The organism is Paraburkholderia sp. BL6665CI2N2 (genome assembly GCF_004366535.1).
GTDB lineage: Bacteria > Pseudomonadota > Gammaproteobacteria > Burkholderiales > Burkholderiaceae > Paraburkholderia.
This window is the reverse complement of record NZ_SORC01000003.1, coordinates 57,672-115,342: the sequence shown is the minus strand read 5'-3', so window position 1 is coordinate 115,342 and position 57,671 is coordinate 57,672. Positions and strand designations below refer to the sequence as shown.

The 57,671-nt window shown below is 59.8% G+C and carries 42 protein-coding genes and 14 pseudogenes (2 of these 56 cut by a window edge); 37 read left to right on the top strand and 19 right to left on the bottom strand.

Features of this window, described 5'->3' with window-relative positions; all coding sequences use genetic code 11:
• Nucleotides 1–77 carry the 5' portion of a TetR/AcrR family transcriptional regulator gene (locus tag B0G81_RS41975; RefSeq protein WP_120298581.1) on the bottom strand. 595 nt of this gene lie to the left of the window's left edge, so 77 of the gene's 672 nt are visible here — the first part of the coding sequence; its start codon is at nucleotides 75–77; its stop codon lies beyond the left edge, outside the window.
• Nucleotides 78–390: 313 nt separating this feature from the next.
• Between B0G81_RS41975 and B0G81_RS41970 the strand changes: the two genes are divergently transcribed.
• The 10 genes from B0G81_RS41970 (at nucleotide 391) to B0G81_RS41925 (ending at nucleotide 10,896) form a co-directional block, all read left to right on the top strand.
• Nucleotides 391–1,761: an MFS transporter gene (locus tag B0G81_RS41970; protein WP_120298582.1), complete on the top strand. Its 1,371-nt coding sequence runs from the start codon at nucleotides 391–393 to the stop codon at nucleotides 1,759–1,761.
• On the top strand, nucleotides 1,761–3,323 hold the full coding sequence (locus B0G81_RS41965; protein WP_120298583.1) for a class I adenylate-forming enzyme family protein: 1,563 nt from the start codon (nucleotides 1,761–1,763) through the stop codon (nucleotides 3,321–3,323). The genes B0G81_RS41970 and B0G81_RS41965 overlap by 1 nt, the downstream gene beginning before the upstream one ends.
• An 80-nt stretch (nucleotides 3,324–3,403) precedes the next feature.
• Nucleotides 3,404–4,612 (top strand): thiolase domain-containing protein, encoded by a 1,209-nt coding sequence (locus B0G81_RS41960; RefSeq protein ID WP_134143956.1) that lies wholly within the window; start codon nucleotides 3,404–3,406, stop codon nucleotides 4,610–4,612.
• A 2-nt stretch (nucleotides 4,613–4,614) separates the two neighbouring features.
• Entirely contained in the window at nucleotides 4,615–5,037 is a 423-nt protein-coding gene (locus tag B0G81_RS41955; RefSeq protein ID WP_120298585.1) for an OB-fold domain-containing protein, read from the top strand.
• Nucleotides 5,038–5,044: 7 nt separating this feature from the next.
• Entirely contained in the window at nucleotides 5,045–6,004 is a 960-nt protein-coding gene (locus B0G81_RS41950; protein WP_134143955.1) for an amidohydrolase family protein, read from the top strand.
• 93 nt (nucleotides 6,005–6,097) lie between these two features.
• Nucleotides 6,098–7,225 (top strand): nitronate monooxygenase family protein, encoded by a 1,128-nt coding sequence (locus B0G81_RS41945; RefSeq protein ID WP_120298587.1) that lies wholly within the window; start codon nucleotides 6,098–6,100, stop codon nucleotides 7,223–7,225.
• A gap of 56 nt (nucleotides 7,226–7,281) precedes the next feature.
• Nucleotides 7,282–8,490, top strand: coding sequence for a porin (locus B0G81_RS41940; protein WP_120298588.1), 1,209 nt, complete (start codon nucleotides 7,282–7,284; stop codon nucleotides 8,488–8,490).
• Nucleotides 8,491–8,566: 76 nt separating this feature from the next.
• Nucleotides 8,567–9,316, top strand: a complete 750-nt coding sequence (locus B0G81_RS41935; RefSeq protein WP_120298662.1) for an electron transfer flavoprotein subunit beta/FixA family protein — start codon at nucleotides 8,567–8,569, stop codon at nucleotides 9,314–9,316.
• Nucleotides 9,317–9,328: 12 nt separating this feature from the next.
• On the top strand, nucleotides 9,329–10,261 hold the full coding sequence (locus B0G81_RS41930; RefSeq protein WP_134143954.1) for an electron transfer flavoprotein subunit alpha/FixB family protein: 933 nt from the start codon (nucleotides 9,329–9,331) through the stop codon (nucleotides 10,259–10,261).
• Nucleotides 10,262–10,374: 113 nt separating this feature from the next.
• Nucleotides 10,375–10,896, top strand: coding sequence for a 3-hydroxyacyl-CoA dehydrogenase family protein (locus tag B0G81_RS41925; protein ID WP_166679211.1), 522 nt, complete (start codon nucleotides 10,375–10,377; stop codon nucleotides 10,894–10,896).
• 1,449 nt (nucleotides 10,897–12,345) lie between these two features.
• Here the strand turns inward: B0G81_RS41925 and B0G81_RS41920 are convergent.
• The 3 genes from B0G81_RS41920 to B0G81_RS44300 all read right to left on the bottom strand — a co-directional run bounded on the left by B0G81_RS41920 (nucleotide 12,346) and on the right by B0G81_RS44300 (nucleotide 14,211).
• Nucleotides 12,346–13,674 carry a hypothetical protein gene (locus B0G81_RS41920; RefSeq protein WP_134143953.1) on the bottom strand — a complete coding sequence of 443 codons (1,329 nt, stop codon included), beginning with the start codon at nucleotides 13,672–13,674 and terminating at the stop codon, nucleotides 12,346–12,348.
• A 119-nt stretch (nucleotides 13,675–13,793) separates the two neighbouring features.
• Complete coding sequence (locus tag B0G81_RS45270; RefSeq protein ID WP_243856920.1) at nucleotides 13,794–13,976, bottom strand: hypothetical protein; 183 nt, start codon at nucleotides 13,974–13,976, stop codon at nucleotides 13,794–13,796.
• A 28-nt stretch (nucleotides 13,977–14,004) separates the two neighbouring features.
• Nucleotides 14,005–14,211 (bottom strand): hypothetical protein, encoded by a 207-nt coding sequence (locus B0G81_RS44300; protein WP_208328654.1) that lies wholly within the window; start codon nucleotides 14,209–14,211, stop codon nucleotides 14,005–14,007.
• Between the two features lie 100 nt (nucleotides 14,212–14,311).
• On the opposite strand from B0G81_RS44300, the gene B0G81_RS45265 reads away from it, so the two are divergent.
• From B0G81_RS45265 to B0G81_RS41900, 3 genes are all read left to right on the top strand, one after another.
• The gene (locus B0G81_RS45265; protein WP_243856919.1) at nucleotides 14,312–14,911 is read left to right on the top strand and encodes a hypothetical protein; all 600 of its coding nucleotides are present in this window, start codon (nucleotides 14,312–14,314) and stop codon (nucleotides 14,909–14,911) included.
• Complete coding sequence (locus B0G81_RS41905) at nucleotides 14,911–15,237, top strand: hypothetical protein (protein ID WP_134143952.1); 327 nt, start codon at nucleotides 14,911–14,913, stop codon at nucleotides 15,235–15,237. Before B0G81_RS45265 ends, B0G81_RS41905 begins: the two co-directional genes overlap by 1 nt.
• Nucleotides 15,238–15,484: 247 nt before the next feature.
• Nucleotides 15,485–16,687, top strand: a complete 1,203-nt coding sequence (locus B0G81_RS41900; protein WP_102635962.1) for a Fic family protein — start codon at nucleotides 15,485–15,487, stop codon at nucleotides 16,685–16,687.
• A 558-nt stretch (nucleotides 16,688–17,245) separates the two neighbouring features.
• Here the strand turns inward: B0G81_RS41900 and B0G81_RS41895 are convergent.
• A pseudogene (locus tag B0G81_RS41895) lies at nucleotides 17,246–18,450 on the bottom strand (tyrosine-type recombinase/integrase).
• Nucleotides 18,451–18,878: 428 nt separating this feature from the next.
• Nucleotides 18,879–20,642: a tannase/feruloyl esterase family alpha/beta hydrolase gene (locus B0G81_RS41890; RefSeq protein WP_134143951.1), complete on the bottom strand. Its 1,764-nt coding sequence runs from the start codon at nucleotides 20,640–20,642 to the stop codon at nucleotides 18,879–18,881.
• Between the two features lie 174 nt (nucleotides 20,643–20,816).
• Between B0G81_RS41890 and B0G81_RS41885 the strand changes: the two genes are divergently transcribed.
• Complete coding sequence (locus tag B0G81_RS41885) at nucleotides 20,817–21,719, top strand: AraC family transcriptional regulator (protein WP_166679210.1); 903 nt, start codon at nucleotides 20,817–20,819, stop codon at nucleotides 21,717–21,719.
• A 318-nt stretch (nucleotides 21,720–22,037) separates the two neighbouring features.
• A complete protein-coding gene (locus B0G81_RS41880) occupies nucleotides 22,038–22,934 on the top strand; it encodes a LysR family transcriptional regulator (protein ID WP_134143949.1) in 897 nt (298 codons plus the stop codon).
• A gap of 6 nt (nucleotides 22,935–22,940) precedes the next feature.
• On the opposite strand, the pseudogene B0G81_RS41875 reads toward B0G81_RS41880, so the two are convergent.
• A pseudogene (locus B0G81_RS41875) lies at nucleotides 22,941–23,814 on the bottom strand (putative urea ABC transporter substrate-binding protein); the annotation flags it as partial.
• 489 nt (nucleotides 23,815–24,303) lie between these two features.
• On the opposite strand from B0G81_RS41875, the gene B0G81_RS41870 reads away from it, so the two are divergent.
• The 9 genes and pseudogenes from B0G81_RS41870 to B0G81_RS41830 all read left to right on the top strand — a co-directional run bounded on the left by B0G81_RS41870 (nucleotide 24,304) and on the right by B0G81_RS41830 (nucleotide 33,405).
• Nucleotides 24,304–25,116 (top strand): transporter substrate-binding domain-containing protein, encoded by an 813-nt coding sequence (locus B0G81_RS41870; RefSeq protein ID WP_134143948.1) that lies wholly within the window; start codon nucleotides 24,304–24,306, stop codon nucleotides 25,114–25,116.
• A 52-nt stretch (nucleotides 25,117–25,168) separates the two neighbouring features.
• Nucleotides 25,169–26,737 carry an amino acid ABC transporter permease/ATP-binding protein gene (locus tag B0G81_RS41865; RefSeq protein WP_134143947.1) on the top strand — a complete coding sequence of 523 codons (1,569 nt, stop codon included), beginning with the start codon at nucleotides 25,169–25,171 and terminating at the stop codon, nucleotides 26,735–26,737.
• A gap of 22 nt (nucleotides 26,738–26,759) precedes the next feature.
• Nucleotides 26,760–28,169 (top strand): peptidase dimerization domain-containing protein, encoded by a 1,410-nt coding sequence (locus B0G81_RS41860; protein WP_134143946.1) that lies wholly within the window; start codon nucleotides 26,760–26,762, stop codon nucleotides 28,167–28,169.
• Nucleotides 28,166–28,364, top strand: a pseudogene (locus B0G81_RS45725) (lipid kinase); the annotation flags it as partial. The gene B0G81_RS41860 and the pseudogene B0G81_RS45725, both read left to right, overlap by 4 nt.
• Nucleotides 28,365–28,417: 53 nt before the next feature.
• Nucleotides 28,418–28,871: pseudogene (locus B0G81_RS45260) on the top strand (ATP-binding cassette domain-containing protein); the annotation flags it as partial.
• A 16-nt stretch (nucleotides 28,872–28,887) separates the two neighbouring features.
• Nucleotides 28,888–29,592 carry an urea amidolyase associated protein UAAP1 gene (locus B0G81_RS41845; RefSeq protein ID WP_134143945.1) on the top strand — a complete coding sequence of 235 codons (705 nt, stop codon included), beginning with the start codon at nucleotides 28,888–28,890 and terminating at the stop codon, nucleotides 29,590–29,592.
• A gap of 23 nt (nucleotides 29,593–29,615) precedes the next feature.
• Nucleotides 29,616–30,255 (top strand): annotated as a pseudogene (locus B0G81_RS41840) (urea amidolyase associated protein UAAP2).
• Between the two features lie 96 nt (nucleotides 30,256–30,351).
• The gene (gene atzF / locus B0G81_RS41835; RefSeq protein WP_134143944.1) at nucleotides 30,352–32,430 is read left to right on the top strand and encodes an allophanate hydrolase; all 2,079 of its coding nucleotides are present in this window, start codon (nucleotides 30,352–30,354) and stop codon (nucleotides 32,428–32,430) included.
• A gap of 243 nt (nucleotides 32,431–32,673) precedes the next feature.
• A pseudogene (locus B0G81_RS41830) lies at nucleotides 32,674–33,405 on the top strand (IS6 family transposase).
• A 197-nt stretch (nucleotides 33,406–33,602) separates the two neighbouring features.
• On the opposite strand, the gene B0G81_RS44075 reads toward B0G81_RS41830, so the two are convergent.
• Nucleotides 33,603–33,752, bottom strand: a complete 150-nt coding sequence (locus B0G81_RS44075) for a hypothetical protein (protein WP_166679209.1) — start codon at nucleotides 33,750–33,752, stop codon at nucleotides 33,603–33,605.
• Nucleotides 33,753–34,060: 308 nt separating this feature from the next.
• Here B0G81_RS44075 and B0G81_RS41825 point away from each other — a divergent pair, with 308 nt between their 5' ends.
• On the top strand, nucleotides 34,061–35,986 hold the full coding sequence (locus B0G81_RS41825) for a tannase/feruloyl esterase family alpha/beta hydrolase (RefSeq protein WP_243856917.1): 1,926 nt from the start codon (nucleotides 34,061–34,063) through the stop codon (nucleotides 35,984–35,986).
• A 344-nt stretch (nucleotides 35,987–36,330) separates the two neighbouring features.
• On the opposite strand, the pseudogene B0G81_RS41820 reads toward B0G81_RS41825, so the two are convergent.
• A pseudogene (locus B0G81_RS41820) lies at nucleotides 36,331–36,548 on the bottom strand (transposase domain-containing protein); the annotation flags it as partial.
• 11 nt (nucleotides 36,549–36,559) lie between these two features.
• Between B0G81_RS41820 and B0G81_RS45255 the strand changes: the two are divergent.
• Nucleotides 36,560–37,075: a hypothetical protein gene (locus B0G81_RS45255; RefSeq protein ID WP_243856916.1), complete on the top strand. Its 516-nt coding sequence runs from the start codon at nucleotides 36,560–36,562 to the stop codon at nucleotides 37,073–37,075.
• Nucleotides 37,062–37,367: pseudogene (locus B0G81_RS41810) on the top strand (recombinase family protein); the annotation flags it as partial. The gene B0G81_RS45255 and the pseudogene B0G81_RS41810, both read left to right, overlap by 14 nt.
• A gap of 90 nt (nucleotides 37,368–37,457) precedes the next feature.
• On the opposite strand, the pseudogene B0G81_RS41805 reads toward B0G81_RS41810, so the two are convergent.
• Nucleotides 37,458–37,876, bottom strand: a pseudogene (locus tag B0G81_RS41805) (recombinase family protein); the annotation flags it as partial.
• Between the two features lie 281 nt (nucleotides 37,877–38,157).
• Here B0G81_RS41805 and B0G81_RS41800 point away from each other — a divergent pair.
• Entirely contained in the window at nucleotides 38,158–38,988 is an 831-nt protein-coding gene (locus tag B0G81_RS41800) for a DMT family transporter (RefSeq protein ID WP_134143943.1), read from the top strand.
• Nucleotides 38,989–39,384: 396 nt separating this feature from the next.
• Here the strand turns inward: B0G81_RS41800 and B0G81_RS41795 are convergent, their stop codons facing one another.
• Nucleotides 39,385–40,533, bottom strand: a complete 1,149-nt coding sequence (locus B0G81_RS41795; RefSeq protein ID WP_134143942.1) for an alpha-hydroxy acid oxidase — start codon at nucleotides 40,531–40,533, stop codon at nucleotides 39,385–39,387.
• A 100-nt stretch (nucleotides 40,534–40,633) separates the two neighbouring features.
• Between B0G81_RS41795 and B0G81_RS41790 the strand changes: the two genes are divergently transcribed.
• Nucleotides 40,634–41,467 carry an IclR family transcriptional regulator C-terminal domain-containing protein gene (locus B0G81_RS41790; RefSeq protein WP_134143941.1) on the top strand — a complete coding sequence of 278 codons (834 nt, stop codon included), beginning with the start codon at nucleotides 40,634–40,636 and terminating at the stop codon, nucleotides 41,465–41,467.
• A 15-nt stretch (nucleotides 41,468–41,482) separates the two neighbouring features.
• On the opposite strand, the gene dapA is transcribed toward B0G81_RS41790, so the two are convergent.
• The 6 genes from dapA to B0G81_RS45250 all read right to left on the bottom strand — a co-directional run bounded on the left by dapA (nucleotide 41,483) and on the right by B0G81_RS45250 (nucleotide 48,849).
• Nucleotides 41,483–42,388 (bottom strand): 4-hydroxy-tetrahydrodipicolinate synthase, encoded by a 906-nt coding sequence (dapA, locus tag B0G81_RS41785; RefSeq protein ID WP_134143940.1) that lies wholly within the window; start codon nucleotides 42,386–42,388, stop codon nucleotides 41,483–41,485.
• A 22-nt stretch (nucleotides 42,389–42,410) separates the two neighbouring features.
• Nucleotides 42,411–44,102 (bottom strand): ABC transporter permease subunit, encoded by a 1,692-nt coding sequence (locus B0G81_RS41780; protein WP_243856946.1) that lies wholly within the window; start codon nucleotides 44,100–44,102, stop codon nucleotides 42,411–42,413.
• Between the two features lie 147 nt (nucleotides 44,103–44,249).
• Nucleotides 44,250–45,347 (bottom strand): ABC transporter ATP-binding protein, encoded by a 1,098-nt coding sequence (locus B0G81_RS41775; protein ID WP_134143938.1) that lies wholly within the window; start codon nucleotides 45,345–45,347, stop codon nucleotides 44,250–44,252.
• Nucleotides 45,348–45,390: 43 nt separating this feature from the next.
• A complete protein-coding gene (locus B0G81_RS41770) occupies nucleotides 45,391–46,488 on the bottom strand; it encodes an ABC transporter substrate-binding protein (protein ID WP_134143937.1) in 1,098 nt (365 codons plus the stop codon).
• An 81-nt stretch (nucleotides 46,489–46,569) separates the two neighbouring features.
• Nucleotides 46,570–47,997, bottom strand: coding sequence for an FAD-binding oxidoreductase (locus B0G81_RS41765; RefSeq protein WP_134143936.1), 1,428 nt, complete (start codon nucleotides 47,995–47,997; stop codon nucleotides 46,570–46,572).
• A 588-nt stretch (nucleotides 47,998–48,585) separates the two neighbouring features.
• Nucleotides 48,586–48,849, bottom strand: coding sequence for a hypothetical protein (locus B0G81_RS45250; RefSeq protein ID WP_243856950.1), 264 nt, complete (start codon nucleotides 48,847–48,849; stop codon nucleotides 48,586–48,588).
• Here B0G81_RS45250 and B0G81_RS41760 point away from each other — a divergent pair.
• The 4 genes and pseudogenes from B0G81_RS41760 to B0G81_RS41740 form a co-directional block, all read left to right on the top strand.
• Nucleotides 48,760–49,280: pseudogene (locus tag B0G81_RS41760) on the top strand (DNA-binding protein); the annotation flags it as partial. The gene B0G81_RS45250 and the pseudogene B0G81_RS41760 overlap by 90 nt on opposite strands.
• A gap of 308 nt (nucleotides 49,281–49,588) precedes the next feature.
• A pseudogene (locus B0G81_RS44290) lies at nucleotides 49,589–49,849 on the top strand (aconitase family protein); the annotation flags it as partial.
• A 158-nt stretch (nucleotides 49,850–50,007) separates the two neighbouring features.
• Nucleotides 50,008–50,434, top strand: a pseudogene (locus B0G81_RS41750) (DDE-type integrase/transposase/recombinase); the annotation flags it as partial.
• Nucleotides 50,435–51,763: 1,329 nt separating this feature from the next.
• On the top strand, nucleotides 51,764–52,984 hold the full coding sequence (locus B0G81_RS41740) for a hypothetical protein (RefSeq protein WP_243856915.1): 1,221 nt from the start codon (nucleotides 51,764–51,766) through the stop codon (nucleotides 52,982–52,984).
• A 98-nt stretch (nucleotides 52,985–53,082) separates the two neighbouring features.
• Here B0G81_RS41740 and B0G81_RS41735 read toward each other — a convergent pair.
• Together B0G81_RS41735 and B0G81_RS41730 are read right to left on the bottom strand one after the other, a co-directional pair.
• A pseudogene (locus B0G81_RS41735) lies at nucleotides 53,083–53,301 on the bottom strand (IS6 family transposase); the annotation flags it as partial.
• A 64-nt stretch (nucleotides 53,302–53,365) separates the two neighbouring features.
• Nucleotides 53,366–54,033 (bottom strand): annotated as a pseudogene (locus B0G81_RS41730) (IS6 family transposase).
• Between the two features lie 334 nt (nucleotides 54,034–54,367).
• Here B0G81_RS41730 and B0G81_RS41725 point away from each other — a divergent pair.
• The 4 genes from B0G81_RS41725 to B0G81_RS41710 form a co-directional block, all read left to right on the top strand.
• Complete coding sequence (locus tag B0G81_RS41725; RefSeq protein WP_134143933.1) at nucleotides 54,368–55,306, top strand: D-ribose ABC transporter substrate-binding protein; 939 nt, start codon at nucleotides 54,368–54,370, stop codon at nucleotides 55,304–55,306.
• 61 nt (nucleotides 55,307–55,367) lie between these two features.
• Nucleotides 55,368–56,021 carry a DUF2291 domain-containing protein gene (locus tag B0G81_RS41720; RefSeq protein WP_134143932.1) on the top strand — a complete coding sequence of 218 codons (654 nt, stop codon included), beginning with the start codon at nucleotides 55,368–55,370 and terminating at the stop codon, nucleotides 56,019–56,021.
• A complete protein-coding gene (locus B0G81_RS41715) occupies nucleotides 56,021–57,583 on the top strand; it encodes a sugar ABC transporter ATP-binding protein (RefSeq protein ID WP_134143931.1) in 1,563 nt (520 codons plus the stop codon). The genes B0G81_RS41720 and B0G81_RS41715 overlap by 1 nt, the downstream gene beginning before the upstream one ends.
• A gap of 76 nt (nucleotides 57,584–57,659) precedes the next feature.
• Nucleotides 57,660–57,671, top strand: partial view of an ABC transporter permease gene (locus B0G81_RS41710; RefSeq protein ID WP_090811999.1) — the beginning only. Its footprint extends 1,056 nt past the window's final position; 12 of the gene's 1,068 nt are visible here — the first part of the coding sequence; the start codon lies at nucleotides 57,660–57,662; its stop codon lies beyond the right edge, outside the window.

The window sequence follows — 57,671 nt, the reverse complement described above, 5'->3', positions numbered from 1 at the left end:
TTGCCCTTTTTAGAGGCCGGAGGCGCAGACGTCTCTGTAGCCGTCTGGTGTGCAGTGTTTTTAACGAGTCGAGGCATTCGGAGCTGTGCGGTCGAGCAATCGAGAGAGGACGTTTGCCCGAAGTAATGGGGGGAGAAACACCGGTTCCCTGTCCTGTCTCCGCCCAACTTAGGCAGATCAAAGCGACGGTGAGAACTTGGGCGGGAGTACGGTCAAAAATTCTTCTGTTCAGTCTAATCATGCAACTGGCCAACGTCAACGTCCTGCACAGCATGCGGAGTAGGTACAAATACCCCCCCAAAAAACATTTTGACTCGTTGACAAAATAAGGCAAGAAGCAATAAATTCGACTTCAGAGTCAAAAAACAGTCTACCAAGAAGGAGTTCTGGATGGCGTCGTCGAATCCGCCGAGCGAGAGGGTTGAATCCGAGCAGTCTACGCCGCCCGGCATCGGTGCACAGGCTTGGATCACGCTTGCGATGGCAACTGCGATCTACACCTTGAACGTCGCTGACCGCTTCATTTTCTCAACGCTGCTCCAGCCCATTAAGCACGAATTCGGGCTTTCTGATGGAGGCGTCGCAAGTTTGAATCTCGCCCTCGGCCTCGTTCTGATGGTCTTGGGCGTTCCGGCTGGCGTCATCGCCGATCGATACAGCCGTCGCATGCTTCTGGGCATTTGTGCGATTACGTTTTCATCAATGACAGCCTTAGGTGGAATGGTGACGGGCATGTCTGCTTTTGTCGCGACGCGCTTAGGCTTAGGCCTCGGCGAAGCCGGCTGTACACCCCCGTCTCTCACGCTCATTGCCGACCGCTTTCCGGTGGCGCGTCGAGGCGTCGCAATGACGATTTTCACTTTAGGCGTATGCGGTGGTTCGTGCCTCGGAACCGCCTTGGCGGGGTCGCTTAGCGATCAATATGGCTGGCGGGCCACCATGGTTATCTTCGGTGCCTTCGGGCTCCCGCTGGGGGCAATTGCAATGCTCCTCGTGCGCGAGCCGACCCGCGGTGCGGCTGACGACATAGTCATTGCATGCAATGACCCATCAGGTACCCGCAATAATGGTCTGCTGGCCGCGCTTACTCACGTCAGGAAAGAGAAGGCGCTTCTTTTCGTGATCCTCGGCGGTGCGACCATTTGTACTTGGGGTTGGGGATTGCTTTGGTGGACACCCGCATTCCTGGTGCGAACCTACGGACTCACGGGGGCACAGACTGGAGCCGTGCTAGGCAAGCTGCATTTAATAGGTGGTGCGTCCGCAACGATATTCGTCGCTTTCGTTATGCACTGGCTTTCACAGCGCCCGGCCAGGACGCAGATCTGGGCGATTGCCACCGTTATCGCCTGCGCTGCAGTGGCATCGATCGTCGCCTACACAGCCAGTAACCGAGAACTTTTCGTGCTTTGCCTGTGGCTCTACGTCCCAACGTTATACATGTATACCGGGCCGACATTCAGTCTTATCAACAATATGTCACCGCCCGCTCTTCGCGCCAAGATCGTTTCAATGTTTCTTCTCGCCACCAGCTTCGGAAACCTCATCCTCGCTCCTATGGTTATAGGCTACTGCTCCGACTTCTTTGTCAGTGCTGGTGCGAGTACCGGTGAGGGATTACGACAGGCAATGGCGGTGTTCGCGCCGCTCGGTCTTGTTGCAGCCGTCGCGTATGCCGCTGCGGGTTTTTGCTCCGCAGCGCGTCCCGATAGCGCGAGGCGAGGCAACCGCTCAACGACAATCTCCGCAGGTATTGAGTAATGAACCACGCTAACCTCGCAATCGATCATGCCAAGGTCGACCCAAGCCGTGTCGCTGTCCAAATGGGCACCCGCGCGGTCACGTATGGTCAATTTGTTGAAGCGTCTGAGATGCTCGCTCTGGGATTGAGGCGCCACGGCATCGGCGTGGGCGAGCGCGTAATGCTGTTCGCAGACAACGCCATCGAGTCGCTCATTGTCTATCATGCAGTCGCACGACTTGGCGCCGTTCTCGCGCCGGTGCATGTTTCGTTCAAAATCCGGGAGCTGGCTTACGCGCTATCTAACGCAAAGCCGTCCTTGATCATTACAACCTCGGATCTTTTCGAGACATTGAAAGCCGGGCTGATTGAAACGAGCCTCAACCCAGCGATCGTTTTCCTCGACAACACTCCCCAGGTGGGTTACCCGCATTTATCCGATCTGATGGCCGAGCCTGACTCGTTCCCTCCGATCGACTTTCCGCCCGAACAGCCGCTGCTCATTAGCTATACATCCGGAACGACGTCGCTGCCAAAGCCGGTCCTGCGTTCCCACGGCGCAGAAACCTGGAGCGCGAAAGCGTATCGTGACGCCTGGAACTTTGAGCGTGATGACCGGTTACTCGTAGCCATGTCGCTAAGCTGGGTCTTTGGGCTGTGCTCGCTTTCCCAGTCTGCGTTCGCCGCCGGGGCAACCATCGTACTCGAGACGAAATTTAGTCCGACGCGAGCACTGGAGTTGATTGCAGCCAAAGAAGTAACAGCCTTCGCCGGGACGATGAGCATGTACGCAATGATGCTTCAAGTTCTCAATCAGCAGGCGTTCGATACCTCCGCGCTTCGTAAAACAATCCTTGGTGGAGAGCCACGAAATGAGGTCGTAGTAGCCGAAATGCAAACGCGTCTGGGCTTGCGGCTTTGCGAAGCGTGGGCAATGACTGAGTCCTTTCCCGCGCTTGCTATTCACCCGGTACATGATGTTGATGCACCGCCGACAAGCTTGGGACGATGTGTACCGGGCATCGAGATCAAGCTAGTCGATGCAGACGGTTGGGATGTGGCGGTAGACGAGCCCGGCGAGGCTTGGGTTCGCGGCCCGGGCGATTTTCTTGCCTATGCCGACGAGCCTGAATTAACCGCTTCTCGCCGCACAGCCGACGGCTGGCTGCGCTCGGGTGACATCCTTAAGCGCGACGCGCTCGGATACTACACGTTTGTCACCCGTCAGAGCGAAATCATCATCCGAGGCGGCGTCAACATATCGCCCGCCGAAGTGGAATCGGCGATCTGCGCTCATCCGGACGTCCTCGATGCAGTGGTCATTGGCCTGCCAGACAACGTATTAGGGGAGACCGTAGCGGCCCTTGTAATCGTCCGTAACGACAACAGCCTGGATACCGGGAAGGTGCTGGAATTCCTTGCTGATCGCATCGCACGATTCAAGATTCCCACGAACCTTTTCCAAGTAACCGCGATGCCGGCGGGAACAACGGGGAAAAAGAATCGGGTTGAGGCGCGACGCATCGCCGTTGCACTGCATGCACAAGCGCTTCAAGTCCACGTTGAATTACCGCGGGCTTAGCGCGCATTAACAAAGAGCATTGCAGGCGGCATTGCTGCGGTCACCCGGCCGAATATGTACGACTCCATGGAGATTTTGTAGTGGCAGACCCTAGACTTGCACAAGCGGCCGCGATCGTCGGCGCATACGAGCATCCCACCCGCTTCGCTCCGGAAAAAAGTGAATGGCAGTTACTTGCCGAAGCATGTCGCGGAGCCGTTAATGACGCTGGTTTGTCGCCTGCCCACGTCGACGCGCTGTTCGTTGCCGCAACGGCGCCCGAGGGTGGCCAGCTCGGACTGTGCGCATCCACGATGGCAGCTGATTATCTGAACATCAAACCCAAGTTCATCGATGAAACCGATGTGGGCGGTGCGTCGCTTGGCTATTACGTGAATCGGGCGGTCCTTGGCATTCACGCAGGCCTTTTTAAGTGCGCCCTAATCGCCTACGGGGCGACCACCAAGTCACGCAAGGTCAATGTGGGTACGGTGTCTTATAACCAGCTTACTGGCCAGGAAATGGTGCCGATCCCCGACGCATTTGAGCAGATTTATGGCACAACTGTCATTGCTTTCATGGGGATGCTGACGCAGCGCTATATGCACGATACGGGCTTGACAAGCGAACAGCTTGCCCATGTGGCAGTCACCATGCGCGAGCACGCGCAACTCAATCCCAACGCGCTTCGACGCGACTCGATAACGGTCGACGACGTGCTTGCATCGCCGATTATCGCGACGCCGCTGCGCAGGCTCGACTGCTGCATCGTCAGCGACGGCGCGGGCGCAATTATCGTCGCTCATCCCGACCTGTTCGCGGAGTGCGCCAAGCCGCCGGTATGGATCCGGGGTTGGGGTGAAGCGCTCATGACGCACGGAGGAGGCCACACCGACTGGGCGACCGAGAGTCGCGAAATGGTGGCGCGCGCCTGCGGCGATGCATACGCCATGGCGGGACGCCGCCCGAGTGACATCGATACGGCGATGATCTACGACGCCTTTACATTCAACGTAATCGTCGACCTCGAAGGCGCCGGGTTCTGTCCGGTTGGGGAGGGCGGCGCCTTCGCCGCAGCCGGTGAGATGAAGCTAAATGGTGGATCCCTCCCGGTAAATCCCGATGGCGGCGGTCTGTCCTCCAATCATCCTGGTCGTCGTGGAATCTTTATGTTCATCGAAGCTGTACGCCAGTTGCGAGGTGAGGCAACGGGGCGTCAAGTCAAGAACGCGAAGGTCGCGATGTGCACCGCTACGGGTGCTGCGTTTTTGGCCCGCCGCGGGTCTGCGGCCCATATTCTCGAGATCTAAATATGACTACCAACACGCTAGCGTGGACCGGCCCGTTACCGTCGACTGTCAATGAAACGCAACCATTTTGGGACGCTTGCAATCGCAGTGAGTTCCTGGTTCAGCGTTGCCAGTCATGTGGGAGAGTTCAATACCACTACCGCGCATTTTGCTGCCACTGTTGGTCCGACGAGGTCGAGGATCTTCCGATTGCGGGAACCGGAAAGGTTTGGACTTTCAGTATTGTCAAAGTCAACCGTTCCCCACAGTTTTCTAGCTGGGGCGTCTACGCAACCGGGGTGATCGCGCTTCCTGAAGGCGTGAAGGTCATATCGCGCATTCTTGCGGACGACCTCGATCGCTTAAAAATTGACGCTGATGTCCGCTTGCTTTTCGCGACTGCGGAAAGTGGTCAAAACATTCCTGTGTTCAAACTAGAAGGATAGAGCCGCAATGATACTTGACTTCCATACGCATCTGCTTGACAAGGGCCATTGGCCAAACGAATGGTGGGATTACGTCGCCAATCAATGGGCGAGCGCTGAACCGGGTCGCACGACTGACCAGATCCGAGGAAAAATCGAAGCCGGTCTTATTGACCCCGACGGATCTCGCATGATCGCCGACATGGACGCGGCCGGAGTTGACGCGGCTGTCGTATTACCGATTGATTGGGGCCCAGACTTCCATTCGGAAAAGTCAGTCGATGAGGTCGTGGCTCATGCGATCGCGTGTCAAGAACGCTATCCCGGGCGTCTCATTGCATTTGGCGGCATCGATCCGAGACGGCCCGGTGCGCCCGAGAAAGTCGACGCTTGGCTGAGTTCCAGGCGGGTGAACGGTCTAAAGCTGTACCCGAATTGCGGGTGGATGCCAGGTTCACCCGAAGCGATTGCTGTGTACGAAGTTTGCCTCGCTCACGATGCGCCAATTTTGTTCCACACCGGCCATCCATTGCCGTTGCTCGACGAGTCATGGTCTCGCCTGGACAATTTTCTTCCGGTCGTCGAAGCTTTTCCTCAGTTGAAGGCTGTCTTGGGTCATGCAGGCGCACCGTGCGAGTTTGAAAACGCGCTTCGCGTAGCCGAAAAATCCGAAGCCGCCACACTGGAATTATCGGTATGCCTCTGGGATGACCACAACCAGGAGGCCGAAATAGCGCTGGCCAAGCGCGTGGCGAAAGCTATCCAAGTCATCGGCGCGGAACGCATTCTTTTTGGTACCGATCACGTCTCCGGGAAGCGGGTGCGCGGCCCCGGATTTCTCAAGACACTCGTTGACAAGTTTCACCGGATGCCTGACATGGCGCGGGCCGGGGGTACGTCCATTTCACCGAACGACATGGAAAAGGTCATGGGCTTGAACGGCCTAGATCAATTGCCTCACTTTAAATGGCAAGCTGTCGCTCTTTGAGTGACAAAAGGCCCTTTAACGCCGCAACGTCCTTGCTGCAGAGGATGTCCGACGCGGATTAGTCAACGCTATCACGAACTGCTAATAGTCAACATGCAAACATTACTCGCCAAACAGCTAGGCATCGATGCACCGATCTTCGCCTTCAGTCATTGCCGTGACGTCGTCGTAGAGGCGAGCAAAGCAGGAGCGATCGGTGTCCTGGGCTGTGTCGGCTTCACGCCCGAAGAGCTCGAGGTTCAGCTTGAGTGGATCGACGAACGCATTGGCGGAAAGCCGTACGGTGTAGATGTAGTCATGCCTGAAAAGGACCCGTGGGCAGACGAGGCAGATCTGAGTCGATTGCACGCGAAGCTCAAGGCCATGATTCCGCCCGAGAACATTGCCTATGCAAAAAAGGTCCTCGCGGACAACGGCGTTCCCGAGTTGCCGGCTGGTATCGAGCACGAAGGGGATTACCTCATTCGATCGACCGCCGCAACGGCGCGTCGCCACGTCGAAATCGCTCTGAAGCATCCCCTGGTTCGTCTCGTGGCCAACGCTCTGGGCGCACCGCCGGCCGACGTGACGGCAATGATCAAGGAAAGCGGGCGATTGCTTGCGGGCCTGTGCGGGGAGGTGTCACAAGCGAAGCGCCACGCAGCGGCGGGAGTAGACATCATTATCGCCCAGGGCACCGAGGGCGGAGGACACACCGGCGAGATCGGCTCGATGGTGCTCTGGCCCGAGGTCGTCGAAGCTGTTGCGCCGGTGCCGGTTCTCGGGGCGGGCGGAGTAGGCAGTGGCGCTCAGATCGCAGCAGCGCTAATGCTGGGGGCCCAAGGGGTCTGGACCGGATCGCTATGGCTCACGACCGTTGAATCAGATCTCACGGACCAACAACGAGAGCTGTTAATAGAGGCCCGCAGCCGCGATACCACGCGCTCCAAGTCGCTCACGGGTAAGCCTTGCCGGATGTTGAAGAACGAGTGGACCAAGGCATGGGAGGCGCCGAGTGCGCCGAAGACGCTCCCACTGCCGCTTCAAGACATTGTCGCAGCCGAGGCAACTGGACGTGCGCGGGCGTACCCCGATAAGGCGAAGGCCGTGACGATCAATCCGGTCGGTCAAATCGTTGGTCGCTTGAACACAATCGAACGCACCCGCGACGTCATCTATCGCCTTATTGAAGAGTATTACGCGAGTACCGAACGGTTCCGCCCTCTTATGATCTGGGAGTGAAGATTCTAGGTTCACCGTAGTTATATCGTCCCACCCTGCCAAACACTGGAGCTTGCATGAGTAAAAGACTTGCCGTCGCGGGCATTGTCGTACTGACCGCCCAGCCAACATACGCGCAGAGTAGCGTGACGCTGTATGGCTTGATCGACGACGGGATAACCTATGTGAACAACGTCCAGACGGCCGGAACCGCTGGGCGAAAGAAAGCAAGCCAGACCTACCTTGCGAGCAGCATTCTCGCCGGTAGCCGTTGGGGGATTCGAGCGGTAGAAGATCTCGGCGGTGGGATGCGCACGATCGTGGTACTGGAAAGCGGCTGGGACATGAATACCGGGAGATTCCAGCAAGGGGGGGACTACATGGGCCGCCAGGTCTATATCGGTTTGGGTAATTCCGTGGGAACCGTAACGCTCGGTCGTCAATATGACCTCTTGCTGGATTTCAATGCCTTGACGACGTCAAATCCGTGGGGCAGCGGCTACACGGCACACATTTCCGATCTTGATAATCTGAGCGGTACATATCGCGTCAATAACGCGATTAAATTCAAGACTCAGCCGTACCACGGGGTCGTATTTGGGTTTATGTACAGTCTGGGCGGGATCGCGGGCGACGTCACGCGCAACCAGCAACTTGCTGTTGGAACCACGTATGTGAACGGCCCGTTCTACGGCGCAATGACTTACCTCGCCGCGCGAAACCCGAACATTTCTGTTTATGGAAACACCCCGTCTGCGGGCCCCGCGACGACGAACAACATCGGCGCGACGACCCTAACCGGCGTGCAGGGAAACCCGGCGATCTCAGGTTACGCATCTGCTCACTCGAAAGATATCTTCGCTGTTGGGATGAACTACAAGATCGGTGGCGGAACACTTTACGCTAACTACTCAAATGTCCGTTTTTCTGGCCTTGGGGACACGAGTGCCGGCCCGAATCCTTTTGGATACCAAGGCACCGCAGTGTTCAACACCGCGGAGCTTGACTACTCATACTATGTGACCCCGGCGTTTATGCTGGGGGGCGGCTATGTGTTCACTAAAGGAACAGGACCAAACGGTAACAACGCAAAGTATCATCAACCCCAGGTGACGTTCGACTATTTCTTGTCGAAGCGCACAGACATCTATGGGGCGTTGATATACCAAAAAGCAACTGGACGCGACTCGACTGGTCAACAAGCTGTCGCATCAATCACGGCAATAACGCCGTCGACGAGCGACCGACAGTTTGCAGCTCATGTCGCCATTCGCCATACGTTCTGAAGCAATAAGAGACATGTTTGCTGATTATGGCTATTTTTCCAACCGACTTTCGTGCGAATGCATTAGGAATCCTACATTGAAGATCCTGGTACCGGTAAAGAGGGTGGTCGACTATAACGTGAAAGTCCGTGTCAAAGCCGACGGTTCCGGAGTCGACATATCCAACGTAAAGATGTCGATGAATCCGTTCGATGAAATCGCAGTGGAAGAAGCTGTGCGCCAGAAAGAAACAGGCGTAGCTACTGAAGTCATCGCGGTTTCGTGTGGCATTTCCCAGTGCCAGGAGACGCTGCGCACCGCCATGGCTATCGGAGCCGATCGCGGCATTTTGATTGAAACTGCCGTGGAACTCGAGCCGCTTGCTGTCGCCAAGCTTCTGAAGGCACTAGTGGACAAGGAGCGGCCTCAACTCATCATCCTGGGAAAGCAGGCGATTGATGACGACTCTAATCAGACAGGTCAGATGCTTGCTGCGCTCGCCGGTATGCCACAAGCTACCTTCGCATCACGGGTGACGTTGGAAGGCAGTACCGCGGTTGTGTCGCGGGAAGTTGACGGTGGAGCGGAAACCTTGTCTCTTACCCTGCCGGCGGTCGTCACGACGGATTTGCGGCTGAACGAGCCTCGTTACGTGACGCTGCCCAATATCATGAAGGCAAAGAAAAAATCGCTCGAGATTATCAAGCCGGATGATCTCGGCGTGGACGTCACGCCTCGCTTGAAGATCATGAAATTCGTTGAGCCGACCACGCGTTCCGCCGGCATCAAAGTGCCTGATGTCAAGACATTGGTTGAGAAACTTAAGATCGAAGCTAAGGCTTTGTGAGGAGGATATGAGATGACCATTTTAGTAATCGCGGAACACGATAACGCCTCCCTCAAGCCTGCGACGCTCAATACTGTAACGGCCGCACTAAAAATGGGCAGTGATGTTCATGTCTTCATCGCAGGATGGAACGCGCAGGCCGCCGCTGCCCAGGCTGCGACGATTGTGGGCGTCAGCAAGGTGTTAGTCGCTGACGACCCAGCGCTTGCGGACGGCCTGGCAGAAAACGTCGAAGCGACTGTGCTGAATATCGCTAAAAATTACACGCACATTCTGGCTCCGGCGACAGCGTACGGGAAGAACGTTGCGCCGCGGATCGCGGCACGTCTCGACGTGGCACAAATTAGCGATATTACAGCGGTCGTTAATCCTGAAACCTTCGAGCGTCCGATATATGCAGGTAGTGTTATCGCCACGGTTCAGTCCAACGACGCCATTAAAGTGATTACCGTGCGGGCCACTGGCTTCGATGCTAGCTCGATCAACGGCGATAGCGCAGAAATCTCTGCAATTGAGGCGTCTGCGGGCACTAGCCGATCGCAGTTCGTCGGTCGCGAAGTCGTCAAGTTGGACCGTCCCGAGCTAACGAGCGCTAGCGTTATTGTCTCCGGTGGCCGCGGCCTCGGCAGTAGCGAAAACTACTACAAGCTTTTGGAGCCGTTAGCTGACAAGTTGGGCGCCGCCCTCGGTGCGTCGCGTGCCGCAGTAGACGCAGGTTTCGCGCCGAACAATTACCAGGTGGGACAAACCGGGAAGATCGTTGCGCCGCACCTATATGTTGCAGTCGCAATCTCGGGAGCAATTCAACATCTTGCCGGGATGAAAGATTCGAAGGTGATTGTCGCAATCAACAAGGACCCAGAGGCACCAATCTTTAGCGTTGCCGATTACGGCCTGGTAGGCGACCTGTTCAGTGCGGTCCCTGAGCTCACATCGAGCTTGTAAGGGTCGCTGTCGGTTACTCGGCGTTTTCCACAGGTTTGTACGTTTTGACCTCGAACACTGCGCGCTATGGAGCCGGTGCCGGCGGCTCACGGTCATACATGGAATCAAGGCACATGTGGACTCCGCACCAAGCCTTAACAGGGAAGACCCTCTGGTGCTTGAAGCGGGCAGTGGCTCGCCCGCAACGATTTATTGGCACGCACTTTTTTAATCCGGTGCCGGTGATGCCGTTTTTTGAAATCGTTTCGTTGCCCGGGACCGACTCAGGAACACTAAAGCATTCGTTGCGCTTCGTCGAACGCCTTGGAAAACAATCGGTGATAGTTTCAGACTCGCCGGGCTTTGTTGTCAATTGCCTTCTCATCCGTATGATTAACGACGCTTTTGCTCCGCTCGATGAAGATGTAGCGAAGCCGGATAATATCGATCTGGCCATGAAAACAGGGAGCGACCAACCTATCGCTCCGTTGAGACTGGCGGATCTGATTGGACTTGATGTTTGCCCGGCGATCTTGGAGTCGCTCCATGGCAGGCCGTCGAGCGATCGATACCTACCGCCGGCGAGCTTGCGGCGATATGTGTCCGAGGGGAGGCTTGGACGAAAGACAGGTCGGGGCGTTTGTGAACATCGTTGAGGCGCCCCCGAACACCGATTTTCGCGATCGAAAGACAACACGGCGGTACCTCTTGTATCGTACGCGGCCCTTAAGCTTGGAACGCATTTGGTTTGCGTTCCCAGTGCAACTTTGGGTTCTACGAGGCCAGTTACGTAGCAGGCGTTCTTCTCACGGTACAAAGCTAGTACGGATCTCGCGGACCAAGGTTCCGGAACTTGATAGGTTCGATATTGATGCTGATCCCGATGTTACGGGCGCAGTGTGCGTCGCGATCGAGCCCGATCTTTCCGGTGTTACCAATGTCTGGGAAGCGCAACTGCGGGCTTCGCTCAACGATAAAATAAGTACAAAATCCGTAACTCGTGCGTTAGCTGCGGCTGTCTTCCTCCATCCACACCTAGACTGGAGAATTTTGACTGTCGCAATGCGTTCCGGCGTTACTGGAGAACATTTGCAACAACGTCTCCGCTTCGAAGGTTATTCATTTTCTGAAATCGTGCGATTTCAGATAAAGATGGCACATCTTTTTACTTGTTCATAAAATCAGATCGTCTGGGACCTACAATCGGAGCGACCCGAATTCCGATTCTTAGGATGCACGTTATCGCGGTTTCATCCGCCAATAAAAAAACCAAGCCACATAGTTATTTAAAAAACGATGACCAGACTTGTTTGCATAACCTTATTACGACATGATTTTATCTGATCCCATAATTGTTAATCATCAAATTATTTTCTCCGCATGGCAACTTGATTGGGGATTTTGTTCCTACGCTCTATCGATTACGCTCGCTGTTGAACAGCTTGGCGCCACGGGTGTGTCCAATTCGGCAATAACTAATGCGTTTGAATCGCATCGACCGAGAATCGCCGCGGCGGTCCTCAGGGTGGGGGCAGGGACGCCGGAAAGGCGGATGACCCTGCTGCTAGTCTGAGAATGGCAACATGTTGTGCTGTTCGTTGGAACAGGCTGAACTGGACGTTGTGCTGGTGGCCGATATTCGCCACCAGAAGGAGTTGCGATATCGGCGTCCCGCCACCCGAACGACAGGGGACAGATTTGGCGCCGGACATACCGTACGTTAGATGTGGCAGCCCGTGTGAACCGGGCACGGATCCATTAAATTTGACATAAAAGAAATGATCGAACATTAATTAGGGAATCCTAATTAGATAGCCGGAGATTTGGCGGCGATGTGGGCTTCAAATCGGCCCGCAATTGACTTGATGCCTGACTGCCAAACGGGTAGGAGAGGGTGCCCGTCAGCGAACCTCAGGCCAACCACCACGCCTTCCGCAGTCGCTCTTTTCCTGCCAACGCGCATTCGATCATCTCCATCGTTTCCGCCGCCTGTCTCTTCCTGGCTGGTGACGCTATCCGTTTTACGGCGTCGTTTCTGTTTGCGACCGCACCCACCCGGCGCACACGCTCGCGCGCCGCTTCAAACTGTGTTGATCAGTATTCGGTTATCCGACGACCAGATCGGCCTCGCGCAGCAGCGCCACAACGGTGCGCTCGGGCGCATGAAGCCGGAGCATCAGGTCCTGCACGAAGGTCGCCACCGATACTGCAGGATGGCCATCCTCAAAATATTCCAGAAGCCGCTGGACCTGGTTGACCGGAATCTCCAGCCGCACACGCTCCGAGCAGACGCGCAGGCCGCTGACACTCAACCTCGCATCTGGGTTCCACCGCAACGTCGAGAGCCCGTTGGGACGCGGGTCCGGCACCACGCGGAATTGCTGGTCAGGCAGTTCCGCCAGATAGCCCTGCGCGGTGAGCGCCCGGAGATATTGATGGACCGCGACCTTTTCCGCATCTTCGAATGCCGGAACGATTCTGTAGCGCATGTCGAGCCAGCCAAGCACCGTCAGCATCGTGAAGTCCCTGATACTCGCGTCTTCAGCGGCGGGACGCACGAACTTGCCAAAGATGTCCGCTTGCCAGACTCGCGGGTCGACACAAAACGAGCCTTTTCCGGTCACGTCAACATCGACGGCATCCGGCCAGCGCGCGCATGGCTCGCCAAGCTGTTGCTCAAGGGCGCGGATCTTCTCCGCGACAGGCAGTTGCCGATAGGCTGCATCGGCCGCTAGCCCGCCGGCTTGCACCCATGGCGTGACGGCTACAGGCACCGACAGCTTCGCGGCAGGCTTTTCGACCTCGCCAAAGAGCAGCGCCACTTCGGCCGGCCGCCGCTTGGGCTGCGCATGACGTTCGCGATTGCCGATCGCCGGGTGCCGCAGCCAAACCTTGTTCGTTAGCCCATGCAGTACGACTTCCCGGAGATCGCCAATGTCCAGCACTTCGCCCGGTTTCGGGATCGAGATTTCAAGCGCAGCGTAGCCAAGAGCCCGGATGGTCGATCGCGTCGATGCGTTGTACAACGACTTGATGGCGATCTGGATGATCAGCGGTCCCGCCAGCGTCTCGGCAAAGAAGTCGACCGGGATTCCATCCACTGTGGTGCGGACTGACGCCAGACCCCATTCTTCAATCATGTGGCGCTTGCCATGTCCGGCACCTTTCTGTGTCAGCGCAGGAGCGACGACGAACCGGCTCTCGGCAAGCAGTTGCACCGCCGAGGCGTGCAGTGCGCGCTGCGCACCAAGCTCGCAGGCAGCAGGACGCACGTGCCGGAAGTCCGCTTGAGAAGCGTCTTGACGACACAGGGTGACCTCGCCACCGCAGCCGGCGCAATAGAAGATCGCCGGGCCAACGGACGGCAGGTCGTTCGCCGCGACCAACTGACCCGCCCTGTTCCTGGCGAAAGCCATGTGCGAACTAAAAGCCATTAGATGTCCTTTGCGAACCACAAGTGGTGGGAGACTCGCCGCGAGTGAGGTCGTGCCTGATTTCTACCACATTAGAGTAAATGGAATGAGATACGACAATACAACACGGTCGCGAAAATTCACAGATGGCCGCCGTCGACATAATCGAGCACGCGCACACCGGTTTTGGCCGCGTGCTCGCAGTGCAGGCGGCCGGCGTACTGCTGCAGCGTGCCCGTCCAGGCCACCGGCATGGCGAGTACCAGCGTCTCCAGTGCCGGGTGGTCGAAAACTTCGCCTACCAGCCTGCCGGTCGCCAGCACGATCCGGGGTGTGCCAGCGGCCAGCGCGTCAAGGGCCGCGAGCTGTGCTGCACGCGCTTTTTCGGGAGGCGCCCGCGCAGCACGAACTGCGGCTGTACCGGCCCGCCAGAGCCTGCTTCAAGCGTTCGAGATGGTCTGTGCGCTCGGTGAGCACCAGCATCTTGCGCCCCTGCCCGTACTGCGCAATGATGGTTGCGGCGATCATCTGCATGCGTGCCGCGACCTGCGCGAACACTGTCCGCTTCGGCGCTTCAGCCGCGACGTTCACCGCTGCGGTGAGCCTTTGCGGGAGCGCTTCCAGCAGTTGGGGGGGCGCCGGCTGGCAGGCGCGACGTGTGCCGGATCGGCCCGCACAGTATGAACATGACGGGCTGCTGGCTGTCGCGCCGCAGCGGCGTCGCGGTCAGACCCAGCACATAGCGCGCATGAACGGTCTTGAGCGCCGCCTCGAAGGAATCCGCCGGGACGTGGTGACATCAACTGAAGCGCAACTCAGCGACAGACCGGAGTTTTATGACAGGCAGAAGGAAAGTCAGGACAAAACCTGCATCATGGAAAAGTACACGCCCGGTTGCGCGCCCGCACCTGGATCATGGCTCGAACTCGATGAACAGGAGCGAATTTCTCTCGTCGAAACGTATCACCGCGTCGCCAGGATCAAACTTCCCAACGTCGCGGCACACGCTGCGTTCCACGTGATCGTCGAAAACCAGATTGCCCTGAACCTTGAGCCCGTGGTCCGGGCGATGCATCGACTCAGGAACCAGGGACTGTCGCGACACGGTGCTATCCACGCCATCAGCTCGGTCGCCGCAGAGCATCTGTTCGATATTTTGAAGACGGAGCGGAACGAAAATCCTGAAGCTTCGCAGGCGTCTTACTACGCGGCGGTGGAGCGATTGACGGCGGCACATTGGCACAAAGGCGAACCCTGATGCGGATACCATCGAAGCTTCAGCCGTGGTTTGAAGCGCGGCAGCGTTTCAGGTTGAGCTACGCTCATATCCAGATGGCCCGCGAACCGGGATTGAATCCCCGACGATTCGGGTCGCTGGCTAACGGGCAACAGGAACCGTGGAAGCGTCCCCTCGAGGAATTCATTGCACATTGCTACGACAAGCGTTTTGGTCGCACTACGCCAGAACACGTGCAATCTCTGGAAGAGGCCGTGAAGCGTGCGGAAAGGGCGGCGCAGCGAGCGAAGGGAAAGAAAGGCGAACCGGGCGGTTCTACCGTGAACAACCCGCCCGCTGTCCCGTAAAAGAGATCGGGCTTCACTGACCGGGCCGCAGCCCGGCCTCGACGTCGCCATGACAGACCGGCGAAAAATTGCCGGACCACAGGTGGCGGTAACCAGGTACGACGGGAATGGGCACGGCAACGGACGACCGCCTGCGAGGGCGACAGGTTGGGGGAAGAGCGTTGTTTAAGGCCGCTTAAATAAGCCTCAGCGCTAATTAAGTCAAAGGCGTATTGCTTAATTAACGACTAATTGCCATAATTCATCCATGGCTGACGAGAGTACAACAAATCCCCGGCTGGGCCGATTCGTCGAAACCGCCGTAGGCGGTGAGATTGCGAGCGCATTCGTGCCGCCGCCCCTACCGCCCGACCCCCCTATTGACGTCTTGAGTCTGCTTGACCGGCTCAGCCTTGCCGAGCGGGCGGTCGGGCGGCTGGACGGCATCACGATGCTTCTGCCCCGGCAGGAGCTTTTCCTCTACATGTATGTGCGCAAGGAGGCCGTGCTGTCGTCCCAGATCGAGGGCACCCAGTCCACCTTGACCGATTTGCTTCGTTTCGAAACCGAGGCACAGGCCGGCCAACCCATCGACGACGTCCGGGAGGTGTCGAACTACGTTGACGCGATGATGTATGGGCTGCACCGGCTCCAGGAGTTGCCGCTCTCCCTGCGGTTAATCCGCGAGATGCATGCGCGCCTGCTTCAAAGTGGGCGGGGGGGCACTAAAAGCCCTGGCGAGTTCCGCAGGTCCCAGAACTGGATCGGCGGGACCCGACCCGGCAACGCCCAGTATGTGCCGCCGCCCGTGAACGAGCTCGACCCCTGTCTTGATGCACTTGAAAAGTTCATGCATGAGGACCGCTCGCGCTTGCCGGCGCTGATCAAGGCCGGACTTCTTCATGTCCAGTTCGAGACGATCCACCCGTTTCTTGACGGCAACGGCCGCATTGGCCGGCTGCTCGTCACCCTGTTCCTCAAGGTGCATGGGGTTTTGCACTCGCCGCTCCTCTACCTGAGTCTCTACCTCAAGACGCACCGGGGGGACTACTACCGGCTCCTGCAGGAGGTGCGTGAACGCGGTGCCTGGGAACCCTGGCTCGAGTTCTTCCTCGATGGCGTGGCGGAGACAGCAAACCAGGCGTTTGATGCTGCAACACGGATCGTCGGCCTGTTCAAGGAAGACCGGGAGCGGATCACTGCGGAGAGCGAGCGGGCCGGATCGGCCCTGCGCGTCCATGACCTGCTTCAACAGAATCCATTCCTTACTGCCAACCTGCTGGTTGAACGTACCGGCCTCAGTGCGCCGACGGTCAATGCTGCGCTTGCCGACCTGGAACGGCTCGGTGTGGTGGAGGAAGTAACGGGGCGCCGGCGCGGACGCGTGTTCGGCTATCGGCGTTATCTCGCCATCCTTGGCGAAGGCACGGACCCGCTTCCCGCTCAACAGGACCAGACTCCCGGCGGGTAGCGCCCCGGCCATCCCGAAGCGTCATCGTCTTCGGCTCCGGAACCACCGGCCCGGCTTTTCGTGAGCTTTTCCCGTGCAAGCGCTCGTCGTTGTCGACGCGGGCGCCCGGGACCGGCGGGTGGTAGCGCCGGAAAAATTGAACGATTAGCTATGTTTGAGGGCGGCAAGGTTGCTCCGTCGACCACTAAAGAGGATGTAATGGCTATGTAACGCTGGCAAGCTCGGCGTGGAAGCTTGCGCGATGAAGAGAACAGATCGCTTCATGAACGTCATCGTTTTCCTGCCACAGCCATCCGCTGCGCCCGGCGAATGCTGATGAGCATGGAAGGACGGCCGTTCCGGTGTGATATCGCTGACCCGGGCGACGAGCTTTGAGTCGCGGACCGTATTGCCATTGCACGGCAGTTATAACTAAGGATCTCGAATTATTGGCATGGTCGTTCGTGCTTAAACAGATAGTCGGCCCCAAGCCTATTCTTTCCGCAGCGGCACGCACAGAGGTCCAGCTGGAGCCGTCTCGCTTTCCCGTGAAATGCTGTCCGGCCCGAAATCCGCACTTCACCAGTCCAGACGATGCTTCTCTTCTGTCTCGCGGTGACGGGTGTCGTCGTCGCTATGAAGATAGATGCTCGTCGTCGAAATCGATGCATGCCCGAGGTTGTCTCGCACGAGTCGCAGATCGAGATTGCCGTCGGCCATGTGGGATCCGGCACTGTGCCGCAGCCAATGTGCGGATGCGCGCTCGAGATGCGTAGCACGCGCGGCATAGTCCTCACCGCGAAGCCTTAATTTGTCCGCTGCGCCAGCAAAGATGCCTTTGATGATCGAGTGCAGCGCGGCCCGCGTGAGAGGCTTCATGGATTTGCCGAGCGGCAACACCAGCGGCGTGTCCTCTTGCGAGGACGGGAGTGGCGCAAGCCCGCGCGCGCCGGTAGCGCGCGAGTTCGACCATCATCTCGGCGGAGGCGGGAACGAGTCGTTCCTTGTCACCTTTCCCAAGCACCTCCAGCCACCACCGTTCGTGCCCCTCGTTGTCACGCCGGCAGAAAAACTTGCCCATCGTATTGCCGCGGACCTCCGAAATCCGCAGGCCGCCCAGGTAGAGCAAAGTAAAAAGCCATCGAGCGCGCCAGTAACGTTCCTGTTCCCGATCGCTATCACGGGGCAGGCCGTCGATATAAACCTTGACCTCCTGCCAAAGATCGCGCTCCAGGTAACGGGTGATGCGCGGCGCCTGACGGCGGGACCGCTGGCGCGTTAGCGACAGTGGGTTGCCGGCCAGATAGCCAGCTTCGACTAGCCACGCAAACAGCGCATTAAGGCTCACCATCGCCTGGCGCTGGCTCGAGACTGCGAGCGCCCGTAAAACGGCCGCCAGCGCGGATCGTGACGCGGAAACTTGGCCCGCCATCGGACACCCAGCGCGGACGCGGTTGCGGATCCCCCAGGAATAGCCTGTAGGCGAGTAGGTCCTCGTGCGTGAGCGATGACAAAGGCTTGCCCAGTTGTGCGATGGACCACAACAGGAGCCGCTCAGCTTCCTTGCGATAGTTTTCGAAAGTGGTTTTCGTGTCGACGACACGGGCGAGCCACGCGCAGATCGCGCTCAGGTCGTCTGCTGCGGTGAGCCGCTGGCGACCGTTCGCCCGGTTGACGCCGTGGCGACCGTCAAGATCGGGCGGCAGGTCGAGTGCGTCGAGCGGGCGCGGAGCAGCAGGGTCGTCGTCATGTTTTGAGCGTGGATCGGTGGGGGCACAGGTCACCGCGATTGTCGCACGCACGGAAGACCCTTTGACACTACAGGCATAACGTCAAAATAACGCGAGAATGGTTTTCGTGTCGGCGAGGTATTCTGTGAGGCAACAGGTTTCTTTCTACTGCGCGTCTGGACACCGAAAGTAGCGCCATGTTGTTTCAGCCAGTCGCCTTGGTATTGTAGAGCGCCTCGTCGACCTGCTTGATCGCCCTCGTTACTTCGTTGTCGCGGCGTCGCGCACCCGTTGGTACAGCCGTTTCTCCCGATGTGTCGTCCATCGCATGGCTCCGTCGTTACGACGGCAACACCTTGGCACCGCACTTACGTGCGTTCAAGACGGGATGCGCTGACGGATACCTTCAAGCTTTGCGCAGCAGCCGTAGATTCTGCGGAGCCCGCAGCCCACGCAAAAAAACCGGCCACTGGCTGCATTTGCTACTGACTCAGGCCCGCGCGCACCCCGTTCGGACCCAGATGTAATAGGGATTGATCACGGGAAGGGCAAGACCAGTTTGCCGCGTCATTGACGTTGCCTGACCCCGAGTAGGCAGCCATTGCGGGGAAAGGACAAAGGGGCATTGTCCTTTGAACGCTCGCAGACGTGTCATCGTTCGCATACTTGGTCGCCAGAATGCTATCGGGCGCTTTTCCGCCCTCCACCCATTGATCGAGGGCGGTAAGCGCGTCAAAACTGTTTGGACCAGAGCCGCCTACGCAGTGCTGCATCTCCGGTACCGGGAAAAACCGAACGGTCTTCTTCAAATTTTCGTACCCCCCGTTTACACCTGCAAGACTCTTGTAGATTTCGACCTTATCGAAAGGGTTCAAGACAGCATCCGCGAAGCCATCATAGATGATTAGCTTCCTGCCCTTACCAATGAAGCTGGCGAGTTGAGACGGATTCGTCAGCGATCCACCTTGTACTGCAAAGAACAATTGTTGGCTGGTAGCAGATTTGATTACATTCCCATTAATGAAAGCAGGGTCAGTCATATTGAAGGTCGGCTGGTGGAAGCCTAGCATCGCTACAACCCCATAGGCGAGTTGCCAATCCACCGGCTGGGTTGTTATGGAACCGCCCGACCAGGGGAGGTAGCTGTTCGCATTCGCAACAATCAGATCGTTCGCGGTGTGTGCGCCAAGTCCCAGAATGTTGGAGCTTGGTCCGTTGGAGCTTGGCGAGATTACGTTTAAGCCGGACACCGAACCGCCGTGAGCAATGACATTTCCTGCGTCGTCTTTCACCGCTGTGAAATAGTCGTTGAGAGCCGCTGCTTGGGCCGCGGTTAATGTTCCATCGTTGACCAGGGACGTCGCATCGAAGTTACATGCCGAGGGATTTTGAATGAGCCCATCGCTTACCCCGTCAGCCGCGTCGCATTGCTTGAGAATCGCGGCGTTGATGGCGTCAAACTTGTCGTTTGGAATCGGCGCTGCTAGGAAAGCCTTGAAATTGCGAACATTCCAGATACTTGTTGCCGCCTGGCTGCTGTATGCATTTCCCGCTACGATCCCGTCGTAGTCGTCTGGATAGACGCTTGCCGCCATCAGTCCTTCTCGACCCCCGCCAGAACAGCCCTCCATGTAGGAGAAACGTTCGTGCGCCCCATAATACCCGCGAACGATCTGCTTCGCGGCGACACTCACCTGGTGATTCGCCCGATAGAAATAGTCTGTGACAGTTGCGTCGTTGCGCGTTCCGTCAGACGAGACCGCAAAACTGCTGTCGAGGTTAGCGACGAAGCCAGCGCCGTTACCGAGGTGACCCGCGTCGCCAGCCGCAGTGGCGTAACCCTTGGCCAACTGTTCAGCCGATGCTGGCTGGACATTTCCATCGAAGCCAGAATTACCGTCGAAGAGGAATTTCTGATTCCAATTTGCAGGGAGATAGACCGCGAAATTCGCATGCCCTTGAGGACCGCCATCGCCTTCCGTCACGACACTGCCCGTAACTTGACAATGTGCGGGTAATGCGCCGGACGCAGGAATCGCCGTAGCCGCAGTTATTGTAACGTTGGAGACGTTGAGCGCCGAAATGCTCTTCGCGGTACACGTCTGCGCGATCACTGACGGAGGCTCTAAATCATCATCACCGCCGTGACATCCGCTTAGCGCCGTGGCGATAAAGGAAAAGGACGCCATTTGCGTCAGGACGCCGAGCGGGCGTCGCCAATTCGTACGGTGATTTGGGCATTTCATAGCATGTCTCCTTGTAGTGAGCGGTCATCGCCGCTTCAGCCATTAGGAGACAAAGCGTCGTTAGTTATCTCTCAAAAACTTGCAGAGTGGCACAATCTTGCTGTTGATATCGTCGTGGTAAACACCGACCGAAGGTGTAAGTTTCTGGTCAGATTATCAGCGTTGAATGCGAACATGAACACCTCGAAATTGCGTCGCTTCGACGTTGAGACCGGAAAGACCGAAGCATTCCATTCGCAAGGGCTGACATTGTGCAGTCCCGGCGCGTGGAATGGAATCATCTTTGAACGTTGGCAACATACAGGCAAAGCGGAGGCTCTGGATGAAACCATACTGCACGATCACGTCATAGCACTGAACCTCGGACAAGCAGCGGACTACGAGATCGCCTGGGCGGGAAATCCAACGCTGCGTCGACGCTGCGACGGTGGGCAGTTTGCCCTGTTTCCGGCCCAGTTGCCGTATCGTGCTGTGAGGTACAGCGGGTGGGACGGAATTATCGTTGGAATCAACCGAACGTTGTTTGATGCTGCGGTTCTTGGCTCTACGTCATTGGATCGGCTGCAACTAAGACCCTGTATTGCGGCCACAGATGGGCTCATACACCATCTGGTCCTCGCACTTCTCCAGGATGCAGTTGCCGACTGTCCCCAAGGGCCCGCATACGGCGAAAATCTCATCCTGACGCTTGCCGCGCAACTCTGCCGTGGGTTCGGCCAAGTCGATATCGAGCCGGCTGCTCCAGCCCTCGGCATAACGCAGCTTCGGTCGGTACAAGATTATGTCGAAAGTAATCTTGAGCGCGCTATCCACCTTCAGGAGCTTGCGGAAATAACCGGCATGAGCCTGTATTGCTTTGCGCGCGCATTCAAGGCTGCCACGACATTACCGCCCCACAAATACATCACACAAAGACGCCTAACGACCGCGAAGCGGCTCCTCGCTACGTCGAAGCTATCGCTGGTTGAGATTTCCCTGCGGTGCGGATTCAGCAGCCAGAGCCATTTCGGAAATTCATTCGCGCAAGAGGTGAAGCTAACCCCAGGCCAATACCGAAAATTAGCGAAAAACGGATAAGAAGATAACTGCTTCACCGGCTGCATCCAGGCGCGAGCGTCCGTAACATGGCGGCTCGCGTTTTTGTTTCTGCTGTGGCCGTCGAACTACTCTTTCGTCGGCACGAACGTCACACCACCACCCCACTTAACGGAAGCCGCCCCAAAAGCCAAGCGCTAATACCCAACATATCCCGCCAGAATCCACGCGCGCGGGTCCCTGGCCGTCACTTGAGCTTCGTCTTGCAAACTGCTTAAGCTAGACTTAACGACGATTAGGTCTTCGGGCCTCAATATGCATCGGGTCTGACGTTCATCCCATTTCTGCGTTAAAACTGCAATGACAACGGTTATTCCCGACTTGCGCCTGCTCCGCGTGTTCATGAGCGTCGTACAGCAGCAAGGGTTCGCCCGCGCGCAGCACGAGCTGAACATGTCGACCTCAGCGATCAGCACCTACATGAGTCAACTGGAAGCCCAGCTCGGCGTGGTGCTCTGTCATCGCGGACGCGGTGGCTTCAGTCTCACGCCCAAGGGCGCCGAGTTTCACGTCGAAGCGCAACGGCTGCTCGGCGAAGTCGATGGCTTCGAGCGCTTCGCCGCCGACCTGAAAGGCGACCTGCGCGGTAATCTCAGGATTGGCATGCTCGACGGCATCGTGACCGACACGAACCTTCCGCTCGATGCGACCATCGCTGCCTTCTCAGCGGCGCGCCCCGCCGTTCATCTTCATCTGCTACTGGGTGGATCGAACGAGCTTCAGGTGCACGTGCTCAACAACCGGCTCGATGCCGCTATCAGCACCGTGCAGCTCAAGATGAACGGCCTGAAGTACAACCCGATCTATCGCGAGCGTCACAACCTGTACTGCGCGGACAAGCATCCGCTCTTTAACGTCCGTCGCGTGAGCGAGGGCGATCTGGAGAGTCATCGCTTTGTGGGTCGCGCTTCGTGGAATCGGGCAATCCACATGCGGCACGGCATGCGCGACACGCAAGCGACGGCGAACAGCGTCGAAGGCCAGTTGATCCTGATTCTGTCGGGCGCGTATATCGGGTTCCTGCCCGTGCACTTCGCGCAGCGATGGGTGGACGACGGCCGTTTGCGCGCGCTCGCGCCCGGCACGATGCGCTTCGATCTGACGTTCGCATTCATCGAACGTCAGAGCCGCTCGAACGAACCGCTGACGAAGGAGTTTCTCGAACTGCTTCGACAGCGAATCGGCTCAGAGGCTTGAACGCGCGCTTATCGATTCGACGGCAGGCCTGGGCGTGTAAAAGAGGGCGGTCGTCGAGAGCTGGCCCTTGAAGTTGGCAAGGTCGCTGCCCGAGGCCTTGGCCATCGAGGTCAGCGCGGCGGTCGTTTCAGCGGAGTTGCCCTGCATGAGCGCGGCCATCTCAAACCAGGCGCCGGTCCGTGCCTTGCCGAGCGCGTGGTTGTCTTCAGCGTCTTCGTGTTGGCGACCATCATGTCCGTGATCTCGCCGGGACCTTGCTGGAGTCGAAGACTTCAGTGACGTTCGGCTGCGCCCTGAGATCGGCGGGCATTGGATTCCACGTGACCGCGTTGTGCACGGTCGGCGTCGCGAATGCGCCGGAAATATCGGCGTCGGATGTATTGACGACCTTGACGTCGCGCTCGCTCATGTGCGCGCTTTCGAGGGCGCGTGCGAGCAGATAGTACGAGACGGAGAACTGGACGAGGTTGACCTGTTGGCCCTTCAGATCGGCGATCTGTTTGCCTTTGCCCTTCGTGAGCACGCCGTCGTTGCCGTTCGAATAGTCGCTCACGAGGAGTGCGGTCGAGTTCACGCCGCCCGATGCCGGAATGGTGAGTGCGTCCATGTTGGTCATCGCGCAGCCGTCGAACTTGCCGGCCGTGTATTGATTGATGGACTCGACGTAGTCGTTCAGTTGCACGACGTCCACGTTGATGTCCTACTTCTTCGCCCACTTGGAGACCATGCCTTGCGTTTTCGCCTGCCCCAAAGGCATCCAGCCCGCATAGATGGTCCAGCAAACCTTGAAGTCGTTGCGAGGCGCGGCGAAAGCGGCGCTCGAAGCGGATGCGGCGAGGGAAACGACGGCGATGCCAAGACACTGAGCGAACTTGCGCATGAGGTTGACCCAGGAGGAGACGGTTGGCGATAGCAAGGGAGCAGCGCAAACATCGCGTTCTCTCCCAGGCTTTTATCCCGTCATGTAACCTCGCCTGAGGTCCACAGATCTCGGACCAGGACCTGCCATCAGCAGATCGGAACCGTAGCCGTCCATTTCCAGATTGTTCGATGAACCGGGGGATGGGCAGGCTCTTTGCACGCCTCTTCACGCGGGAAACGTGCCAGCGCGCGCATCCACGCCTTACTGTCGAATGCAGCGCGGCTTCCCCCGTGGTGGTGAAACACATGCTCTCGAAGGCGCTGGATGTGCACCGCAATCGGGCGTCTGAGCACGCGGTCTGGGGTTTTGCCCAAGCACGTTGAGGGGTCTTTAGTTCATGAATATCTAAACCAAAGCTTTTTATGGTCGATATTCTTTTGACCGTATTGGCGCGACATCATGGCCCCATCGATCTTCCATTTCACGAACCCTCTCGAAGGAAAGCCAATGAAACTCCTGCGCTTTGCGGGCTTAGCCCTTGCGTTGCTGTGCACGACCGCCGCTCATGCCGATGAGCCGACGGTGAAGTCCGGCGTCACGGTCGCACCGAACGTTCTAAGAATCGGCATGGAGATCACCTATCCTCCGTTTGAATCATATTCGGGCAACGACGTGGTCGGCGCGGATGCGGACATCGCCCGTGCATTGGCCAAGGAAATGGGCCTTAGAATCGAGTTCGCCGACACGCGCTTTCCTAACCTGATCCTCGGCCTCAACGCCGGTCACTTCGATGCCGTCATCTCCGCGATGTTCATCAAGCCGGAGCGCACGGCGCAGGCGAATGCGATCGCCTACGCGACGACTGGCGGCGCAATCCTGGTGCCTTCGGGCGCGGCGACGAAGCCCGCGACGCTTCAGGACCTTTGCGGTATGAGGGTCGGTGTCGAGCAGGGCAATGTATGGGCATCGACGCTCGCAGGCGTATCGGATGGCTATTGCAAGCCCAATGGCAAGGGCGTGATCGCCGTGAGTTCGTTCCCGTCCGCACCCGAGGCATTTCAGGCTTTGATGTCGAACAACGTGCAGGCGCAGTTAGAAGTGGCGCCTGCCGCGCACGCGCTCGCGGCGAAATCGTCGGGACGGGTGGTGGTGTCCTCGCCGAATCTCGTCAACCCGGTATTGCTCGGCATCTATACGAAGAAAAGCAATGCAGCGCTCAACGCGAGCCTCAACGATGCGCTTGGGAAGCTCAAGAAGAGCGGCGAGCTCGACCAGATCCTGGCGAAGTACAGCCTGCTTCCTCCGTCACAGCTTCCCTGAATCTTCCGAATTTCCGTATCACGCGGCGCAATCGTAGCAAGTCGGGGCGACCATGCAGTTCAATCTTCCGTATTTCCTTTCGTTGTTCGCTGACCGGATGTTCTGGCAAGCGTGCCTGACCGTCATCGAGTTGGGCGTGCTCTCCTGGGTCGTGAGCATGGTTGCGGGCTATCCGATTGCGCTGGCGAAGCTGTCGAAGAAGCCGTGGCTGAGCAGGCCCGCGACCGCTTACGTTTGGTTCTTCCGCAGCGTGCCCTTGCTCGTCGTGATGGTGTTCGTGTTCAACCTGCCGCAGCTTTTCCCGTCGACGGGGCCGGCGCTGTCGCATCCTTTCTTCTCGGCGTTTGTGTCGCTCGTCGTGACCGAGTCTGCGTATATGGCGGAGATTCATCGCGGCGGACTGCTTTCGGTCGACAAGGGGCAACTGGAAGCCGCGACGGCACTCGGGCTGCGCCGCTTGGGCCTACAACGGCTCGTGGTGATTCCGCAGGCGTTCTGGATCTCTTTGCCCACGCTCGTCAACGAGTTCATCACGTGCATCAAGCTTACCTCACTTGCATCCGTGATTTCGCTTGCTGAATTGCTGATGGTCGGTCAGCGCATGTATTCGCAGAACTTCCTCGTGCTTGAAACGTTGGCCGCGATCGGCGTCTATTACGTGATGATCGTGACCGTTTTCGGCTGGTTGCTCAAGCAGCTTGAACACTGGCTCGACCTCACACGCCGCCGTCCTGAGACAATCGCCGGAGACGAGCTGATGCGCATGCGCGAACGCCTCGTGGAAAAAGAAGCGGGTGCAATGCGTATCAAGGGCCAGGATGCGCTGAGCCTGAAAGACGTGCGCAAAGCCTATGGCAAGCATGAAGTGCTGAAGGGCATCGGTCTCAATGTGCCCGCGGGCGAGGTGCTGTCGATCATCGGGCCGTCCGGCTCCGGCAAGACTTCGCTCATCCGCACGATCAACGGACTCGAAAGCATCGACCATGGCGCGATCCATCTATTCGGCCAGCCGTGCATCGACGCATCAGCCAGCGCCGACCCGGAGCGCGTGTGGCAGGTGCGACGTCGCATCGGAATGGTGTTTCAGGGCTTCAACCTGTTTCCGCATCGGACCATCCTCGACAACGTACTGATGGCGCCGCATTACCATCGGCGAGGCTCGAAGGCCGAACTGCGCAACATCGGCCTCGGTCTACTCGACAAGGTCGGCCTGCTGGCCCATGCGCAGAAGTATCCGCATCAGTTATCGGGCGGTCAGCAGCAGCGGGTCGCGATTGCGCGGGCGCTTGCCATGGAACCTGACATCATGCTCTTCGACGAACCGACCTCGGCGCTCGACCCGGAACTCGTCGACGACGTGCTTCAGGTCATCTCCGAACTAGCGCGCGAGCACATGACGATGATCATCGTCACACACGAGATGAACTTCGCGATGTCGATTTCGGATCGCATCGCGTTCATGGAGCACGGCGAGCTGCGTCTGCATGCATCGCCCGATGCTATCCGATCGCATCCCGATGCGGAGCGCGTGCGACGGTTCATCGGCATCGGCGCGCCGGGACCCTTGAATCACGATGCCGTCGGCGACCGAAGTTCGTTAGACACTACTTTTAGCGCCTAGGCGCGATAACCCCCACAAGACGATGAAACGCATTCAACTCAGCGACGTGGAGTCGCACTGGGACGCGATCAGGCCGCGCATCGAAGACGGCTTCGATATGCTCTGGAACACGCCGGAACTCCCGTGCATGGAGTTCGGCGCAGCGCAGGCTCTGACCGGCTGGCTCGAAGCGGAAGGCTTCGATGTGGAACGTCGCGTGGTCGGAATTCCCACGGCGTTCGTCGCCAGGAAGCGGATCGGTGCAGGACCGTGCGTCGGCATCCTCGCGGAATATGACGCGCTGCCGGGACTCGGCAACTGCGCATGCCACACGCGCAGCGAACCGCCATCGGAAGCGGGCCACGCGTGCGGACACAATCACATCGGACCGGCGAACATCGGCGCGGCCATTGCGGCAGTCCGCAGTGCGCAAGCGCTGGGCATCGGCGGCGAGATCAAGGTGGTCGGATGCCCTGCCGAAGAACTGTTGTGGGGCAAGGTCGCCTTGTTCGTCAAAGGCGCATTCGAGGACTGCGATGCGTTGCTGACGTCGCACGGCGATTACCAGAACGGCGCGGTCTCGCGTCCCTGTCAGGCGATGGCGACGGGCGAGTTCGTGTTTGTCGGAAAAAGCAGTCACGGCGGTTACACGGGCAAGGTGAATGCGCTCGCGGGTGCAGAGGAAGCGCTGTTCGCTCTGCGCGACTTCAAGCAGCGATATCCCGATGTGCCGGTCAAGCACATCATTCGCGGCGACATGAAAATAGCCGGTGTCGTGCCCGATGACGTGAGGCTGTACTTCTCGATTCGGCATCTGCACGTGGAACGCGCGATGGACGTGTATGACGCGGTCATCGATACATGCAAGAAGGTGGCGCAGCAGTGTGGCCTGGACTGGCGGCATCTGCCGATTTCGACATGCCGGGGCTATCTTGCGAACGATGCGCTTGCGAATGTGCTCTACGACAGCCTGAACGACGTGGGACCGCCAAAGTGGTCAGATGCCGACAAGGACTGGATGCAGCAACTGGCGGAGCAATGCGCGCCCGCGCAGCCGTTCGAACTCGATGAGACGATCCGGCTTTATGACGAGGGACAGGACTACTACAGCCAGGACGACGGCGAAGTGAGCTGGCGCATTCCGCTCGGCCGCGTGAACTGGGCCTATCCGAAGCAGGTTCCGATCCATCACTGGGGTTGGACAGCATTGTCGGGTCATGCGGCGAGCCGCGCGGGTCCGCATATGGCGTCGAAGGCGATCGCGCTCGCAGCGGTCAGATTGCTGAGCGAGCCGCGCCTCATCGACGATGCGAAGTCGGAACTCATGTCGAGGATCGAGGGCAAGCGTATTGGCGCGCCGCGGTTGGGCGCGTGGACGACGTTGACACAGAATCCGCAGTCGTTCTGGAACGGCACGTGGACGGAAGGCGAGTGCTCGGAAGGACTGGCGTGACCAGCCCGGACATGCCGAAGATCATGACGCGCGTCTCGAAGTTTTCTTTTGATCACGGTCTGCCCGGACAGGATGCGAAGTGCCAATGCGGTCGGCATGGCGTTCGGCAAGGGCGTCGTGGTCGGTAACAAGGGCACCGTGAAGCTGCGTTTCGACCCGACCTACGTCGAAATGGCGGCGGCGGGCAAGCTCTGAGCGTTTCAAATACGGGGCGGACACCATGCGACTCATCAATCGACAGCTGATGGCGCGCGGCACGCGACGAAGTCGTCGCGATGCTCGAACGCATGGACCTCGGCGCATCGCTGAACAAGCATCCGCAGCAGCTCTCGGGCGGCATGTAGCGACGGCTCGCGATCGCGCAGGCGCTGATGATGAAGCCGCGCGTGCTCCTGCTCGACGAACTGTTTGGCACATTCGACCCCGGCATCCGCCGCGACATGCACGTGTTGCTTTCCGAGCTGTGACGCGAATCCGGGGTGACGATTTTCATGGTCACGCACGACCTGAAAGAAGGCTATACGCTCAGCAGCCGCGTGCTCGTTTTCGACACGGTCCGCATCCACCCGCAGGCATTGGGCGCATACGGCGCACGTATCACTTACGACGTTCCGCTCGACCGCGCGCGCCTTGGCGTCGGCGGTCCATATCGCCCGGGACGCCGTGCAGGGCGTGTTTCCTATCAAACTGGTTTGCGACTAAGGGAAAGCTCAGGCTTATGACAGTACTACTTGAAGAAATTATCCCCGGCGGCGGCCATGCGTCGCTGATCGTCAAGCGGGGACAGTCGCTGCGCCTGACCGATCTGCGTGGCGACGCGAACGTCAGCGTGATGATGGTCAACGCCGCGGAAAAGAGCGAGCGACTCAACTTTCCCGATTCGCTCAAGTGTCAGCACACCGCGAAGTTCACTGCCGGGCATTGCCTCTATTCCGACATGGGCCGCGTGCTCGCCGCGATCGTCGCGGATACGTGCGGCTGGCACGACAGCATCGGAGGAGTAACGAATGCGCAGGAAGTCGTCGAACGATATGGCGCGGGCCGCTATCAGGAATTGCGCAACGCGTTCCATCGCAACGGCACGGACAACCTGCTCGTCGAGATGAGCAAGTGGGGACTCGATGTCTCCGACCTGATGATGACCCTCAACCTCTTCAGCCGCATAGACGTGACCGATGAAGGCGCGCTCGCCTTCGTACCCGGCAATTCGAAGGCGGGCGACTCCGTCGAACTGTATGCGCCGATGAACACGCTCGTCTTTCTGACCGCGATCCAGCATCCGCTCGACCCGAACACAGAATACGCGCCCACGCCGGTGAAGCTCGAACTGAGCCAGTCGCATCCCGAAGTGGCCGAAATCTGCCGTACCGCCTGCGAAGAAAACGTGCGCGGCTCCATCAACACTGAACGATTCTTCCTTTGAGCGCAACCGGAGACACCCAAGACATGACCAGCACGCTCACCGTCAGCGACAAGCGTCTCGACCACGCAGCCTACCGCGAAGCGCTCGCGGCAGGCGAACCGTGGCTGCACGAGGTCAAGGCCGGACAGACACTTCGCATCGTCGATCTGGAAGGTAACCAGGCCGTCGATACGCTCTTTTACAGTCTCGACAATCCACGGGAGCGCTTCGATCCGCAACGCACCCTGCGCCGCCAGAAGAGCCTCTATCTGACGACGGGTTCGGTGCTGTATTCGAACCTCGGCAATCCGATGCTGACCATCGTCGCCGATACGTGCGGCCGTCACGACACCCTCGGCGGTGCCTGCGCGCAGGAGAGCAACACGGTGCGCTACGCACTCGAGAAGCGCTACATGCATAGCTGCCGCGACAACTTCTTGCGCATGCGCGCACGATGACCGCCTCAACAAGCGAGACATCGGCGCCAACGTCAACTTCTTCATGAACGTGCCGGTGACGGCCGAAGGCGGTCTCACGTTCGAAGACGGCATTTCCGCGCCGGGCAAATATGTCGAACTGCGCGCGGAGATGGATGTGATCGTGCTGATTTCGAACTGCCCGCAACTGAACAATCCGTGCAACGCCTACAACCCGACGCCTGCGGAGCTGATCATCTGGAACTGAAGGAACTGAAGCGCGTTCGCCACTCTGGGTCCATCGCGTCATGCTGGTTCGCTCGGGCCGTCTCTGCACGTGTGCGCGCGATCAGTTGCTCAAGGCTTGCCGCTGAACGACGGTGAACTCGCGGTCGACAGCGAAATCGCCGGCAGCCTCTGGCAGGTGAAAGTCGCAACGGGCGACACGGTTGTGGCAGGCGATGTGCTGCTCGTCATCGAGTCGATGAAGATGGAAATCTCCGTGTGCGCGCCCTGTGCCGGAACTGTGACTGCGGTTCACGTCGCGACCTGGGTCGCTGGTACGCGCGGGGCAGCGCGTCGCGGTCATCCGGCGTCAATGAAGAACATCGATAACATTACTCAACGGACCATCATGTCGTCATTCGATCTGCGTCTCTCGACGCTTCGCCGCGCGTATCGCGAAGGCGCGCTCACGCCGCGCAAGCTCGTCACCGAACTGCGTGCGAAAGCGGCTGCGCTTAATCCCGAGTTCAACCTCTTCAACGGTCTTCTGACGGAAGAGGAACTCGCGCCTTTCCTGACGCGGCTTGAAGAGCACGACGCCGCGAGCCTGCCGCTCTACGGAATTCCGTTCGCGATCAAGGACAATATCGATCTCGCGGGCATCGAAACGACGGCCGCGTGCCCCGCCTTTGCGTACACGCCAAACGAATCGGCGACGCTCGTCGCGCAGCTGATCGCGCTCGGCGCGATCCCGCTCGGCAAGACCAACCTCGACCAGTTTGCGACCGGCCTCAACGGCACACGTTTGCCCTACGGCAAGTGCCGCAGCAGCGTGCATCCCGACTATCCGTCGGGCGGATCGAGCGCGGGTTCGTCGCTGGCCGTCGCGCTCGGCGTCGCCACGTTCGCGCTCGGCACCGATACGGCCGGTTCGGGACGCGTGCCCGCCGCGCTGAACAATCTCGTCGGACTGAAGCCGAGCAAAGGCTTGCTGTCGACGGCTGGAGTCGTGCCTGCGTGCCGCACGCTCGACTGCATCACATTCTTCACGGCGACAGCGGCGGAAGCCAGCGAACTGCTTGCGCTGACCGCCCATGCCGATCCGCGCGACGCGTACAGCCGCACGAATCCGCAATGGAACGACGCACGCGCGTTTGGCACGCCCAGCGTGTTCCGCTTCGGCGTGCCTGCGCAACTCGAATTCGCGGGATGCACGGAAAGCCCCGCGTTGTTCGCGCAGGCGCGCGCGATGCTCGAAGCGGCGGGAGGCGAAGCGGTCGAGATCGATTTCGGGCCGTTCGTCGAAGCGGCCCAACTGCTCTATCAAGGCCCCTGGGTCGCGGAACGCTACAGCGTGACCGGCGAACTGATCACGACGCAACCAGACGCCGTGCTGCCCGTCATTCGTGATGTACTTGCGAAAGCGCCGGGCGCCACTGCCGTCGAACTCTTCCGCGCGCAGTACCGGCTACAGGATTTGAAGGCCGTGTGCGATGCCGTGCTCGACACGCTGGACTTCGTGCTCACGCCGACGTATCCGCGCCCGGTCACGCTCGCAGAACTCGAACGCGATCCGATCGGTCCGAACTCACTGCTCGGCTACTACACGAACTTCATGAACCTGCTCGACTATGCAGCGGTCGCCGTGCCGACGCGCTTCATGAACAACGGGCTGCCGTGGGGCGTCACGGTGTTCGGCCGCGCGTTCACCGATCAGTATCTGCTCGGCGTCGCGGACCTGTTTCAGCGCACGAGCGGCATCAAATGCGTGGGAGCCAATGCCGTTGATGCAGGCCCGCCGGGCGTCGCCAGCCACGATCGCATGTCAGTCGTGGTCTGCGGCGCGCATATGCAAGGCCTGCCGTTGAATCGCGATCTCGTTTCCCGAGGCGCGAAACTCGTGCGTGCGACCCGCACCGCGTCGACGTATCGATTGTGCGCACTGCCCGCCTCCGCAGACGGAAAGCGTCGCCCCGGCATGTGGCGCGCCGAGGAAAACGGCGTCGGCATCGCCGTGGAGGTCTGGGAAATGCCTTCTGCGGAATTCGGCTCGCTTATCGCAAGGGTGCCGTCACCGCTCGCGTTGGGTAAAGTCGAACTGGCGGACGGTTCGTGGCAAACAGGGTTCCTCTGCGAGCCGTATGGAGTGGCATTGGGCGAGGACATTTCGAAATTCGGCGGATGGCGTGCGTGGCTGGCCCAGCCCATAGGTGTCTGATTCATCCGCGCCACGGCATATAGACGTGAGCAATCACATCGAGGTCACAGCCGGGTCGGTCGCTCATGACCACTTGTACGCCACGACGCTTCACTGCCGCTCGATACTTGTCGGTATCAATGTCTCTTAGCGAGGTGCAACGGTCATGCCTTCTGGCATATCGGTTCCGCAGTCCGCTGCAGCGTAGTTGCCTCCGTCGGGCGCTGCCACATTGCCGAGGTGCTCGCGTAAGATGGCCCGATGATGAAATCGAAATACCTCTATCACGGTCACCGCTTTCCGGCTGCAGTCATCAGTTGCGCGGTGCGTTGACATTTTCGCTTTCAACTGAGCCTGCGCGACATTCAAGAGTCGTTGTTCGAACGCGGCGTGGTGGTGAGCCATGAAATCGTGCGACGCTGGTGCGATAAGTTTGGCGCTCGCTTCGCGCATCGCGTCAAGGCCGCGCGTCGCAAGCCCGGCAGCACCTGGCATCTCGATGAGATGTTCGTGACGCTGCGCGGTGAGCCTCATCTGCTGTGGCGAGCGGTTGACGGGCATGGTGCCGAACTCGATATTCTGTTGCAGAAGCGGCGGGACAAAGCCGCTGCGAAACGCTTCTTCAAGCACGTGCTTCGGTCATGCCCCGTGCCGCGCAAGATCGTCACAGATCAATTACGAAGCTATCCGGCCGCGAACGCCGAGATCCCCGAGTTGGCCGGCGTCAAACAAGTGTTCGTCAAGGCTGCTGCATGGGTGAATAACCGGGCTGAGAATAGTCATCAACCTACCCGTGAACGCGAACGGCGCATGCGCGGGTTCCGCGACCCGAAGCGAACGCAAGCTTTTCTGTCGAGCTTCGGTCTGATTCGGCAGCACCTTGCTCTCAAACGGCATCTGTTGCGCGCCTCTCTTTATCGCAAACAACTCGCCGCCCGATTCGCTGCGTGGCATGCATTCACCGAGCTCAGCCAAAATCCGTCGACCGCCTTCTGAGTAATCTACCTCTTTGGCACTGCGCCGTCTCACCACCGCCAAGTTGACAGCGCCCTGCCGATTCCTCGCTGGGCAGTCCCTCTGCAATTGCTTTCCAGAACCTTTGCAGGTTCTGCTTCTGATTGACGCCTGGGCGCCCAATGGAGCCTACCAATGGGCGGACTCCCCGGCGGCATCGCCCGTGTTTCCTTGCCATTTCACCCTCCTTCGATTTCGGGGGTGTTGCGACAACCGGTTGAATCCGCCCAGCAGGCTTTTGTCACTGTGATGCCTTGCCCGATCAGGAGCGTCGGAACCCGGTTGGCAAAGCCGTAGTAGCCGATCGCCTGGCAGAAATTGAACGCCACAACGAGCCTCAGTGCATTTCCACAATAGTCCTTACGCTGACGGACACGTTCTGAATGTCCTAGCCGCGGCGCAGACGGCGGACGTCGGACGATTGCGCGTGCACAAAACGGTCGCCGTTCGCACGGCTCCTCGCCGGGGGAAGGGTTTTACTGACCGGGCGTGAGCACCGGGTAAACGCTGAACTATTTATGCAGAAAAATGCTTGTCCATGTTCGATTAGATGCAATATGATGCATAAAGCCCAATTCGCAGCGGCGCAATTCGAGCGCCTGAGCCGGCACCTCCTCCGATTCGGGCAAGAGGAACAGTGAGGCTTCGGCCATGCTTAATTCGTAGTACGAAACGTGAAATAATTGTCGATCGTCGGACAACGCATGACCAATCGGAGAATCAAATGAGAGCCGGAAGCAGCGGAGCAAAGAGGAATGTCTGGTCTGTCGTCTGTCTGGTGTTTGGCATCGCTTTCGCGGCGTTCGTTACTGGATGCGGTGGGCACGACGACTCGCTGCAAACCACGCAGACTGCACTCCTGAGCTGCGATGACAGCATGAAAACCGCATTCAAACCGGACGCAAACACCACGGTGGTTTTTGTCAAGCAGTTCAAGGCGGGCGATTCGTACGCGCTCGCGAACACGCCGGCGTCGCCCGCTCCGCCGGTTGCGGCGACCGATGTGTGTCTGGTCAAGCTGGTTGTCGGTCCCGGTAACCCGGGGCCTACCGGCGCGCCGTCTACCTCTACCGGTATCGGCATCGAGGTCTGGCTGCCGACGGCTTCGGCATGGAACAGCATCATTCGGGCGACCGGCAGCGGCGGCTGGGCCGGCGGTGCACACTCCGATCCGACCCAGGTCGCAACAAAAGCGCTCTATCTGGCGGCGGTCAACAAGGGATATGTGGTCAGCGCCTCGGATCACGGCCACGTCCTCCTGAATAACGGGTCATTTGCAATGAACCCGGATGGGTCTATCAACACCGTTTTGTGGCAGGACTTCGCTGAGCGGAGCATGCACGAAATGGCGGTGAAGACCAAGGCGCTGGCCAGGGCGTACTACGGTCGCTCGCAGACTTACGCCTATTGGGACGGGTTTTCCACGGGAGGACGTCAGGGCTTCAAGATCGCCCAGAAGTACCCGACGGATTTCGACGGTATCCTCGCCGGTTCGCCGGCTTTCAACTGGAGCAAGTTCATTACCGCAGAGCTCTATCCGCAGATCGCCATGCAACAGGCGCTCGGCGGCCCGGTTTCATCCGCCAAGCTTGCTTTGGTTAGCGGCGCCGCGGTCAAGTCGTGCGATACCGTTGGATTAGGCTATCTGCTCAATCCCATGCAATGCAGATACGACCCAACCAAGGATGCAAACGTACTGTGCGCCGGGACAGCGGGGAATGGGGTCGTCGGAACGAGCAGCAACGCGGCATGCCTAACGGCTGTGGAAGCCCGCCTCGTCAATCAGATCTGGTACGGGCAGACGACCGATGGCAGCGTGCCCGACCCGGCGGTCGATAACGGCAACGCGGCCTCTCTCGCATCTAACCAGCTTTGGTACGGACTGACACGCGGCACGAGCCTTTCGTTGTCGCTTGCAGGCAGCACACCTTTCAGTATCGCGACCGATCAGGTCGCGCTGGAGTTGCAAAACCCTGCCTACGCACAGGGTACCTTCGTCAATGCAACTGGTAATGGCGCGAACAGGTGGAAGCAACTGGGATATAGCGACCTTGCCAATGCCTACGCGCAGGGTGTTGCGCTTCAGGCATCGTTTAGCAACATCAATACCGACGATCCGGATCTCAGCGCGTTCCGGGCAGCCGGCGGCAAGATTCTGACTTATCATGGGCTCGCCGACGACAAGATTTTCCCGGAAGGGTCAATCAACTACTTCGAGCGCGTCACCAACCAGATGGGAGGGGATTCGACCGTGCAGACGTTCTATCGTCTCTTCCTGATTCCGGGTCTCGCACACGACAGTAGTTTTGCAACTAGCGCTTCGATCGACCCGGGTACCAATGCACAGATCAGTACCGCGAAAATTCCGCTGCCACAGCCGGCAGCGGGCCGTGACGAGATGTTCCAGGCGCTGCGTGACTGGGTTGAAAAAGGACGGGCGCCGTCCCAGATCCCGGTGAGTTCGGCCGACAGCAGTGCATCGAGGCCGCTTTGCCTGTTCCCGCAGACGGTGCAATACGTCGGGGGTGCCCTCACGGCATCAACCAGTTACTCCTGTCACTGAAAGCTGGTGAGTGATGGCCACAGACTCTCTGACCAATCCGCGTCAGAGGCACCGTTGTCTTTGCAAGAGGGATCTCGTGGTAGTTGGCTAGGGTGGTGCGCAAGCGCGACATTTTCCGACGGGCAACGCAAACGTCTGGTTTGGGCTTGATCAGGAACAATCGCGGACGGTCGCGCCCTCGCACTGGATTTCGGTAAGCGATGATTTCCGCACACCGAATAAGGAATCGTTCGCAATCGGCGGGCGGGCGTGGCCGCATCGCGACGGTTGAGATCAACCGGCGATGTCTGCGTCAGGGTGGTGAGCATGCGCGTCGGTCAGCGTGCTGACGCGCATTCAGTTTGTCAGTCGGACTGCGCCTTTTCCCGCTGTTGTTGGGCGTAGCGGAACGGCAGCAAATCAGTCACGTCAGCATCCGGTGCGCGCTGCGGCATTTCGGTGAATATGTGCATCAGATAGTCGTATGGATCGACATCACAGGCTCTGCAAGTCAACATCAGCTGTACACGGTAGCGCTTGCCTTCGCACCATCCTCAGTATCACTGAATAACCAGTTTTTTCGAGCTATGGCCATTGCCCGTTCATTCTGCCCATATCGGGCAGGAAATTGAAGTTCATTATCGTTGGCATCCACTGTATGGTCGCCGCGTCAAGGTCCGGGACATCGAGCAGCGCGGCGGCGGTCGCGTAGTTCACATCGAGGCCGACCCGGGTGTAGTGCGAGTAGTAGCGGAGTGGATGCTGGATGCGGCCGTGTGCTCTGCCATGGCGCCTGGTGAACCCAAGGTCACTGTAGCGGCATTGCGCACGCTGCATCAGTTGCTTGCTGATCAGCGTTTGCGAGGAAACTCCCAGGACGGTTCCAACATCGTCCGGAGAAACGCAATGGGCAAGGTTCCAAACGCCGTTCCAGCAGGTCTGCGATCGTTCCAGTTGATACCGCGTCAGATGAACATGACGTTCGACACCCTCGAACTCCAGGGGATGAACTCGGCGCAGCGCGCAAGGGCAATCACCTATCTGGCGAGCCTGCTGATGCAGGCAGCCGGCGTCGCAACGCCAAAGGAGCATAACGATGATGAACGTTGATCGTTTGCCTGAACTCCTTCTTAAACGCAAAGCGGAGGTCTATGTCCGGCAGTCGACGCAGACTCAGGTACAGACGAACCTCGAAAGCCGGCGTCGTCAATACGACCTCGTGGATGAAGCAAAGCGGCGGGGATTTCGCGACATTGAGCTTATCGATGACGATATGGGCCGTTCTGCCAGTGGCGCGGTCGCCCGACCAGGTTTCGAGCGTATCGTGGCTTTACTGTGTGCTGGTGAAGTCGGAGCAGTCCTTTGTATGGATGCCTCACGTCTTGCGCGTAACGGGCGCGACTGGCACCATCTTCTTGAACTGTGCGGGCTTGTCGAGGCGAGGGTAATCGATCTGCATCGCCAGTTCTTGTCGCGCCGGATCGAGCCGCTTCTTGCGGCCGCCTTTATGGCCGCGTGCGCGGGCCGCCGACAGGCCGGCGCGGGTGCGCTCGCGGACCAGGTTGCGCTCGAACTCGGCCAGGGCGCCGAACAGGTGAAACACCAGCCGACCGCCGATCGTCGCGGTGTCAATGTTTTCCTGCAAGCTATGTAATCGGACGCCGGCGACCTCCAACCGCTCGACCAGGTAGATCAGGTCCTTCAACGAACGCCCTAGCCGGTCCAGCCGCCATATCACGACCGTGTCGCCGGAGCGCAACGCGGCGAGCAACGCTGTCAACCCGGTGCGTTCGGCTTTCGCCCCGCTTGCGGTGTCATGAAGACGCGTTCACACCCGGCCTTGGCCAACGCATCGCGTTGCAGATCGAGATGCTGGTCATCCGTTGAGACGCGGGCGTATCCGATCAACATACGATTTCCAGTTTGTCCACCGGAAATTCAGTATAGTCGGACATTGAAAAATGGAAGCTGATACTGGATGCCTTTTATGCCGCTTCCGGAGATCTCCCGGTCACGACTGGTCGGCATCCAACAAACGATCGTTTCCTGGATTAATGGGGGCTTCGTTATAGGCAGGAGTTCGAGCGTCAATTTGTGGCGCTCCCACCATCCTCAACAGCGAGCCAGCATGTCCGTCTCGATTGCCCAGCACAAAGCCGTACCGCTACGCAGCATCACCCATTCTGTTCGCCATGTTCTGCTTCGCGCTCGTAGACGCCCTCGCGAAGTTCGTTGCCCTGCAGTATCCCGCCAACGAGATCACTTTCTTCCGGATGCTGTTTGGTCTGGCGCCCGCGTTCGCGATGTGCATGCGCGGAAGACCATTACGCGAGCGGCTCAGGACCTTGGACATACGGACGCAGACGCTACGCGCGCTCACGTTGCTGGCAGCCCTCGGGCTGTTCTTTGCGGGATTGCCGTACGTGCCGTTAAGCGAGGCTGTTGCCATCGTCTACGCAGAGACGCTTTTTGTCATCGTCCTTGCCCCACTAATTCTCAACGAGGCGCTGCGAGGGCGCGATGCAGCGGCGGCCGCACTCGGTTTTGTCGGCGTGCTCCTGATCGTGCGGCCGAGCAGCGATCAGTCGGCCTGGTACGGTCCGCTGCTACTTATACTGAGCGCGATTTTCGGGGCGTTGTCGATTATTCAGATCAAGCGATTCCGGCCGACGGACGATTCGAGCGCCGCCGTGTTGTACTTCACGATCATCGGCGCACTCGTGAGCGGGATTTCGCTGCTCTTCGCGTGGCGAACACCAACGGCCGGAGCACTGGCGGTGATGGTGCTGCTGGGCATACTGGCCAGCGCCGGTCAGCTGCTGATGACGATGGCGTTCAGGCAGGCCAACGCCAGCGCGCTTGCACCGTATAACTACACGAGCATCGTCTGGGCGACGATCTTCGGTTACGTTGTCTGGGGCGAAACCGTAGGCCTTGTATCGTCGGCAGGAATTGCACTGATAGTCGGAAGCTCGATTTCGGTCGCCATTCGCCGCAAACAAGCCGAAGGACCACTTGTTTGAGCTTGGATCGGCCCGTACAAGCGGCAGGAGGACGGCGTTTTTGGGCGTCCGCTCCAGCTCAATGTAAGCGGCGGCTGCAGGGCCGACCCGAGACGGTCGAGTTGGGCGGTTGACGCCGTACCCTCGCTAGCGCAGCTGTCGAATTCTGAGGTAACACCTTATTGTGCCGCCAGCGGCGGGGCTGCCGATCTGAATTCCGTCAGTTGCAGATAATGTGAGCAAGCGGCGATGGAATGCAAGCACAGTTGCAGATAATCCGAGCACGCGCATTCCGTCAGTTGCAGTTAATCCGAGCAGGAAACTGCGTCGATTTCAAGCACGGCCCGTTTCAAATGCAAGCCGCTACAATTACAGGCCACTGCAATACTGGGCGTATTCAGCAATCTTTAGTAATCTTCAGCGATCACACGTCGCGCGCTCGACCGATTCCTGTCCCAGTTGAGCGAGCGCGCTACATCCCAGCAAGCGCAGCGTGATATGCATCTCCTGCATCATCAACGCCAGTACTTCCTTGACGCCGACCCCGCCGCGCGACGCCAGACCGTAAAGCGGCGCACGTCCGAGCAAGACTCCGCGAGCGCCCAGCGAGACGGCTTTCAACGCGTCGCTGCCGCGCCGCACGCCGCCGTCTACAAAAATGTCGAGACGGTTCTCGGTGGCGTCGGCGGTCGCCGGCAACAGTTCCAGCGGCGCGAACGTGCTGCCCAATTGCCTTCCTCCGTGATTCGACAGCACAATTCCATCCGCTCCATGGGCGAGCGCCAGCAACGCGTCGTCGCGACTCAGGATGCCTTTCACGATCAGCTTGCCGCTCCAGTGCCGCCGGACCCATTCGAGATCCGCCCAGCCGAGCGTCAAGTCCATCTGCCGGCTGAGCATGGCGGCGTGACGTGACAGGTCGGCCCGCTCGCCAACGCTGCGCGCGATGTTCTTCAATTGCGGCGACCCGTGGCGCGCCATTTGCCAGCACCATTGCGGATGGAGGATGCAATCAGCGATGAGCCGGGGCGACAGTCGCAGAGGCAGCGCGAAACCGTTGCGGGTGTCGTGATCGCGTTTGCCATGGACCGGCACATCGACTGTCAGGACGAGCGTGGAAAAACCGGCCGCGCTCGCACGCCGCATCAGGTCCTCGGCGATACCGCGGTCTTGCTGCACATAGAGTTGCATCCACAGGTCACCGTGCGGCGCCGCGGCGCGCACGTCTTCGAGCAGGGAGGTGGAAGCGGTCGACAGCACGAAGGGTAAGCCCGCTTCGCCCGCGGCCTGCGCGAGCAACTCGTCGGCACGTGGCCAGAACAAGCCATTCAAACCGGTCGGTCCAACGATCAACGGGGCGGCCGCCTCACGTCCAAAAAATTCTGTCGCGCTCGAGCACTGCGACACATCGGTTAGCACACGCGGCTTGAAGAGCCATTCGCGGTAAGCCTGCACATTGCGCCGCAAGGCATCGCCGTCTTCGGCGCCGCCGTCGAGATAGTCGAAGGCGAACCGAGGCAGACGTTTCCGGGCGGCGATCCGATAATCAGCGACGCATGAAAGCATGAAGGCTCCGCGGATTTCAAATTTGCTGATGTTGCCCCATTCAATCGCATTACAATCGCGATAACTGCTATTCGATCTTTCCCGAGACCGCGATACGACCATGTCAGAACACGCCAGAAGTACCGGCCGCAAGATCAAGGCGGCCGAACCGGAGACACCGCGCTCGTCGCTATTTGTTGGTTCGACTGCGAAAGCGTTTCAGGTATTGCATGCATTCGACGGTCCGAACCGTCACATGACGCTAGTCGATATCGCGAGGACGTCCGGCCTCGATCGCAGCGCGACACAGCGCCTCGTGCATACGCTGGAAGTGCTCGGTTATCTGTATCGCGTTCCGGACACGCGCAGCTACGGCCTCACGACGAAAGTGCTGCAGTTCTCCTACAACTACGTGCGCGCCAACGAGCTGATCGACAAGGCTTCGCCGTATCTGCTCGACATCAGCCGGCGCCTCGGCGAGACGACCAATCTGCTGGAGCTCGACGGGCACGAGATCGTATTCGTCGCGCGGTTTCCAGGCCAGCATCTGGTGAATATCGACATCGTGGTCGGCGCGCGTTTGCCGGCCATGTTCACCGCAGCCGGCATCGCGATCCTCTCGCGTCTGTCCGACGAACGCGTGCGCGAGATCCTCGCGCAAACGCGCCTCGATCCGCTCACGCACTACACCGAAACCGATCCCGACAAACTGCTCGAGCGGGTGCGCAAAGTCGCCCGGCGCGGCTACGCGGTGATCGAAAACGAAACCGTGCTCGGCGATATTTCCGTTGCCGCGCCGGTGACGGATCACGGTGGCATGGGCGTTGCCGCAATCAATATCTCGGTGCCGACGTCGCGCTGGTCGCGTGAGAAAGTGGAGGCCGAGCTCGCGCAGCACGTGCAGGTGGCCGCGACGTCGATTTCGAAGTCGCGGCTCTCCGGCTATCAGCGCTGAGCGCTTATTCAGCGCTTAGCGCCGGCGCTCGAATGCGTCGAGCTGTTTTTCCAGTTCGACCCGCAGGTTCGCGGACAAGTCGGGCGCCGCTTGAACCAGCGGCGCGAGCATCGTCGGCGCATGCACGCCGATCAGATCCATCACTGATTTCATCGGACCCGGATTGGTTTCGGCAAACGCCATGTTCATCAATGGAATCAGCGAACGGTGCAAGGCTAGCGACTCCTGTGTCTTGCCCTCGGCGGCGAGCCGGTAGATGGCTTGCCACGCGCTAGGCAGCAGGCTTGCGGTCACCACGATACCGCCGCGTGCGCCGGCTGCCACATGCAGCGGAAACAGTGTGTCTTCGCCGCTCAATACGGAGAACGATTCATCGACGCCGGCGACGGTGCGCAGGAAGTGCCACATATCCGTATTGCACGCCTTCATGCCGATGATCCGCTCGTGCTTCGACAGTTCGTGCAGCACTTCAGGCGCGATCGAAATGCGTGTGCGATACGGGATCTCGTAGATCAGGATCGGCAGCGGCGATTCGTCGGCATAGCGCAGAAAGTAATCGCGAATGCCGCCCTGGGTCGGATTCGTGTAATAGGGCGTCAGCACCAGCAAGCCGTCTGCGCCAGCCGCGGCGAATTCTTTGCCGGCCTGCATCGCGTCGTGATATCCCGGGTCGAGTACACCCGCGATCACCGGAATGCGTCCCGCCGCTTCTTCGGCGGCAATGCCCGCCATGCGGATACGTTCGGCACGCGCTAGCGCGCCGTATTCGCCCGTGCCGCCGAGCGGCACGATACCGTCCACGCCCTGCTTGAGCAGATAACGCAACAAGGTGCGGGCAGCAGCGCTGTCGATGGTGTCGTCGGCGTTGACTGGTGTCGGAATAGCCGGCAGGACGCCGCGCAATTGTTGTGCTGAAAGCATAAGAAGTCTCTGTGAATGAGGTTCAGGCAGCGAGGCTGCGGCGGCGCAAACGGTCCGCGACCCAGATGAGCGCGGCGATAAATATAAAGAGGCAAGTCGAGACTGCAGCAATCACCGGTGAGATCTGCATCGTGATCTCGTCCCAGAACTGTTTGGGCAAGGTTGTGCTCAGGCCGCCGGAGGTGAAAAGGGCGATGGTCAGTTCATCGAACGAGGTGGCGAACGCGAACAGGAACGACGACATCAAACCCGCGCCCAGAATCGGAAACGTGACGCGGCGCAAGGTGGCCAACGGACGCGCGCCCAGGCTCTGGGCGGCGAGATCGAGGCGGGTGTCGTAGTTGCGCAGCACGGCCATCATCGTGATCACGACGTAGGGCACCGCGACCGTAGTGTGAGCAAGCACGAGGCCGAGTGCCGAGCCGACCAGTCCGATCTTCGCGAAGAAATAGAAGATGCCGACCGCGATGATCATCCGCGGGACGACGATCGGCGACAGCACGAACGCCAGCATGGCCGCCTTGCCGCGCATGCCGCCGCGCACCAGCAGGAAGGCGGCGGGCGTGCCGATCAGCATCGACAGCAAACCGGTGCCAACGCCCACCAGCATCGAACGCGTGATGGCCTGCATCCACAGCGGCGAATCGGTGATCTGCCGATACCATTGCAGCGAAAATCCGTGCGGTGGCCACGCCAGCCCGGAAGCCGAATCGAATGACAGCGGGATCATCAGGAACGCGGGGGCGCTGAGAAACACCAGCAGCAGAAACACGATCACGCGCAGCGTCCGGCTTTCGCCGCCGCCGGACACGTTGTGTTTGCGGCCCTTGCGCGAGCGCGGCAGGACGGCGAGCAACGCATCCGTCGCGTTGCCGAGCGCGGTCAGAATCAGGTCGCCGAGCTTGCGGCTCCAGCCGTTCGCACGCGAGCCTTTCGCGGTCGCGCTTTCGCCCGCCATGGTCGAGAGGCCGACCATGCGGTCGTACACCAGGAAGACGACCAGCACGACCGCGAGCAGCAACACCGAAATCGCGCCGGCAAAACCCCAGTTCAACGCCTGCATCACCTGATCGATGATCAGTTGCGTGATCATCGTCTGGTGACGGCCACCAAGCAGCGTGGGCGTGATGAAGAAGCCGATCGCCGTGACGAACACCATCAACGCGCCGGCCGCGACGCCCGGCAACGACAGCGGGAAATACACTTTCCAGAACACGGTGCCGGGCCGCGCGCCGAGCGTGGCCGCCGCGCTCGGCAGCCGGCGGTCGATGTTCTCCATGACCGACAGCATGGTTAGCACCGCGAGCGGCATCAGCGCATGCACCATGCCGACGATCACGCTCGCGAAGTGATAGAGCAGGCTCAACGGCTCGTCAATGATGCCGAGCTTAAGCAGGAGTTGATTGATAACGCCGTTGCGCCCGAGCAGCACGACCCACGCAAACGTACGCACGAGGAAGCTGGTCCAGAACGACAGCAACACCCAGAACAGCAGGCGGTTCTTGCGTTCACGCGTCGCCGACGAAATCAGATACGCGATCGGATAGCCGGCGAGCACCGAGAAGAACGTGGTCCATAACGACACCTTCAGCGTGATCAGCAGCACCTCGACATACACGGACGACGCGAACAGCCGCTTGTATTCGATCAGCGTGAAGCCCGTGTCGTTGTGAATGCTCAGCAGCAGTAGTTGGCCGACCGGATAGACCAGCATCACGAGCAGCAGCACCACGAGCGGTGCGCCTTTCGCGCCGGGCCGCAGCCACGCGCGCCAGGCAGCCCGGCGCGGTGCGGGCCGGATGGGTTGCGCCGGTCCTGCAGGTTGCGAAGGGCGGGCGCTCAGGGCGGAATGATTCATCGCTTACCCCGCAATCGCAACAGCGTCGCTGGCAAGCCACGACAGACCGAGCGTCTGTCCAACTTCGTACTGACTGCCGAAACGGTTAGTGGGGAAAGCGGCGACGAGCGGCGCGGCATCGGCGGTATGCGGCTGAAGATAGAGCTTCGTCATGCTGCCCGTCACCATGATGTCGGTGAGTTTCGCCGACAGGCTGCCGCCACTGCCCGTGCCCAGGTTCGCCCCTTCATGCACGCGGAGGTTTTGCGGACGCAGCATCAGCTTGACCGGCTTGCCGTTGCCGATCACCGGGTCGTAGGCCATCGCCTCGCCTTTCGCGACGCCTTGCAGGCTAATCTGCACCTGATCGCCGACACGGCCCGTGACGATCGCGTCGAGCAGATTCGATTCACCGAGAAAGTCGGCGACAAACACGCTGTTGGGCCGGAAATACAGGTCGGCCGGCGTGCCGAGTTGCGCGATCGAACCCGCGTTCATCAGACAGATGCGGTCCGACATGGTCATCGCCTCTTCCTGATCGTGCGTCACGTAGACGATCGTCGTGCCGAGTTCGCGATGGATGCGCTTGATTTCGAGCTGCATGTGATCGCGCAGCTTCTTGTCGAGCGCGCCGAGCGGTTCGTCCATCAGAATGATCGAGGGCCGGTAGACCATGCAGCGCGCGAGCGCGATCCGCTGCTGCTGTCCACCGGAAAGCTCGCGCGGGTAGCGCTGCGCCACGTGGGGCAGATGCACCATCTCCAGCGCCTGCATCACCTTATCCTGCGTGGCCTTCGCATCGGTCTTGCGCATCTGCAGCGGAAACGCAATGTTCTGCGCGACCGTCATATGCGGAAACAGCGCATAGTTCTGAAACACCATGCCGATGTCGCGTTCATACGGCGCGCCATACGTCACGTCCACGCCGTTGATGCGAATCTGTCCTTCGTCGGGCAACGCGAGGCCTGCGATCAGGCTGAGCAGGGTGGTCTTGCCGGAGCCGCTCGGCCCGAGCAAGGTCAGAAATTCGCCTTCGGCGACGGCGAGACTGGTCGGCGCGAGCGCGACGAAATCGCCGTAGCGTTTGCTGAGTCCCGTGATCTGGAGATTCGATGCAGGCATGGAAGCGGCCTCCGTGAAAGGGTAACAGGGCGCAGCAATGCGCTTACGTCAGGATCCAGCGATTGAACCGTTCGAGCGCGACGCTCTGGTTTTCCTGCCAGTACTTCGCATCGATATGCAGACCGTTGGTCATGTTCTGCGGATACGTGGGGCAGTTTTTCGCGATCTCCGGCTTGACGAAGTTAAATGCTTCGGGTTGCGTAAGACCTGCCGGGAAATACTCGACCAGCGCGGCCTGGCGTTTCGGATCGGCGGCGAATTTGATGAATTCGCGGCACGCATTGGCGTTCGGCGTGCCCTTCAGAATCGACCAGTTGTCGACACCCCAGATGTTCTGGTTCCAGACAATGCCGACCGGCGCGCCGTTGGCGATCGCCGATTGCGCGCGCGACACCCACGTGCTGATCATGTCCACTTCGCCGGAACCCAGCATCTGTTCGACCTGGGCACCCGTGGTCCACCATACGTCGACATGCTTTGCGATTTTGGAGAGACTCGTGAAGCCACGGTCCAGATTGCACGGATAGACCTGACTGGTCGGCACGCCGTCGGCCATCAAGGCCTGCTCCATTGTGTCGAACGGATACTTGCGCAGTCCGCGGCGGCCCGGAAAGTCTTTCACGTTCCACATGTCAGCCCATGAACTCGGCGCCTTGCGGCCCTTGAACGCGTCGGTGCGGTAGGCGAGCACGGTAGTGTAGACGTTGGTGCCCACGCCGTACGGCGACATGTATTGTTTTGGAATCTTCGCGACCACCGGATCGGATTCCAGCCCGTGTTTTTCGAGGTATTCCTTGCCGCCGCCAGTCAGCAGAAGAATCGCCGGCTGGCTGATCTTCGCCATGTCCCAGGTGTAGCTGCCGGTGTCGACCATGCTCTTGATCAGCGCAGTCGGCTCGGCGTTCGCCTGCACACCGACAACCTCAATACCGGTTTTCTCAGTGAACGGGCGGTAGAACACTGCGCCGTATGCCTTCGTGTAAATGCCCCCGTCGTCGCGAATCACGATCCGTTTGTTCGCCGCGCGCGACGGTGTCCAGACAAACGGAAAGGCGACCGCCGCCGTGCCCGCCAGTGCCGCCTTGATGGCCGTGCGGCGGCCGGGTTGTTGAATCTGATCGCGTGTGGGCTGCTTTTTCATGACGACTCCAGGGAAAGTGGCAAGCGTGGATTGCGAAGGGTCAGGCCGCGCGAGCGGCGCAGTGGGGCACAGGGCTGGGCGTCATGGCAGCAGACGGCCGGGATTGAACAACTGGTGCGGATCGAGCGCCTGCTTCACCGCACGCATCAAGGTCAGTTCGACAGCGGATTTATAGTGGGCCATCTCACTGAGTCCGGCCTGACCGACGCCGTGTTCGGCGCTGAACGTGCCATGCAATCTGTGCGCGACGTCGTTGACGCAGCGGCGCATCGCGGTCGCCATTGCCGCGGAGTCCGGCAGTTCGCGCCACACGTCGAAGGTGAAGAACGGAATGAAATGCGCGTTGCCGTCACCGAGGTGGGCGACGACCAGAATGTCGAGACCGGGAACGATCGCATGCACCGCGCGCGTGGCCTGCTCGATGAAGGCGGGCACTGCAGAAACGGGTACCGCGCAATCGGTGGTCAGGCCCACGCCGCCTTTCTTGTTCGCCTCGGACACGCTGTGGCGTATCTCCCAGAGCGCGGCGCGCTGCATGTTGTTGCTCGCAACGATGGCGTCGACGACGAGGCCGGCGTCCGCCGCCTGTTCGAGCGTGTTCTGCAACAGTTCCGTCATTTCTTCGCCGCCGCGCGTGTCGGCGAGTTCGACCAGCACGTGCCAGTCGTGCAGTTCGCTCAGCGGATTGCGTCGCCCGGGTACATGTTCGGTCACGAGTTCGAGCTGGCGGCGGTTGATCATCTCAAATGCGCTGAGCCGCGAACCGCAGGCGCTTTGAAACATCCCGAGAATGCGCAGCGCAGCGGATGGATCGACGGGCGCGAACCATGCGAGCGCGTGATGCGTGGGCAGCGGATGCAGCTTCAACGTGGCCGCCGTGATGATGCCGAGCGTGCCTTCCGTGCCGATGAACAGGTGTTTCAGATCGAGGCCGGTGTTGTCTTTGCGCAGTGCGCGCAGGCCATTCCAGATCGTGCCGTCGGCGAGCACCACTTCGAGGCCGAGGACGTTGTCGCGTGTATTGCCGTAGCGCAGCACACCAGTGCCGCCCGCATTAGTCGACAGATTGCCGCCGATCTGGCATGAGCCTTCGGCGCCGAGGCTCACCGGGTAGAGGCGTTGTTCGGCAGCGGCGGCATCCTGCACGGTCTTCAGCACGCAACCGGCTTCGACTTCCATTGAACCGTTGGCTGCGTCGATCGAGCGGATCCGCCGCATCCTCGACAGGTTGACAATGACCGGCCGGGCGCCTTCGCTCGCGGGCACCGCGCCGCCGCACAGGCTGGTGTTGCCGCCCTGCGGCAGGACCGGCACGCCGTGCGCCGCACACAGGCGAACCACTGCGGACACCTGCGCCGCCGTGGACGGCAGCGCGACACAAAGCGCCAGCGCTTTGTAACGGCCGCGCCAGTCTTCGGTGAACCCGGCGAGATCGGCGTCGGCGCTCAGGATCGCATCGGCTCCGAGTTCGGTTTCTAGAAGGGCTAACAAGGGCGCAACAGAGTTCATTACCGGGTTCCTTGATCGAGCTGCGGCTTCGACGCGTTTGGCTTCGATGAGAGCGGATGGGCTCAGCGCTGCCTGAGAAAAAGCATAGGAGTAAAAAAATCGCATTGAAATGCAAGTAATCGCATAGCGATTGAAATGCGCGTTTTTCCTGGCGTGGATGGCGCGGACTCACGCGCAGTCAATGCAGTAGCGGCGGTAAGGCGCGGCTCGGCAGGGCAACGGCTGTCTGCGCACCCTGCTGGTCCAGGGCGCACGCCCAGCGATTGCCGTTGCGCCCCGACGTGACGACCGGTTCTCGCAGTGATTGTCCGGTTGCAGGCCCGCGTCGGCTTGAAGAAGATACTCGTCACCGTCGCAACAAACACGCCCGTTTTCTCTTGCGAAGGACGAGAACCTCCATCGATCCCACGGGGGCGTTGATGCAGACAGCTTAATTGCGTTCTATGGTGAGCGACGACAGCGGCTTGTCGAGCTGCACGATTTACCACGAGGAGAGCCGCCCGGCTTCCTTGCGGTAGTTCTCGAAGGTGGTCTCCGTGTCAACGACGCGCAACGACGCGTGCGAGGCACGCGCGGATCGCGCTGAGATCATCGGTCCTGGCGATCTGCGTGCGCCTGTTTCGCGGGTGACGCCGTTGCGACCGTCGAGCCCGGGCGGCAGTTCGAGCGAACTGAGCGGGGCGCGGGGCGATCAGAGCCGTGGTCATGATCAGGGCGCGGCCGGTCGAGTTTCCGGCGGCGCGCGACGATCGGCGCATCGGTGTGGCTGAATTTTTTGACCGCCTGAAGGCCGAATTCCCGAAGACGCGCGAGTTGTACCGTGAGGTCTGCGCGCTGCAGTTCTTCCGTCACGGCATCACGCTGACCGCGAACCGGCTGTATCAGCTCGTAAAGCGCGGCAGCATGAGTACGCCGACGCAGGTGCTTGGCGAATTCTGGGCGGAGCTTCGGGAAAAGAGCCCTTGCGCATCGATCATCCTGACCTGGCCGCCGACCTCGGTGCGGCCGCCGGCGAACTGGTCGCGACGCTCTGGACGCGCGCCACGGCCTCGGCACAGGCGGAGCTCGACGCGCTGCGGGCGGAAGTGGAGGGCCGGCGTACCGAGGCGAAGCAACGCATCACTGCGGCCCATGTTGAGCTGGAACGCACCGGGACCGCGCTCGAGCAGCGCACCGCCGCGTTGCTGGCCGCGCAGGTCGAGGTTCGGGAGCTCGACAAGGCGCAGGCTGAAAGTCACGCGCAGCGACAGGCGTTGGAGGCGGAACTTGGGCGTATCAGCGCGGCGCTGGCTGCGCGCGATCACGAACTCGTGGAAGTGAGGGAAGACTTTTCGCGGGATCTGGAAAAGGGGTAATCGTCCAAATCGTGCGAAATCTGGCGGTAGTCGCGCGGAGCGCCGCTCGCACCGAGGATCGCCGGCTTTCGGGCTTTCGCATAATAAGCGTCTCCGCAAGCCGTTGATCAATATGGATTTTTAGATGCAGACCGCCAGAATTTGCACGAAAAGTACGACAACCCCACATCGGTTCGTCCGCCAAGCCGGGTTATCGCGACTTCGCTGTGGCGGCCGCATGACGCACGAATCGTGCGATTCACGATCGCGTGTCGTTCGACGTCAATCCAACCTCGAGGGCGCAGCTCGAACGGCTTGTTCGTGATGGGCACATCGTAAGCCTCCTTCGCGCCGATGCGCGCCTGCACCAGGCGGGCTGCAACGGGTGTATCACCATGGGACAGGCGCCAGCCACGAAAGGGATACCGCTACGCATGGTGCCGCGCAACTTTCCGGGTCGCTCCGGAACTCGCGAGGACCAGGTGTGTCCGGTCAGCCCGGAGACAGCTACCGTCTCGGCTCTCAGCGGCATGATCACCGATCCACGCACGCTCGACATGCCGTATCCGGAGATTGCCGACCCTGACAACCCGCCCGTCAACCGGGACATGTTCCTGCCTCCTTTGCCTTACGAGCGCGCTCGACGAGAACTTCGACATCGCCCGGATCGACGCCGGCGGCTGACCGGACGGAAAAGACGATCGATTTTCGCCTCAGCGCTAGGCGCGATGTGGCGGCAGCAAAGGCATTCTTCGCGAAGGCGATCGGAACTCAGGGGCGCGCTCCTGGAACGATCACGCTGGACGGCTACGCGCGCATCTCATCGGGCGGTCCGCGAGATGAAGACTGACGGGTCGCTACCCAGGCGAACGAAATTGCGATCCTCGAAGTACCTGAACAACCGGATCGAACAGGATTACCGTCACATCAAATCGCGGGTGAACGTGATGCTCGGGTTCAAGCGGTTCCGGAACGCGGTCGTGACCCTCTCTGGCATCGAGCTGATGCATCGCATTCGCAAAGGCGAGTTTGATCTCACCGGCGTGCACCTCAAAGATACCGCTTCGCCCTCGATCTGGACGGCGGTTCTTTCAGCTCGTTGAGATCCCTGAAAAATGGGCGATTTCTCGCCCACCTGCCGAATTATCACCACAACCGGGTCAAGCACTGCCGATTGCATTCGGCAGTGGTCGGCTGAAGAGTCATTCGCTTGCACCTGCGCTCAGACATTCGGGTGTCGGTCGATCGCGCGCACTTGTCGCTGTTCCAGCCGTAACTTTTCGATACAACTCCCTACGGTCTTGCGCGCCAATGTCGAACAAAGACCTTTCCTCTTCTCTCTAACTGATAGGAGGTGAGAGTCACGGTCAGACTGTTCGCGCTATTGGCTCTCGGGGCGGGCCTCGCGGGCCGCGGCGCCGGCTTTTTGAGCTGCCCGCAAGATTACCCGGCTTTGCTGGGTGATCCGTGTCGGCCTTGTGTCTGCTCGGAGGTTTGATCAATCCCGTGTCAAGGACCCGTCCCGCTTTGATGCTGCGCTTGCAGCATCCCGGCCGGAACAGGTGTCGAAACGCACGTATTGAGCGCCTCCAATATTGGACCATGGAGAGGACAATGACTATGATCAGATGGACGCTGACGGTTGGCCTGGTATGCGGATGCGGCCTGGCCGGTACGGGCAATGCGGAAACAAACAACCGGGCTTTAAAGCTGTTGCAGTTGCAAACCTTAAATCGTATAGCATCGGATAGCGCGCCGACGAAGAAGAACGCTTCGGGCGACAACAGTGCGCGCCAGGATCGTGGGGCGGACCGTCCAGGGGTCCAACCGCAGCCAGACAATCGAGGCGCTCCCGGCAACGTGCCGGCGCGAAGGCCGTAACTTTCGTTGGTGTTACTTCAGAATGGCCATGCGTGGCACCGTCGCCCCCCACAACCGTGTGCAGGTTCGCGGGACCATTTCGGGAATGGATCGGCCGGGTCCAGCGTTTGCTGCTGGTAGCGCATTCTGCCCATGCTCGCCGAGGTTGGCATTCGTCGCCAAGCCGACGGGTGAGGTGGCATGGAGGCAAGCGCCATAGCGCAGCGGACAGCCAGTAGCTGCACAGTCACCGGGACCATCACGCGTAGTAACACCGGTCAGCTTATGCAAGGACCTATCCTTGTACCATCCGCGGATGTTCATCCAGTGACGGGGCTTTGCTGCCAGGAATGTACGTTACGGATGCTGTGCGTTTTCGCATAGATCATTGATGCTTCCATCGTTAAATCTTATGGAAAACTGAAGCACGACACTTACCACCTGGGAAAACGATAAGGACCGCTGTTTAACGAAATGCCTAAGCTATAGCAGCGTCCATTATTTCTTCCGGCACGCGCTTGAGGTAGGTCCATTCCGACGACGATGACGGGAGGTGTACGATGCCGAGATGCATGTGGACGAATGCATTGGCGACTTCTGCGGCTATCGCGATTGCAGGTTGTGGTGGTGGGGATCATCTCAACACTAGCGGACCGCATTATGTATCGGACATCGCCGTCCCAAACGTCACGGCAGGCGTCAACTTCTCATTCGATATTGGCGTAGTTTCGGGCAGCCGATACTATTTCACCGACAGGAATAACGCGTCTCTGGATCAAATCGACATACCCTCGAAGAGCTTCCTCAAGGCCATCCAAGGAAGCGGCCCTCTCGCGTTTACGGGGCTTGGTCCCGGGCCGAATTCGCAGGCCGGTCCGGACGGCGCGACCCCTGTCGGCAACCTCATCTACGCGGGCGACGTGAACTCCGTGAAGGTGGTCGATCCCGCTGCTGGCGTGGTGACAGGCAAAATCACGGTTAGCACGACGGGCGTGCGCGCGGATGAAGGTTGTCTTGATCCCACGCACGGCATCTTTATGATCTCGAGCCCGGAAGAGACGCCCCCGTTCGCCACATTCGTCAACACGGCCACGCAGACCGTCGTCGCCAAAGTGACGTTCACCGACAGCACAGGCAAGCCCACCGCGGGTCTCGAAGCCTGCCGGTACGATGCCGCCAGCGACAACTTCTATGTGAACGTCGACGGAAGCACGGCGAATCCCCATGGCGAACTGGTGAAATTACCCGGGGCGTCCATTCGCGCGATACCGAGCGGTGGCACGCAGAACTACACGACCCTGGCGGGCGTCGCGATGTACTCCGAAGGCAATTGTGATCCTACTGGGCTGGCACTCGGACCCGGAAACGATATCGCGGTTGGGTGCAGGGAAGGGACGACCGGCGCGCCCTTGCTCATGCAGATTCTTGACCGTTCGAGCGGCGCGCTTCTGGCGTCCCTGAACGCAGGCGGCGGCGATCAACTCGAATATGATTCGCCCACCAATCGCTACTACAATGCGGCGAGCCGGTGGACGTCTTCTGGCAGTGCGTCGACGAACGGCGCCTGCTCGGCGGCATCTCCATGCACGCCTGTGTTGACTATCGTCGACGCCGGCAACCGCAGTGTCGTCACCCGCCTGAACACGGGCAATAACGCGCATTCGGTTGCGATCGACCCGGCGACCGGGCTCATCTTCGTTCCATACTCTTCCGCGACATCGCCGGCGGGGTGTCCGAGTTGCGCGGCAAACGGGTTCGTCAACGGCGGGGTGTCGGTATTCGCTGCTAACTGAGGCGCGGCGCAACTTGAGGCTTCACTTGCGTGACATCTTGAGGTGGCGCTGTCACGTTGTTGACTCCATGACGAGATATCGGCAAGGACAGTCGTGTCTCAGAACACGGTGGACGGAGCTTGGGCAATGCCGGTGAAGAGACGCCACGCTTCAAATCGCGCGGCGAGCTGTTTGCGATAGAGCGAGGCCCGTAGCAGATGACGCTTGAGCGCGAAGTGCTGGCGGATCGGACCGAAGCATGACAGGAATGACTGCGTGCGTTCTGGCAAGCGAAGACCTCGCATCCGGCGCTCGCGTTCACGCGTGGGTTGATGGCTTCTATGAGCAGAAAGTTGTCAAGGCCATTTGCGAACTGGCTTACAAAGGATGGGTCAAGTCTCTTTATCCTCGCTGCAAAGCGGTGACGTGCTGGCGTATGGCGGCAAGCATCAACTCAATACCTGAGAGAGTGATCGCTGCGATCCTGAAACGCTTGAAGCCGAGCATGACTTTCGTCCGGGACTTGATGTTGCGGTGGTCCTGCTCGACCAGATTATTGAGATATTTCGAGGATCGGACCTTCGTGTCCTCAGGCAGCAAGCCATCGGCCTTCATCTCGCGCAGGGCGCGGTGCGAGGCGGCATAGCCATCGAGCGTGATGCTCTTCGGCGGCTGGCCTTGATGTTTGATTGCCTTCCTGAAAAAGGCTTGTGCCGCCTTCACGTCGCGCCTGGCGCTGAGCATGAAGTCTACCGTCTGGCCCACCCGATCCACCGCTCGATAAAGATAGACCCACTTGCCGCGCAGCTCGAGATAGGTCTCGTCGACACGCCACGACTGGCTGGTAGGCCTGCTAAAGCGGTTCCACCGTTTGACGAACTCCGACGCAAAGCGCCGCACCCAGCGCAGGTCGTCGTGCGCGCCAGCGACAGGCCCCGTTCTGCCCTCATTTCGACGAGATCGCGCAGGCTGAGCTTGTAGCGGAGGTACCAGCGAACACACAGAATGATCACATCGCGGTCAAAGTGACGGCCTGCGAACAGTTCATCCAGGCTCTTCAGCTTGCTCATCGTCGGTTCTCAATTCGTTCAGCCCGACACCTTAACCGATTTGACCTCGCGCTATTTGCACCAGAATCGGCGAGGGCCGGGCATATCGGCTGACTGACCTAGAAAGCCGTGAGCCATGTGCGTCAAAGCTTGCATGCCCCGTACCCGTACCCCGCCTTCCGTAATCCCGGATGCGACTCTAGTTCGGCGTGTTATCGAAAACCCTGGCGAAATATCCGCTTTTTACCGGCGCAATACTGGTATGATGACATCATGACGGCATAAGTGATGACTACAAGACCCGCCGTCCGCTGGTTTGTTTGCTTCGCCCAGACGTCCAACCAGGAGACAAAAGATGAACCGTCCGACACGTTGGGCCGCAATTGTCGCGGCCTCGCTGAGCTTGTTCGCTGCAACAGGCGCCGCCCAGGCGGCCAACCTGATCGCCATCATCACCCCTTCGCATGACAATCCCTTCTTCAAGGCAGAAGCCGACACCGCCAATGCGCGGGCGAAGTCGCTTGGCTATGACACCATCGTTCTGGTTCACGACGACGATGCGAGCAAGCAATCAAATCTCGTCGACACCGCCATCGCACGCGGCGCGAAGGCAATCATTCTCGACAACGCCGGCTCCGAGGCATCGATCGCCGCCGTACGCAAGGCGAGGGACGCCGGCATTCCGTCGTTCCTGATCGACCGCGAAATCAACGCGACGGGTATCGCCGTGTCGCAGATCGTTTCCAATAACTATCAGGGCGCACAGCTTGGCGGCCGCGCGTTCGTCAAGGCGCTCGGTGAAAAGGGCAACTACGTCGAACTGGTGGGACGTGAAGCCGATATCAACGCGGGCATCCGGTCGAAGGGCTATCACGACGTGATCGACCAGTTTCCGGGCATGAAGATGGTCGAGCGGCAATCGGCCAACTGGAGTCAGACGGAGGCGTATCGGGTAATGGAGACGATCCTGCAGAGCCACCCCGATATCAAAGGCGTGATTGCCGGCAACGACACCATGGCGATGGGTGCATCGGCCGCGTTGAAGGCCGCCAAACGCAGCGATGTCATCGTGGTGGGTTTTGACGGCAGCAACGACGTGCGCGATGCGATTGTGCGTAACGACATCCGCGCGACAGTGCTGCAACCCGCTGCGCTTGCGGCGACGCAAGCCATCGAACAGGCCGACAAGTATCTGAAGACCGGTTCGACCGGCAAGCCCGAAAAGCAGCTGATCAACTGCTCGCTGATCACGAAGGCGAACGCCGGCAAGCTCGACATGTTCGCGCTGCGCTAGAGCTGTGTGCCCGGGGACGCGCGGTCCCCGGTTCCTCATCCGCTGTTGATGGAGGTAATACATGAGAGCTTTGGTTTATGCGGCCGTGGTGCTGGTCGCGAGTGTCGCGCTGGCCGGCTGCAAACTCGTCAAGAACGACGCGCAAGCGTCGAAAGGCTCGCGCGATGCGTATTCGTCGACGAACTATGACCCGAACGCGATGGTCGCGTCGATGTGGAGCAGCAAGGTCGTGCCCGACGTCGAAAAGCGTGCAACCGACATCGGCGTGCTGCTCGACGCGATCAAGGCCGATCCCGACGCAGCAGGCAAGAAATACGGCTATCGCGGCAAGGACGAAAGTGCGCCGTGGATTTTCCCGACCCGGCTGCACGGCAAGATAGTGTCGGTCGATACCGAATCGAGCCAGGGCACGATCGGCATCGATACGAAGGGCGACGGCATCGCCGACGTGATCGTCGATATCGGACCCACCGTGCTCGGCACAACCTTGCGCGACTCGCTGGATTTCATCTCATTCGCGGATTTTCGCAATCAGATCGAATACGCCCGCTTCGGCACAGCCCTCAACGCCTACGCGGCCACCCATGTGATGAAGCCGTTGCCGCGCAAAGACCTGAAAGGTCAAATGGTGAGCGTGACGGGCGCGTTCTCATACGACAGTTCGAGCGAGCAGCCGGAAGTGGTGCCGCTCGCCGCTGCCCTCGGAGCGAAGTGATGAATGCACCGTCGCTTGATGACGACGTGATTCTCCACGTCGAAGCAGTCACCAAGGTTTACCCCGGCACTGTCGCGTTGAAGGAAGTCAACTTCGGTGTGCGACGCGGCGCGGTCAACGTGCTGGTCGGCGAAAACGGCGCGGGCAAGTCCACGCTGATGAAGATCATTGCGGGGGCCGAACAGCCAAGCACGGGGCGCCTGATACTCGACGGCACGCCGATCGAACTGGCCAGCAGCGCGCAGGCGCTACGGCATGGCATCGGCATCGTGTTTCAGGAACTGAACCTGTTTCCGAATCTGACGATCGCGGAGAACGTGTTCATCGCGCATGAAATCACACGTGGCGGTATCGATATCGACGCGGATGCGCAGTGCCGCAAGGTGTGCGAACTGCTCAAGCGGCTCGAACTCGACGTGAGTCCCGACACGCTCGTCGAAGACTTGCGGATCGGCCAGCAGCAACTGGTGGAAATCGCCAAGGCGCTGGCGCACGACGCGCGCATCCTGATTCTCGACGAGCCGACTTCGGCGCTCAGCGCGGCGGAAGTCGACGTGCTGTTTCAGGTGATCGCCGATCTGAAGTCGCAAGGCGTGGCGATTGTCTATATCTCGCACCGGCTCGAAGAACTGATCCGCATCGGCGACTACATTACCGTGTTGCGTGACGGCCGCATCACCGGGCATCAGCCGATGGCGCAGGTGGACGTGTCGTGGATCGTGCGTCAGATGGTGGGCCGTGACACCAAGGATTTCTCGCGTCCGGTCGGCCACGAACGCGGCGGCGAAGTGCTGACGGTGCGTGACGTATCGCTGCCGCGCAAGGGTGCGGGTCTGCTGGTCGATCACGTGTCGCTGTCGCTGCATGCGGGCGAGATCGTCGGCATATACGGTTTGATGGGAGCGGGGCGTTCGGAACTGTTCGAGTGCATTCTGGGCTGCCATCCTCACGCGACGGGCGACATCATGCTCGACGGCAAATCGCTGAACGACAAGCCGATTGCGAAGCGCGTCGCCGCTGGCTTAGCGCTCATTCCGGAAGACCGCAAGGCCGATGCATTGCTGCCGATCCTGTCGATCGGCAGCAACATGACGCTGTCAAGCCTCGCCGACTTCGCGCGCGGCTTTCACATTCAGACGCAACGCGAGCAAGGCTCGATCACGAGCTATATCCGCGATCTCGCAATCAAGGTCGCTGACTGGCGTCTGCCAGTCAGTTCGCTATCGGGCGGCAACCAGCAAAAGGTGATCATCGCGCGCGCGTTGATGACCGCGCCAAAAGTGCTGCTGATGGACGAACCGAGCCGAGGCATCGACGTCGGCGCGAAAGCGGACATTTTCAAGGTGATGCGCGATCTGGCGGTTAAAGGACTCGGCATTCTGTTCGTCACGTCCGATCTCGAAGAGGTGATGGCGCTGTCAGACCGCATTCTGGTGATGTCGAATGGCCGCGTCACGGCTGAGTTCGACGCGGCGGATGCGACGCAGGACGCGCTCGTGGCGGCGTCGGCGATCGGGCATCGGGTCGAGCACTCGCCAGCCGACGAACGCGCTGCCGCCTGACATTTCACTTGCAGCGGCTGCGACCGTTCATGCAACGTTCAGACGCGGCCGTCACACGACTACTGGAGATTTTCCGATGACCACAGCA

Coding starts and splice junctions, on each gene's coding strand:
- B0G81_RS41940 (WP_120298588.1), top strand. CDS start 7,282: ATGAGTAAAAGACTTGCCGTCGCGGGCATTGTCGTACTGACCGCCCAG.
- B0G81_RS41885 (WP_166679210.1), top strand. CDS start 20,817: ATGAACACCTCGAAATTGCGTCGCTTCGACGTTGAGACCGGAAAGACC.
- B0G81_RS41795 (WP_134143942.1), bottom strand. CDS start 40,533: ATGCTTTCATGCGTCGCTGATTATCGGATCGCCGCCCGGAAACGTCTG.
- B0G81_RS41945 (WP_120298587.1), top strand. CDS start 6,098: ATGCAAACATTACTCGCCAAACAGCTAGGCATCGATGCACCGATCTTC.
- B0G81_RS41800 (WP_134143943.1), top strand. CDS start 38,158: ATGTTCTGCTTCGCGCTCGTAGACGCCCTCGCGAAGTTCGTTGCCCTG.
- B0G81_RS41900 (WP_102635962.1), top strand. CDS start 15,485: ATGGCTGACGAGAGTACAACAAATCCCCGGCTGGGCCGATTCGTCGAA.
- B0G81_RS41950 (WP_134143955.1), top strand. CDS start 5,045: ATGATACTTGACTTCCATACGCATCTGCTTGACAAGGGCCATTGGCCA.
- B0G81_RS41860 (WP_134143946.1), top strand. CDS start 26,760: ATGAAACGCATTCAACTCAGCGACGTGGAGTCGCACTGGGACGCGATC.
- B0G81_RS41775 (WP_134143938.1), bottom strand. CDS start 45,347: ATGCCTGCATCGAATCTCCAGATCACGGGACTCAGCAAACGCTACGGC.
- B0G81_RS41770 (WP_134143937.1), bottom strand. CDS start 46,488: ATGAAAAAGCAGCCCACACGCGATCAGATTCAACAACCCGGCCGCCGC.
- B0G81_RS41890 (WP_134143951.1), bottom strand. CDS start 20,642: ATGAAATGCCCAAATCACCGTACGAATTGGCGACGCCCGCTCGGCGTC.
- B0G81_RS41880 (WP_134143949.1), top strand. CDS start 22,038: ATGACAACGGTTATTCCCGACTTGCGCCTGCTCCGCGTGTTCATGAGC.
- B0G81_RS41740 (WP_243856915.1), top strand. CDS start 51,764: ATGTGGACGAATGCATTGGCGACTTCTGCGGCTATCGCGATTGCAGGT.
- B0G81_RS41870 (WP_134143948.1), top strand. CDS start 24,304: ATGAAACTCCTGCGCTTTGCGGGCTTAGCCCTTGCGTTGCTGTGCACG.
- dapA (WP_134143940.1), bottom strand. CDS start 42,388: ATGCTTTCAGCACAACAATTGCGCGGCGTCCTGCCGGCTATTCCGACA.
- B0G81_RS41965 (WP_120298583.1), top strand. CDS start 1,761: ATGAACCACGCTAACCTCGCAATCGATCATGCCAAGGTCGACCCAAGC.
- B0G81_RS41845 (WP_134143945.1), top strand. CDS start 28,888: ATGACAGTACTACTTGAAGAAATTATCCCCGGCGGCGGCCATGCGTCG.
- B0G81_RS41925 (WP_166679211.1), top strand. CDS start 10,375: ATGTGGACTCCGCACCAAGCCTTAACAGGGAAGACCCTCTGGTGCTTG.
- B0G81_RS41720 (WP_134143932.1), top strand. CDS start 55,368: ATGAGAGCTTTGGTTTATGCGGCCGTGGTGCTGGTCGCGAGTGTCGCG.
- B0G81_RS41715 (WP_134143931.1), top strand. CDS start 56,021: ATGAATGCACCGTCGCTTGATGACGACGTGATTCTCCACGTCGAAGCA.
- B0G81_RS41955 (WP_120298585.1), top strand. CDS start 4,615: ATGACTACCAACACGCTAGCGTGGACCGGCCCGTTACCGTCGACTGTC.
- B0G81_RS41920 (WP_134143953.1), bottom strand. CDS start 13,674: ATGGCTTTTAGTTCGCACATGGCTTTCGCCAGGAACAGGGCGGGTCAG.
- B0G81_RS41970 (WP_120298582.1), top strand. CDS start 391: ATGGCGTCGTCGAATCCGCCGAGCGAGAGGGTTGAATCCGAGCAGTCT.
- B0G81_RS41790 (WP_134143941.1), top strand. CDS start 40,634: ATGTCAGAACACGCCAGAAGTACCGGCCGCAAGATCAAGGCGGCCGAA.
- B0G81_RS41780 (WP_243856946.1), bottom strand. CDS start 44,102: ATGCTGGTCTATCCGGTCGGCCAACTACTGCTGCTGAGCATTCACAAC.
- B0G81_RS41725 (WP_134143933.1), top strand. CDS start 54,368: ATGAACCGTCCGACACGTTGGGCCGCAATTGTCGCGGCCTCGCTGAGC.
- B0G81_RS41930 (WP_134143954.1), top strand. CDS start 9,329: ATGACCATTTTAGTAATCGCGGAACACGATAACGCCTCCCTCAAGCCT.
- B0G81_RS41765 (WP_134143936.1), bottom strand. CDS start 47,997: ATGAACTCTGTTGCGCCCTTGTTAGCCCTTCTAGAAACCGAACTCGGA.
- B0G81_RS41905 (WP_134143952.1), top strand. CDS start 14,911: ATGCGGATACCATCGAAGCTTCAGCCGTGGTTTGAAGCGCGGCAGCGT.
- B0G81_RS41865 (WP_134143947.1), top strand. CDS start 25,169: ATGCAGTTCAATCTTCCGTATTTCCTTTCGTTGTTCGCTGACCGGATG.